This is a genomic window from Devosia sp. LjRoot3 (genome assembly GCF_964252865.1).
Taxonomy (GTDB): Bacteria; Pseudomonadota; Alphaproteobacteria; order Rhizobiales; family Devosiaceae; genus Devosia.
Genome location: NZ_CAXUPK020000004.1, coordinates 383265 through 439699, shown reverse-complemented (window position 1 = coordinate 439699; position 56435 = coordinate 383265). Strand labels below are relative to the sequence as shown.

Here is a 56435-nt window from a genome sequence, read left to right as displayed (position 1 = left end):
GTGATGGCCAAAACGCCCCAGATACCGACATCGGCATTGAGAATGCGTTCGACAAAGGACACGAAGGGATCGTGGAGCCCGGTATCGGTGCCATTGAGCCCGGCAAAAGCGGGGATAAGCACCAGGGCCAGCACCATGGCGAGGTCTTCGACGATGAGCCAACCAACGGCGATGCGCCCGCGCTCGCTTTCGATCAGGCGCCGGTCCTGCAGGGCTTTCAAAAGCACGACGGTCGAGGCGACCGACAGCGCCAGACCAAAGAGCAGCGACCCACCAAGATCCCAGCCGAGCATCAGCCCAAGGCCCGCGCCCAGCGCCGTCGCCACTGCGATCTGGGCGATGGCGCCCGGAATGGCGAGGGCCCGCACGCTCATCAGATCCTTGAGCGAGAAGTGCAGACCCACGCCGAACATCAGAAGGATGACGCCGAGTTCGGCCAGCTCCGCGCCCAGCGCCTGATCGGCGACAAAACCGGGCGTATAGGGGCCGGCGAGAACACCGGCAAAGAGATAGCCGACGAGGGGCGGCAAGCGCAGCTTGTTGGCCAACATGCCAAAGATATAGGCCAGCACCAAACCCGCGACGATCGTGGTGATCAGGGGGGTCTCGTGGGGCATGGACGGTCCTCATTTCTAGGGCAATCTCGATAACGATGATGGGGTATCACCGTGTCAGGCGCAAGAAGCAAAGACCCCGAAAGATCAATCCCTTGGCTGCGCCTGATGAGAAACTCTAGAGAGAGGGCAAACTTGGCTGAACTGTGACTTCAGCTGATGATGGTGATGCGCTCGGCAGCACGGGTAATGCCGGTATAGAGCCAGCGCGCGCGCTCCTCGCGAAACACAAAGCTTTCGTCGAAAAGATAGACATTGTCCCACTGGCTGCCCTGCGCCTTGTGCACCGTGAGGCAATAGCCAAAGGTGAACTCGTCGAACTGGCGCCGCTCGGTCCAGGCCATGCTTTCCTCTTCGCCCGAGAAGAAGGCCTTGTGCGTGAGAACCTTGGCTTCGCCCTTGCCTTCGTCGTCGGCCAGCATGAGGGACCACTTGCCGTTCGAGCGCCGCGTTGCGTCGGTGACGATCCAGATTTGCCCGTTGAGGAGGCGCTTTCTGGGATTGTTGCGGAGGCACACCATGCGGTCGCCTATGACTGGCTCGTGGAAGGGCAGGCCCTTCAGCTCGCGCAGGCGATCATTGTAGGTGAGGCGCGTCTTGTTGCGGCCGACCAGTACCTGATCGGCCTCGAGCACGGCGTCGCGATCGACCTTGTCGCGGCCGACAACAATGCTTTCGCCATAGCGGCCATGTTCGAGAAAACCACCTTCGCGCACGGCCATCGAGAGCTGGATGATCGGATTATCGGCCGCCTGGCGGTGAATTTCGGTGAGCATGATGTCGGGTTCTTCGGTGGTGAAGAAGCCCGCGCCCTGCACTGGCGGCAACTGGAAGGGGTCACCGAGCACCAGGACTTTTACGCCGAAGGAGAGGAGATCGGCGCCCAACTGCTCGTCGACCATGGAAACTTCATCGATGACGATGAGATCGGCATCGGCGGCGGGGCTTTCCGGATCGAGTACGAAGCGCGGCTCGCCCTCTTTCTCGGAAACCAGCGTATAGATCAGCGAGTGGATGGTCTGCGCGCCCTTGCAGCCGCGCTTTCGCATGACGAGAGCGGCCTTGCCGGTGAAGGCGGCATATTTGACCGAGCGGATATCCTGCGCCAGATGCACGGCAAGCGTCGACTTGCCGGTGCCGGCCCAGCCGAACAGGCGAAAGACCTGCGGACCATTCTTGTCCTTGAGCCATTTGGACACGGCAATCAGCGCCGCGTCCTGCTGTCCCGACCAGACCGGTGTCGTCATCAGTCGATCACCGTCCTGACAATACCGACACCCTCGATCCGCCCCTCGATCACGTCTCCTGATACAACCGCGCCAACCCCGGCCGGCGTGCCGGTCATGATGATGTCGCCCGCCTTGAGGGTTACGAACTGGCTGAGATAGGCAATGGTTTCGGCAACGCTCCAGATCTGGTCGGAGAGATCGCCGCTTTGCCGCTCGGCACCATTGACCGAGAGCGTGATTTTGCCGGTTTGCGGATGGCCGATGGCGCTGGCCGGTTCGATCGTGCCGATTGGGGCCGACTGGTCAAAACCCTTGGCCATTTCCCATGGGCGGCCCGCCTTCTTGGCAATCGCCTGCAGATCGCGCCGTGTCATATCGAGACCGCAGGCATAGCCATAGACGTGGTCGAGCGCATTCTCGACCGTGATGTCAGCGCCGTCCTTGCCGATGGCGACCACCAGCTCCACCTCGTGATGGAAATCCTCGGTCTGGGGCGGATAGGGAATTGCAGCGCCACCGACCACGACCGCATCGGCGGGCTTGGCAAAGAAGAACGGCGGGTCGCGCACGTCATTGCCCATTTCCTTGATGTGCTCGGCATAATTGCGGCCCACGCAATAGACCCGGCGCACGGCAAAGAGCCCACCGCGGGCGATGGGAATGGACACAGGCGCATGCGGCTCGAACAGGAAATCAGCCACGCGAAAACTCCTCGGCATAGGGTCCGATCAGGTCGAGATCGACAGGGCTCAACCGATCCTGTGCACTAAACGACTGGTGCCAATATGGATAGAGCAGCGGCGGGCGGCTGACGTCGTCAAGACGCTTCCGCTCCTCGGCTGTGAGCTTGAAACTGGCCGCGGCGATATTGTCGCGGAACTGGCTTTCATTGCGCCCGCCGATGATGACGGAGGTCACGCCCGGCCGCCCGAGCAGCCAGGAAAGCGCCACCTGTGCGCCGGACACGCCGCGCGCTTCGGCAATGGCGACGAGCGTATCGATGACCGAATAGAGCTTTTCCCAATCATAGACCGGCGGCTCGCGGAAACCGCCGACATGGCGGCCGCTCTCGGGCTCGCTATCCCTGCGATATTTTCCGGAGAGCAACCCGCCAGCCAGCGGCGACCAGACCAAAATGCCCAGCCCCTGATCCTGCGAAACGGGCACGAGTTCGTATTCGGCATCGCGGCTATGCAGCGAATAGTGGATCTGCTGGGAGATGAAGCGGGCGCCATGCCTTTTATCGGCGGCCATCAGCGCCTTCATCATGTGCCAGCCCGAATAGTTGGAACAGCCGATATAGCGCACATGGCCATGACGAACGAGCGTATCGAGCGCTTCCATCGTCTCTTCGATGGGCGTTTTGCCGTCCCATTCATGCACCTGATAGAGGTCGATCACGTCGGTCTTGAGGCGTTTCAAACTCGCCTTGCACTGCTCGATGATGTGATGGCGGGAGAGGCCGATGTCGTTGGGCCCATCGCCCATCTTGAAGCGGACCTTCGTCGCGATCAGCGCTTTCTGGCGGCGGCCGTTTTCCTTGAGCACATCGCCCAGAATTTCTTCCGAGACGCCGGCATTGTAGACATTGGCCGTGTCATAGAGGTTGATGCCGGCATCAAGGCAAAGGTCGACCTGGCGCGCGGCGTCGGAGGGGCTGGTATTGCCGATCTTCTCGCTGCCGCCAAAAGTCATGGTTCCCATGGTGAGGACCGAGACTTTGAGGCCCGAGCGTCCGAGATAGCGATACTCCATCGGCATTCCTCCTTTGTTCTCGGTCAACAGGGCTAAAGAATTGCGGGAGTCGGGTCAATCTTGCTCTGCGCGATTTGCCTTGTCTCGCGCGCGCCGAAACGGCTAAGCAGCAGCATCGAACGGGGGTTAGACACCATGCCGGATGCAGCAGAGGACGTCCTTGCCACCTGCCATTGTGGTGCCGTCTCGATCCGACTGCCCAAGGCGCCCAGCGAAATCACTCACTGCAATTGCAGTCTCTGCCGGCGCTATGGCGTGCTCTGGGCCTATTATGCCATTGCCGAAGTAGTGATCGAAACCAAGATCCCGACCGACACCTATGCCTGGGGCGGCAAGAACGTCGATTTCCATCGCTGCTCTGGCTGCGGCTGTGTCACCCATTGGTATCCGCGCAAGGCCGGCCGGGAAAACCTTGGCATCAATGCGCGGCTGCTCGATCCAAAACTCCTCGCGGCGGCCAATGTGCGCTACAAGGATTCGGCTGATACCGGGCTCTTCCATTGACCAAGCCTATTTCCTGAAAGCCTTCGCCGTGCGGCCCCAATCCATTCTTGTTCCTGTTCTTCTCGTCGCTCTCGGCATGGTCTTTACCCAGACCGGCGCGAGCTTTGCCAAAATGCTGTTTCCGCTGGTCGGCGCCAATGGCGCGACGGCGCTGCGCCTGACCCTTGCGGCGATCGTGCTCGTCATCGTCTTCCGGCCTTGGCGCTACAAGCTGGGCCGCGCGCAATGGCGGGCCGTGCTGCTCTATGGCGCAGTCATGGGCGCCATGAATCTCTTCTTCTACGCCGCGCTCGAGCACATTCCCCTCGGGATCGCCGTGGCGCTCGAATTCACCGGCCCTCTGGCCGTGGCCCTGTTCGGCGCGCGAAAACCACTCGATTTCGTCTGGATTGCCCTCGCCGTCTGCGGCTTTGCCATGCTGCTCCCCTGGACCGGTTTTGCCGGCGATATTTCCCCGCTGGGCATTGGCCTCGCCCTCTGCGCCGGTGCCTGCTGGGCGGGTTATATCATTTTTGGCCAGAAGGCCGGCACCGGCGGCGGCGCCCATATCGCGGCCCTCGGCGTCGCGACCGCCGCTCTTCTGGCGCTGCCCTTCGGCATGGCCAGCGCCGGCCCGGCTCTGTTCGATCCTTCCATTCTGCCGCTGGGCCTTGCCGTGGCCCTGCTTTCAAGCGCCATTCCCTATGCGCTCGACATGGTCGCCCTGCCCCATATTCCGGCCCGGCTCTTCGGCATTCTGATGAGCGGCCAACCGGCATTGGCGGCGCTTTCGGGCCTTGTCATCCTGGGCGAAAAACTGACGCCGGGACAGGTTGCGGGCATGGCGGCGATCATCGTCGCCTCGATTGGCGCGACCGCGACCATTGCCCGGCCGGTGCAGGAACCGCAGCCCTAAAGACTGGATTTTCGTCTCGCGATGGGCATAGTGCGTCCCTCGGGGAGAGGAAGGTGCAACATGCTCTACGCCGTATTGTGCTATAATGACGAGAAGGCCGTTTCCACCTGGACCAAGGAAGAAGACGCCGCCTGCATGGTCAGGCTCGGCAAGGTCCAGGACGAATTGCGCGATGAGGGCCGGCTCGGCCCGGTCGTGCGCCTCCAGAACACCACCGAGGCCAAGACGCTGCGCAAGGCCAATGGCGAACACGTGGTCTTTGACGGCCCCTTTGCCGAAACCAAGGAACAGTTTTTGGGGTTTTACGTCGCCGATGTCGACACCATCGACGAGGCGGTGGAATTCGCCAAGAAACTGGCGGTCGCCAATCCGGGCCTCGGCTCCTACGAAATCCGCCCGCTCCGCATCTATCTGCCGAGTGCCTTGCAGAATGACACGGTCATCGCCGAGCCGGCCGAATAGGCCGGCCCCTTACGCAACCAGCAAGGGCGGCTGGTGCAGATAGCGCGTCGCCACCCGCTTTCTTTCGATATCGGCCCAGACAGCTTCGAGCTGGGCACGGGTCAACCCGGCCGCAGCGGCGACTTCGTCGGCCGGCAGACCGTGATTGAGGCCATAAAGGCAAAGGTCCATGCGGTCATAGGGCAAGGAGAAGTAAAACTCCTCCTGGCTCTGCGCCATTGACCAGGTATCGGTAGTCGGCGGCCGCCGGCATATCGTTTCAGGCACGCCGAGATGTCGCGCCAGCTGGTAAACCTGCGATTTATAGAGATGGGCGATGGGCTTGAGGTCGGCCGCCCCATCGCCATTCTTCACAAAGAAACCTTGATCGTATTCGAGCCGGTTCGGCGTGCCGATGACGGCGAAATTGAGCCGGTCGGCATGAAAATACTCGAGCTGCTTGCGCGTGCGCTGCTTCATATTGGTCGCAGCAATGATGCCCTGATAGACCTCGGCCGTCAGCCGGATTTTTTGCTGTTCGCCGCCCGGTGGCTGCACCACGAGCGAAGAGACGGCGAGGCCCTGGCCTTCGAGGGGATTTGCGATAACCACCTTGCACACCCAGCCCGCGCCATAGTCCGGCACCAGCTGGCGAATGAAGGCATCGCGCCTCTCATAGCAGCCCATGGCCGAAAGGGCCGGACCGATATCTTCGATCTCGGCCGCAAAGCCAAAAGTTCCAGCGACCGATTGGCCGAGCGCCAGGCTTTCCGGGTCGGAATCATTTTCCGGCATATAGAGCCCGAAGACGCGCTCGGCACCCACGGCCCGAACGGCAAGGGCGGCGCAGACGCTTGAATCGATGCCACCGGAAAGGCCGAGCACGAGGCCGCGGCGCTTGAGGTCGGCGCGCAGCAGACGGCGCATTTCCGTGACGATGCGCTCGACCTCTGCCTCCGCATCGAGGACCAGCGTCGCAGCAGAAAATCGGCTCATCAACTCTTCTCCAGGCTTTCCGCGGCGAGCCGCCGGCTTACCTTGCCCGTATCAGTCTTGGGCAGGCTATCGCGGAATTCTACGGATTTGGGCACCATGAAATCTTCAAGGTGCTGGGCACAGTGGCGAATGACCTCGCGCTCGGAGAGCGCGGGGTTGCCCCGCACCACAATGGCGTGGATGGCGTGGCCCAGAACCGGATCAGGTTTGCCCACGACCACGGCCTCGACAATGCCCGGACAGGCGCTGAGCACGACCTCGACTTCCTTGGGCGCGACTTTTTCACCGCGCGTCTTGATGATGTCATCGCTGCGGCCGACGAAATACAGAAAGCCCTCGGCATCGGCATAGAAGAGATCGCCGGTGTAAAGCACCTTTTCCCAGGGCTTGGGGCCGGGCCGCAGCGCCTTGGCGGTGGCCTCGGGATTTTCCCAATAGCCTTGCATGACATGCGGCCCGCGAATGACCAATTGACCCACAATGCCCGGCGGCACGTGTTGGCCCATATCGTCGACGACAAAGGCCTCGGTATTGGGAATGGCGATGCCCACCGAACCCGGCCGATCGTCGAGCCGACTGGGCGGCAGATAGGTGCAGCGCTTGCACTCGGTCAGGCCATACATCGAAAAAATGGTCGTGCCCGGCAGGAGCATGCGCAGGCGCTCGATATGGGCTGGCGGCAGAGCTGCGGCCGTATTGGTGACATAGCGCAGGTCCGGAAAGCTGCCCGGCTCCAGGTCCTTCATATTGAGGATCATCGCCGCCATGGTGGGCACCAGGGGCAGGCCGGTCACCCGCTCGCGCCGCATGGTTTCAAATATGGCCGCGGGAAAGGCGAATGACTTTTCCAGCACCAGCGTCGCGCCGACTTTTACCGCCATCAAGAGTTGATAGAGCCCATAATCGAAGGCCAGCGGCAGAACGTTGAGAATGATGTCGTCGGCAGTGTTTTCGAGATAGGTGGTGATCGAACCGGCCGCGGCCTCGATATTGCGGTGCGACATCATCACGCCCTTGGGGCGACCGGTCGAACCGGAGGTATAGATCAGCATGGCCAGATCGCTATCGATCCCACCATGCGCGACAGGTGGGAACGCTCCCCCCAGCAGTTCTGTCAGCAAAACCGCTCCCGGAAGCATGATCGGCTGACCGGCGCTGACGATCAAAGATAGGGGCGCTCCGTCCGCCTGGGCTTCGACGACAACCTGGGCGAAACGCGAATGGGTAATGATGGTGCGCGCCTGACAATTGGCGGCGATGAAGGCAAGTTTGTCTGACTTGGTCGAGGGATTGATGGGGCTGAAGGTGGCGCCAGCCTTGAGCACGCCGAAAATGGCGACAGCGGCCTCCCAGCTATTGTCGAGCAGGATCAGCACGCGATCGTCGCGGCGCACGCCGTGGGCGGCGAGCCCGGCGGCAAGCCGGTCGCTCAAACCATCGAGCTCTGCAAAGGTCAGGCGCTTTTCTCCCGCCACAAGGGCAGTTTTTTCGGAGAAGCGCCCAGCGCTATCAGACAGAAAACTCTCGACCCGCATCGGCACACCTATCCGTCAGGCAGCCGCGCTTTGCTGTTTGCCCACGACATAGGCAGCAATCGCACCAATGCTGTCGAGATTGGCCGGCACGATCTCGCTATCGGCAACCTTGATGCCAAACGTCTGCTCGAGGAACATGACGAGCTCGAGGACACCGGTGGAATCCACATAGCCATTATCGATCAGCGAGGTCGCGTCCTCGATCACCTGGCTCGTATCGCCGAACAGGAAATTCTCGACGATGAAATTGCGGATATTGGTCTTGATAGCGTCAGTCATACAGTAGTCTCCCAAAATTGGTGTCATTCCGCGGCGACGGCGGTCGCACTACTCGTTCGGGTAAAAGTCTGGTGCCAGATTTGCGTCGAGAGGACACCAACATAGGCAGTGTTGTCCCGAAAACCGTCGACGCCACTGGTTCCGGCCTTGGCAACGAGCTTGGCCACGGCCTGGGGATTGAAGAGGCCGGTGGCAGCGATGCTTGCGGGCGCCAGCATGTCGGCCACATAGGCCGGCGCATCGGCAGCCGCAAAAGCCTGGCTGTCAGGCGCGCGGTAGGGCTGCTTGGTCCGTGTCGCAATGCTTTGCGGCAAGAGATCGCGGGTAGCACGACGCAGGATGTGTTTTTCCGTCAGCCCCTTGAGAGAGAGGCGCGGCGGCAGGCGCGAGGCCAGCTCAATGAGCCGGTGGTCGAGGAACGGAAAGCGCCCCTCGATGCCATGAGCCATCGCCATCCGGTCGCCCTGGGATGAGAGGATATAGCCTGGCAGGAGAAAGCGGCTTTCAAGATATTGCGCCTGATGCTGCGGATGCCAGCGCCCAAAGCGTTCGGGTAGCATGTCGGCCATGATCCCGGCTGCATCATAGCCCTGCAGTTGAGCGCGCAGATCACCCGAGAAAAACACCTTGGCCGCGGAGGTCGAGCGGAAACGCGGTCGGTGGGAGGCCAGCGGATCGTGCAACAGATCCGGCGTCACCCCAAAAAAGGCCGTGAGGTATTCCGCCGATTGCCCCTGCAGGTTCGGCAGATAGGGATAAAGACGCTTGAAGAGAAGCGGCCGGCTTGTCGAGCCCGGCTGGCGCGCAGCAAAGCGCCGGACCTTGTCTTCCTTGAAAAGATCATAGCCGGCAAAAACCTCGTCGGCGCCCTCGCCGGTAAGAACCACCTTGATGCCGTTCCGTCGCACGAGATCGGATAGCAGGAAGAGCGGTGCCGGCGCCGCTCTGACAATGGGACGCTCGGTGTGCGCGATGACCTGCGGAAAAATCGCAGCGATATCGCCATTCCGGCAGGTCACGGCAGCGTGGTTCGTGCCCAACGCCTCCGCCATGATGCGCTGAAAGCCGGTTTCATCGTGTTCCACGCTTTCGAAGCCGACCGAAAAGGTCGAGAGCTGCTTCGGCGTGTGCCGCACGGCCAGCGCTGTCGTAATCGAGGAATCGAGCCCGCCCGAGAGATAGGCGCCAACCGGCACATCGGCGCGCATGCGGATGCGAGTGGCATCATCGAGGAGAGCGAGGACCTCCTCGGCCAGTTCGTCCTCGGAGCGCGGATCATAGCCATCCACAGCATCGGGAAAATCGAAATCCCAATAGCGCGAGATCTTTGCGACGCCGTCCCGAACGATCATGAAGTGACCGGGCGGCAATTCAAGGATGTCCTTAAAGCCGGTACGGGGGGCAATCGGCGCCCAAAGGGTAAAAATTTCGTCGAGCGCGAAGGGGTCGATTTCCGCCTCGATCCCCGGAACCGTCAGGAGTGCCTTGATTTCGGAGGCGAAGTAGAAGCCGCCGCCTTGCATGGCGTAAAAGAGCGGACGCACCCCGACACGGTCGCGGGCCAGGAGCATTTGCCGCTTTCGGCCATCCCAGAGCGCGAAGGCGAAATCGCCATTCAGCTTGCCGAGAGCAGCCTCGCCCATTTCCTCGTAAAGATGAAGTATGACCTCGGTATCGCTACCGGTGCGGAAGCGTCGCCCCCTGGCTTCGAGGTCGCGCCGTAGTTCGACAAAATTGAAAATCTCGCCATTGTAGACGAGCACCAGATCACCCTGCACGGAAAGCATGGGCTGCTGCCCATCGGCAAGCCCGACGATCGAGAGTCGCCGGTGACCCAGCCCGACACCCGGCGCCAACCAGGTCCCATCGGCATCGGGTCCCCGATGCGCAATGGCACCGGTCATGGCGCGCAACAATTCGCGCCCCTGACCTGGCTCCGATCCTGCTAAACTATATCCGACAAGGCCGCACACAAAAATGCCTCGCAACGCTGACATGAGGCCAACATAGCGCCTAAACCCCTCAGCCCGCTAATTAACGTTCCGAACGGCACGCCACTATCTGGATTTATCATTAACGGATGTCAGGCAGGTCGACCGGCATCGGCACTACTGTTCAAAGGCTTTGCCCACCGCCTTGTCACGCCAACCGCGCAGAATAACCCATTTGAGTGGACGAATTTTCTGCCACAGCGAGGTGGCTACCAGCCGCTCGCGAAGGCCCCGCCAGAGCAAGGACAACCTGCCCCGCAATGTCTGAGCTTCCACCATCATGGACAGCGGAATCGTCACATCGCAGACCGACTGTTTCCAAGCCTCGTTGCCAATGCCAAGATCGAGGCAAACGAAGCCGGTCGCATTAAGGTGCTGCAACAACAGATAATGCAGGACGCGGCCAGGCGAATATTTTGACCATTCGCCGGACTCGTTGCCAATGAACAGGCCGTAATAGTGACCGCCATGCACCAGGCCCCAGTAGGTTGCCAGCATCTTGCCATCGAGCACGAGAGCCGACAGATGCAAGGCCCCGGCCCTCGCCATGATCTCCGTGCCCAAGGTGAAGAAGGCACGCTTTTCCGGGTGTTCGTCAAAGCCCGGAACACGGGTCTCCTCAAAGCGCCGCTGCTTTTGGGCCAGAAGGGTTTCAAGCATTTGGCCCCTCTGCTCCGCCGTCTGGGCAATCACCAGGTCGCAGGCCCCCAAACGTTGCAATGCCCTGGCACGGTTGCGCAGGTTCTTGGCGCCCTGAAGCTGCTTTTCGACCTCTGGCCATGGACGGTCGAGCTGGGTGAGATGGCAGGATTCGGGATTGATCTTGTCCGCCAATAGGTAAAGCGGATTGATCAGAGAGCCCACCTTTTCGGGCATTTTGTCGAGTAGAACCAGATCGAAGGCCGGCAGAAGAGCTGTGATTTCCGTCCAAAGGCGCCGCGCTCCGGCGATGGTCCAGGCATGCTCGACCGGAAAGAGCACGGGGGCGTTATAGTCTGCGGCGCCCAAATCGGCGAATCCCAATACGCGGCCGCTTCTTGATCGGTGAACGATGAACGGCACCATGAGTACGGGCCGGCCGACAGCATCGCGGACCTCGACCAGGCAGAAGTCAATGTCGTCCGACTGCCCATAGCTGGCCTGCCAGGTCTCGAGAAATGCCAGAGTCTGAAAGGCGTGACACTGGGCGACCCCGCTGGCTCCCCGCGGCCAATCGGGTGAAACGTCGGCAGGATCAGAAAACACCTCGATCCGCCAGGAGGAGGCCAGGGAGGCCCCTATTGGGCCGGCGGCAGCATCCTCGCTGCGGACCGTCTGGGAATCCATCATCGGAGCTTATCTCCATTGAGGCGCGTCCAGAATTCTCCAACCAGCCCGCCGATTACGGCGTTGCCGCTCCGTACTGCAGCCAGAACATCAGGGTCGGTTGCCCCGAAAACGCAGCGATAGGCACTCGAAAGGGTTGCGCGGCGATCCAACAGAGCCTCGATCAGCCGGGGTTGGGCACGGCCGCCTATGGCCGCCGCCCCACGCTCATAGGCATCAAGAAGCAGGACATCGAGCACGGGGCCCGTCATTGCCCGCGTCGAAAGCACATGAAGAACCTGAGCAATGCCATGCACCGGAAGATAGTAAATGTAGGCGCCCACCGACCGTCCTGAGGCGTCTTCGACCACCTGCATGACCGTCTGTCCGAGTTCGCGCTTTTGCCCCGCCTGGGCAAGGAGCGCCTCAATCCCGGCATCGGACCAGAGCGGATGCAAGAGGTCCTCGGCAACCAGCGTCCGAATGGCCGGGATGAGGGTACCGGCATCGGCATCCTTGCGCCTCAGCCCCCTGGGACGGAGGGGCGGCTGCGGCGCCTCGATAACGTCACGCCCGCGTCGGCGCGCCAGACCGGCAGCAACATGATCGAGCCCCCTGACCAGGGGTAGGGTAGGACCAATCAGGCGTAAGCGCCTGCGAAGTCTGAACGTGGCCGCTTCGAGAGGACGCAGAACGCGCATCCAGTCGAGACTGTAGAGCGGAAGCACATCGCCCCCCATGCCGCGCCACAGGGAAACCGAGGTCGCATTGGATCGATCACTGATCGTGATATCCTGGGGCCCCTGGAAGAAACTGCGGCAAAGCCGCGCTCCGGCCGTGGGATCGGATGCATCGCGTTCGACCGCAAGGGAATTTCCGATAGCCGCACGCAGCGTTCTTCCACCAATGGACATGGACTGGGTAAAGACCCCCATGAACCCAACAATACGCCCCTTCTCCCGCTCGTAAACGAGCGAATGGATGTCCGAAGCCTTGTCGGGCAGATCGAGCAGAAGCTGGCCGAGGTAGTCGGCCATTTCCGGAGAGGCTTCATCCTCCCGGCCCTGAAAGGTACGCACCAGCAAATTCGCCACCTTTGTCAGGTCGCTCCGCTCCAGCGGACGTATCGTGCTCATGGCTCTTCTCGGTAGAAATCCGAAATCAGACGGCTCCAGGCTTCTCCGGCAAAGCCTGCGACGGAAATCTGATTGCTGGGCACTGGCAAATCCATGCTTGCTGTTTCCGACGTGCTCAGTGGATCTTCCCCCAACATATCCTACCCTCGGCGATCCCTATGCGCCTCAATAGCATAGCGCTGCCGAGCACGGGCATGGATCGCGCGGGGCGGTTAACAAAGATCGCTTAACTACCTTGGCCAAAAGGCGCTGAGTTCACGCCTTGAGTGACTTATAAGGGCAATAGAGGATCCCAGGGACGGCCACTGTTCATGTATCAGACGCTCAAACCCACTAGGCCTGCAGCAACGGCGCCGGCGGGGACAATCCATACGCTTGGACTGCAAAACGACTACAAGGGTTCCGAGCGGCGTCATGCACCCGATGCAACACAGGCGGGGCTGTTTGAAGCGGTTACGCCCAGGCTCATTGTGGTTTGGCTGGTTCGGTTCTGGATCAGCATTCTCGTCATCGCGCTGCTCGGGGCGCTCTTGGGCCTGGCCAGTGGCGCCCTCGTCAAGCCACGCTATACCAGCTATTCCGATATTCTGCTCGACCCCAGCAATTTACGGGTCGTCGCTGACGATCTCTATACCAGCAATGTCCAGGGCGACGCCCAATTGCTCGATGTCGAGAGCAAGATGCGGGTACTGGGTTCGACCAATGTGCTCGCCCGCGTCGTCAGGGAACTTGACCTCGAAAATGACCCGGACCTGATGGAGCCTGACTTCTCGCTCTTTGCCGCATTCTTGCCGGCCGACAGTTCAGAAGATCGTTTCACCACTGCCATGCGAGCCTTGTCGGAACGGATTCGGGTGCGCCGCGAGGAGCGTTCCTATGTCGTCACGGCTTCTGTCTGGGCGCGCAGCCCCGAACGTTCGGCAATTTTGACCAATGCGGTAGTGTCAGCTTTTCTGGCAGAGCTCGCCGACGCCGAGGCGCAAGGGGCCCGAAATGCCTCGGCTGGCCTGAACCAAAGGTTGGACGAACTGCGCGCCGACGCCGAATTGGCCGAGGCGGCCGTAGCGAACTATCGACGCGACCACGGCTTGCAGATGACAGGCACCGATCAACTGAGTACCCAGGCCGCGGTCCAGCTGAACACGCAGATCGCCACGGCCCGCGAGAGCCTGATCGATGCCGAGGCTCGCTATGCCAGTCTCACCGCCACAAGCGGGGAAGGAGCGCTCAATGCAGCGTCCCTGGAGTCAACTGTACTGGCCAATATGCGCACGCAATATGCAACCACGCGCCAGCAGGTCGACTCCCTTTCGGCAACCCTGGGGCCACGACATCCGGGCCTGACGACCGCTCGCGCCCAACTGGCTTCACTCGAGGCCGAAATCGACCGGGAAACCGGCCGAATCGTGGAAACCGCGCGTCGCGACCTCGAACGGGCCCGGAGCGTGTTCGACCAGCTCAACCTGGCGGCCGGCCAGCAGGAAGCCGCCGTCTTCAGTGACGATCAATCGCAACTCGAACTGCGCCAACTCGAGCGCGCCGCGACGGCGAAGGTTACTATCTACGAGGCCTATCTCGAGCGTGCCCAACAGATCGCCGAGCGCAGCGAACTCAGCACCAATAATGTTCGGGTGATTTCTCCGGCAATTGCCCCCATCAGCCGGAGCTATCCGCCGCGCACAGTTCTGCTGATCGGGATGGGCTTTGCCGGAGGAGCCATCCTGGCGGCATTCGGCGTGGTCCTCTTCAATCTGCTTGTGATGACAAAGAAGTCGCGCGCCAAGCCAGCAGGAGCCAATGCCCAATAGCGCCTCCTCCCCCGTGCTCGACAAGTTGCGCCTTGGCCTCGCCGGCGCAATCTTGCTCTACTTCTGGATCGGCCCGCAGCCGTTTCGTGACCTGTCGAGCCTTGCGGACAGTGGCGCCTTGCTGGCGCAGGTCATACTTCTCCTGGTCACGGCATCGGCCGTTTGTACGCACCTGTTAAGCTCAAGCCATCCGGTGCTGGGGCTGGGCTCCATTGCCGCGGTCGGAGGGTGGCTGATTTTGTCGAGCCTGTTGGCCGCCGACCAGAGCCAGGCTCTGCGCAATACCGTGTTTCAGCTGCTGGTCATGGCCAACGCCTATCTTGTGCTTACCCTGCCCAGAAGCGAGCGTGACTTCGCAACCCTGTTCGGTTGGACCACGTTCGGTGCCGTTGCCCTGTCCTATCTGGGTGTTGTCGCCTTGCCCCAGATCGCTATTCATCAGGTTGGCGATATCGCCGAACCGATGCTGGCCGGCCTGTGGCGCGGGCACTTCCTGCACAAGAACTTCACGTCTTCGGCAATGGTCGTTGCGGTATTCTGCGCCTTCTACATGCACAGCCAGGGCTGGCGTTGGCGTGCCTATCTGCTTGGAATTGGTGCTGCCGTTTTCCTCTTCAATACGGGCGGAAAGACCGCGTTTGCCTCCTTGCCGGTAATCATCATGGTCTGTTGGTTGATTGAGCGCTTCCCTCTGATCCGCTGGCCCCTCGTCCTCCTGGGCCTTCTCGCCTTCAATGCCGTGGTTATTGGGGTAACTCTTTCCGCCGATTTCGCCGAAATCATTGCCTCGCTCGGGATCGACGCCACCTTCACCAACAGAGTCGACATCTGGCGCATTGCGCTGGGCAAAATGTCGGAATCCTCATTTGCCGGGCTGGGCATCAATACATTCTGGGGCTCCTATGGAAATCTCTATGGGGGCTGGGAAATAGAAAGCTGGGCCTATGGCGCCGGTTCGGCCCACAATGGCTATATAGATCTTCTCCTCAATATCGGACTGGGGGGGACGATCGTCTTCATATTGGCGTTCATCATCCTGCCATTGCGCGACATCAAGCCCGCCTTCAACAACAACAACAATCCAGACCTGACCCGCCTCTTCCTTCGAATATGGCTCTTTGGTCTCATCAATGCCTGCATGGAAAGCGTCTTTTTCGGGCGAACGGGCCTTATGTGGTTCGCCTTCGTGGTGGCCTGCTGCGGGCTGCATTTCCAGGCGAGAGCGATGCTGGTCAGATCCGAAAGCCGGGCTACCCGCGCAAACCCTATGGCCCTGTCCAATGCCTGACCCCATCCAAGTGATCGACAATCTTGCGGGTCGCGTGACCAACCGGCTGCTGGCGCGTTTTCCTGGGCCTATGGTCGAGGTCAGGACCGACGCACCCATAGTCAGTTTCACGTTCGACGACGTTCCCGATACTGCCCTCACCAAGGGGGCAGGGATACTCGAGACTCATGGAGGCCGCGGCACCTTCTATATCGCGACGGGCATGCTGGGACGCGAGGAGGGGGCGCGCAATCTTATCGATGCGGCTGGTTGCGCCGAGCTTGTGGCGCGAGGACACGAAATCGGGTGCCATACCCATTCGCACATCAACCTGCGGCACGCCTCGCGAAGGCAGCTATACAACGATCTCAGTCACAATGCAGACGCACTGGCGGCCATCTCTCCCAATCTCCAGCCACGCAATTTCGCCTTCCCCTATAATTCAGGATCCTTCCGGCAGCGGGCCGAACTGGCGCGGCGCTACCGCTCCAGTCGCGGCGGCCTTCCAGGCATCAATCGCGGCATGACCGACCGCAGCTTCCTGCGCAGCTACCCGCTACAGCAACCGGATGGAAGCGTATTGGAAATGCGCGGCCTGATCGACGAAGTAGTGTCCAATCCGGGCTGGCTGATTTTCTTCGGCCACGACCTTTCACCCAATCCAACGCCCTATGGCTGCACGCCTGAGAGTTTTGAGGGCCTGGTCCGCCATGCCCGCGAACGCGGCTGCGCGCTTCTCACGGTCAATCAGGCACTCGACCATTTTGAGGCGACGACATGACCCGACCGGGGCGTCGCCTTCTCGCGATCAACAATTACCACTATCGCCGCGGCGGCGCGGAGGCGGTGTTCCTCGACCACATGTCCATGTTCAGCCAGGCTGGCTGGGACGTGGCACCCTTCGCCATGCAGTCCGAGCGAAACCTGGCTTCACCCTGGTCGCGTTACTTCGTTTCCGAGATCGAATTCGGTCAACAGCCCGGCTTTTTGACCAAGCTCAACCATGCCGGCAAAATCATTTATTCGTATGAGGCCCAACGCGGCATTGCAGCTTTGGTGGAAGAATTTCGCCCAGCAATCGCCCATGCGCACAATGTCTATCACCATCTGTCGCCGGCCATTTTCCGCACGCTCAAGGCTGCCGGTATTCCCACGGTCATGACCGCCCACGACCTCAAGATCGCATGTCCCGCCTACAAGATGCTCTCGCATGGGCAAGTCTGCGAGAAGTGCCGGAACGGCAATATTGCGCAGGTTGTGCTGAACCGCTGCGCCAAGGATTCCGTGGCGCTCAGCGGATTGATGCTACTCGAGACGGCGGTGCACCGCGCCCTGGGCCTCTACCGGAACACGCTCGACCGCATTGTCGTGCCCAGCCGCTTCTATCGCGACAAGCTCATTGAATGGGGCTGGCCCGCCGAGCTTCTGGTTTACATTCCCAATTTCGTCGACCCCGCCTTTCTCGCTGGCGAACGTCAGAGCGAGGGCGACTATTATCTTTTCGCCGGACGTCTGGCGCCGGAAAAGGGCGTCAAGACGCTGATCCGTGCTGCAGCGCAGGCCCGAGTGCGGCTGGTTATCGCCGGCACCGGGCCCGACGAGAAGGAACTGCGGGCCCTGGCTGAGACCGTTTCGGCCGATATCGACTTTGTCGGCCATGTCGGCGGTGATCGGTTGCAGCAGCTCATTGGGGCGGCAAAAGCCCTGGTATTGCCCTCGGAATGGTACGAAAACGCTCCGGTCAGCGTACTCGAGGCCTATGGTCTGGGCCGGCCGGTCATCGGTACCGATATCGGTGGCATTCCCGAATTGATCGAGGCCGAGCACACCGGGTTGATCGCCCTCCCGGCCAACGCCGACAGCCTGGCAACGCAATTGGCGCGCATGGAGGCCATGGGCGCGGACGGACGAAGCGCCCTCGGTCGTGCTGGCCACGGCTGGGTCAGTGAAAATTTCTCGGCCGGCACCTACCAGGCGCGCATGCTTGCGCTCTATGCCGAATTGGGGGTCCAATGACGGAACGCCGCCGCCGTAAAAGCTCGGTTGTCATGCTCGGCCTGCGCGGCATCAACGGTCCGCAGGGGGGCGTAGAAACCCATGTCGGCGCGCTGGCGCCGCTGCTCGTAGAACGCGGTTGGAGCATCGATGTACTGGCGCGCCAGGCCTATATGCCGGGCGGGCGCCAGAGCTTCCGGGGGGTCGGCATCGAACCGATCTGGTCGCCGCGTTCGAGCAAGTTCGAGGCCCTTGTCCATACCGGCCTGGGCGTAGGATTGGCCGCACTACGGCGACCGGATATCGTGCACATCCATGCCGTCGGGCCGGCCCTCTTGACGCCGGCAGCGCGCCTGGCGGGGCTCAAGACGCTCGTTACGCATCATGGCTATGATTATGATCGCGACAAATGGGGCCGCATAGCCAAGGAAATTCTTCGCCTCGGCGAAAAAATGGGCATGCACTGGGCCGATGCGGCAGTTGCAGTCGCTGAAAATGTCGCACGCGACATGGAGGCGCGCTATGGCCGCCGGGTCCATTTCCTGCCCAATGGCGTCTTCATGCCTGGCGGTCCCATGGGATCCGACATTCTCCGCCAGTTTGACCTTCAGCCCGGCCGCTATGTGCTCAATGTCTCGCGCCTCGTGCCGGAAAAGCGGCAGCTTGACCTCGTCGCCGCCTATTCGAGACTTGTATCCCCCGATTTCAAGCTGGTTCTGGTTGGCGGAGCCGATCACCGTTCGGACTATGAGACACGCTTGCGTCAGGCCGCGACGGCGGTACCCGGCATCGTCATGACCGGTTATCAAAAGGGTGCAGCACTCAACGACCTTTTCGCGCATGCCGGACTTTTCGTCCTGCCATCCAGCCACGAAGGCATGCCGATTGCCCTTCTTGAAGGCCTTAGCCACGGGACGCCGGTTCTGGCCAGCGATATCGCGGCCAATCTCGGTGTAGGGCTGGAGGCCCACCATTATTTTCCGTTGGGGGATATTGAGGGCCTGGCTCAGCGCATGGCGCATATCATGTCCGCGGCCCCATTGCCGGTTGAGCGAATGGCGCAGATCGAGATGGTTCGGCACCGCTTTTCCTGGGACGGCGTTGCCGACGATCTCAGCGCTCTCTATGCCGCGATGATGCGGCGGGGGCCCAGTAGAGGCCCCGTGCTCATCCGCGCCGCTCAGTCGCGTTCGATGACGAAATAGGTCGTCGGCCCGGAAGGCGGGACATTGTCGAGCCGGACCTGCAGGTCACCGGCGCCTCGGGCAAGTACCTCGTGAACGATACCGTCGAGTCCAACCGGCGCCAATGTCCAGTGTCCGCTACCCCGCAAAACCAGCGAGACCGAAGCGGGGCGGATACGGACCGGCAAGGTACCAAAATCGACAATTTCGCGTTGCGCGGCGTCCGCAAAGCGCATGCCGGTATTCTGGGCATCGCTTGCAAAAACGACGAGGATACGCCGGCTTTCCTCCAGCGCCCTGCCATCAAGGGATGCAAGGCCAAGCAAGGCGGGACCAGAAGGATCGGCAAAAGTGGCCGGCCCGATCACCAGTGGCGCTTCCAGCTGCGAGAACGCCGCCGCAACCGTCTGCGGCGTTTCGACGACCATTCGCGCCCGATCAGGTGTGATGGTAATTTCGCCGGTATCGCTGGCATAGCTTCCCTGCCCTGCCAGTGTCACTTGCTCATCCGACAGCGCGCTAGCCGCTACCAGCGGGGCGAAAAAATCAGTGGTGGCATGGTCCGCCCGTTGGACGGGCAGCGAAGCGGTGGCAATGTCCTGAACCGGGGTCAATCCAATGGCGCTGAAGGCCGCAAGCGCCGTGGCGTTTTCCGGCTCGCCTGCAAACATCAGGGGACCGAGCGCTGAAGTGCCGTCGATGGGGAAAGCGATTGTTGCTCGCGCAGGGCTAACGTCGCCACGTCGAAACAGCAGGGCTGCCAATGTTTCGCCGGCGCGAGCGACCGGGTCGAGGGCTATGGCATAGGGCAACATCTGCCGCTTGTGCGGCACGTCTTCCCCGTAGCGAAGCGCAATAGGCCCGTGCCCATGGCGACAAAGACCATCCCATCCCTGCAGCGCGGCGAGCGCCGGAACGGCGATGCCCGCCTCATAGCGATAGCTGTTCCAGAACAAATGGTCATATTCGGTCAGCACGAAGGGACGGCCAAGCCAACGCGTTCCCGCCGCGGCGCGCAGATAGTCGAGCCCCTCGCGCAGTGAACTGCTCTGCTCGATCCGCGTCCCGGGCGCGTAGCCCGAAACCCAGTCGAAATATGTATTCATCGTTACGACATCGAGCGAGGCGCGACTGATCGATGCCTGCCGGCTGGGCCAGTTATTGTAGTTGCTGATGGCCCCTTCATAGCCCATGGCCCGCAAGTATTCGCTCATGACCCTGGTCCCCTCCCGCTCCACCTCCACGAAGAAGAGTTGCAGATCGCGCATTCTGCCATTGGGGGCCCACCGGTCGGTGGGTAAGGTAATTGAGCCATCTGCGAGACTCTCGCCGGGCGCAAGTCCACCCCAGGCTTTGCTCAAGGCATCCTCATCAGCGTAACGTTGCTGCAGCCAAACATTGAATTGGCGCCGCACCGGTTCGGAATAGGCCGGTTCGCCCCGATTGGCACCAAGGAGCGATTCGAACTCGAGGCTGCCCTCATTGACAAGCACGATCAGGGCCAGTGCCGGATCGGCAATCGGCGCGAGCCCTGTATAGGGATTGACCGCGCCGAGGATGGCATCCTGCAGCCTTTGCCAATGCGCCATGCCCTCCTCGCTCAGCAGCATATCCTGCTTGAGGCTACCGACACCATCCCACCGGTCATCATAGCCGCCGGCACCACCGCGGCCAGAGGTCAGTCCATCCATGACCCAGGAAATGCCCTCACGCTTGAGGGCTGCAAGGAGATAGTGAAGGCGGTCGAGTGCTTCGGGCGAGAAATCGAAATCCCTCTCACGCTCGAACATCAGCAAGGATTCGACAAAGTGGAATCGCGCCAGGTTATAGCCGTGACGTGCCAATTGCTCGGCATAGCGGTCGGCCATCGCGTGATCCGGCAGCCCCCCGGAGGCCGGGCTCCAGGCAAGGGAAGCACAGAGCAAGCGCGTCGGCTCGTCCGGCGCGTCGGAGAAGGCAAAGCGACCGCCGGCCACAACCAGATGCCGAGCCGCCGAAATCGTGCCATTCGGCAGAATCTGGGAGAAATCCAATGGGCTTCCGGGTGCAACCTCCAACCCCTGCTCACGCACCGCCGGCCAGGTTTGGGCAAGCGCTGGCAGGGCAAGCACGGCCAGCCAGAAGATGACGGCGCTAAGTGCGCGCATCGTGCACGACCTGACTTTCAATCCAGGCCGCAGGGTCCCGGCGCGGCGCGAAGAAGCCCAGGGGCAGAGCTGCCGCCATGAACAGCCACGCTGTAACCGCGTAAAAGCCGAGCTTGAAGCTGCGGTGTTTGGCGCTCATGGCCAGCACGACGCCGGCAATCGCTCCGAGACAGATGCAAAGCGCAAGAACCTTGTCGGGCACGATCCAAAGGATCGCCAACAGCACAACAAGGCCGACATAGACCGCGCCCCAAAGACGGAGTTCGCGAATATCGCGCCAGAGAGCGTTCCAATGGCTCTTGCCGAGACCGGCCCGCAACACTTCGCCAACGCCGCGCAGGTATTTGCTCCGCCAACGGCGCAGTAGCAGGGCATAGGCGTTCATGCGATAGCCGAAATGCTGCACGAACGGTATGTCCAGCCGATGCAGCGACCAGCCCAGCGCCCGCAGGCGCACGCCAAGGTCGAATTCTTCATAGCCATGCAAGTTGCGGTCGGACAGATAGCCCGCCTCGGCAATTGCCGTCCGCCGGTAAAGCCCGCCACCATTCAGGCGATCGACGGTACCTGATGCCAGCTCCTTGCCGCCACGTGACTTGCGCCGGGCAAATTCGAGGTTTTCCAGGTTCATTTCCACGACATGCCCGCCGACCCCGGCAACCTTGGGATTGTCGAGGAGAAAGGCCTGCGCCTTTTCGAGAAATTCCCGATCCAACCGCATGTCGCCATCCATCAGGCAGAGGTAGTCCCCCCTGCTATACTGAAAGGCCAGTTGTGGCCCCAGACCGCAGCTCGGCTTTTCCCCCTCGGCTATCTGGACAACGGCTACGCGATAGCGTGCCGCAATTTCTACGGTACCGTCGGTCGAGCCGCTATCGGCCACGATAATCTCGTCGTCGGGTCCGATCGCCGCGAGCACGCTTTCAATGGTCGCCGCAATATTCTCCGCCTCGTTCAGAGTTTTGATCAGAACCGAAACGCTCATTTCGAATGCACCGGTGCAAGAGTTTCCGTTTTGGGCAGGCTGTGTCGATCCCGGTCGGCAAGCCTGAGCAGCACCAGCCAGGCGGCCACCGCCGTCGCGAGTTCGGTCGCATAAATGGCGAAGAAAGCCCCGCTTGTTCCTTCAAGCCAGGTAGCCAGGGCGATCCCCATCCCACCCAGGACCACGGCGCCATTGAAGATCATGGCGCGTTCCAGATGATGACCGCTCGAGCCGAGTGCCTCCTGCGCGGTCGCCCAGGCAGCCATCAGAACGATGGTCGGGGCCAGAATCTGGGTAAAGCCGGGCAGGGAAACATATTCGGCGCCGAAGAGGAGCGGCAGGAGCGGCGCCCCGCAGACAAGCACGAGGGCAGCCATGACAGCTATGCCGATTGATACCGCCAAGACCTTGCGAAAGCGACCAAGCGCCTGATGCAAGCCGTCGCGCGTCGCAGCGGCGGAACCGGGGTAAAGCAGTCGATTAAGCGCTTCTACGGAAAGATAGCCGCTATCAACGATTCGCCGCGCCACGGCATAGCTTGCCACTCCTTCTGCACTGGTGAGAGCCGAAAGCAGCAGCAGATCAACATTTTGCCGCAAGGCACGCAGGATGAAAGGCGTCGAAAACAGTATCCCGTTTCGCATCTCATCCCAGTGAAACACCCAGCTGGGCCGACCAAGCGGGCTTGCCGACCGGATGGAGAGAACGGCGATCGCGGCATGGGCGACGAAGGCCCAGACTATCCACTCCGCCAAGGTATCGGCGCCAAAGACGAGGCAGCCCAGCACTGCTGCCGCCAGCCTGCCGAGTGCAAAAAAGATGACATTGCGATTGGCAGCGGCAAAGTTGGAATGGGCGATGAATATCTGCTCAACCAGCAGAATGACCCGCGCCAGGACAATGTTAGTAACGAGCACGACCAAGAGCAGCGTCAGATTGATGAGTGGGTCGGCCGAGAGGGTAAAGACCTGCGGCAGGATGACGACACCCAGCACCACGAGCACCAGCCCGCTAATTCCCGATATCAGGATATTGTGGCCCAGAAAGCGTGGATAGAGCGCCGGCTCGCGGGCAACCCTTCGTACCAGCGCCTCCTGAGCGCCAAGACCACAAATCTGGATCGCGACAGCCGTAATCGCCGTCAAGGCGATAAAGATACTGAACTCCTCGACGCCCAGGCACCGTGCCAGAATGGCGAACGTCAGCAGCTGCGCAGCGCTGGAAACAATCAGGCTGCCCCCCGAGGCCGCGTAGGAAAGCCCCATCGGCAACAAAGCGCGCAGGCGCGACGAAACAGGCATGACACCAGCCAATTCAGGATCCGTTCGCGAGGATTATCGCATAGTCACGTTCCCACAGGCGCCGCGAAGCCGAAATGGCGTTAACGTGCTGTTGCATCACGGAACGGCGGTGAGCTGAGCACAGGCCACACGCGGATTGCCCAAGGCATCATTGGAAAACTGGATTTCGCCATAGTGGCCATAGCGCCTGAGCAACACGGCAACCTGCCGGTCCTGGCCAAGGCCGAATTCGAAGGCAAGCCAGCCCCCTGGTCGCAGAACGCTTGGGGTATCGGCAATGAGCCGTTGGTGTATCGAAATGCCATAGGCACCGCCGTCAAAGGCCTCTCGCGGTTCGTTCACGAGCAGATGCGCGGCCTCCCCGGCCAACTTGCCGGTGGAAATATAGGGCGGATTGCAGACCACCAGGTCCACCTTTTCGCCTGACAGCAAAGGCTCGACCCCGGAAAACATGTCTCCCTGCCCAATGGCCACGCGTTCCTCAAGTCCGAGCCGCTTTGCATTGCCCCTGGCGTGACCGACCGTTTCTGCCGTCAGGTCGCTGAGAAACACACGCGCATCCGGCCTCTCATGCGCGATGGCGAGGCCAAGATTTCCTGACCCGCAACACATATCGACAACCCGCGGCGCCGCGAAATCAGCAAGCAATCCGATACAAACCCGACCGAGAAGTTCGGTCTCCGCACGCGGCCTGAGGACACCTGGACCTGCCAATAGCGAGATCGACAAGAATTTATGAAAATTGTCAGAATTATTGATCATGCCGGAACCCCGACTTTAGTTCGCAGAACGTGTATTTCATTTGCACGAGCGCGAAACCGAAACGTGGTCTTATCGTTAAAATTTGCATCCCCCTTAAACCTATTAACCCAATGAAGCGAAACTGGAGCGCTGCCAGACCTTTGATGTTAGATATTGCGCGAATGAAAGGCAGCAGTTCCCGACATGACCCTGCCCGTGGCACAGTCTGAAGCGCGGCGCCGTCGGCGCATCCAGCTTCCCAGCCGAGTCACTTTGGCCAATGGCATTGCCTTGGTCGAAGGACTGGCCGCCACGATTCTGAGTCTTATCCTCGCCGTCGTGCATCCGCCCTGGCTGGTCATCGGCGTTGCCGTGACCACGGGTCTTGTCTATGGCGCGCTGTCGAGCCAGGCCGCTCAGAAATTCCTTCCGCTTGCCGACCTGCGCCAGCCCTTCGCCCTGCACGCGGCATTCAGCTGGGTTCCGACCGCGGCGCTTGCTCTTTTGGTCGCGCTTGCGACATCGCGTTGGAGCCTGTCATGGGGGCGCACTTTTGGTGCTTGGCTGGTTGTTTCGCCCATTGTGCTCGTTGCCCTTCGCGTCACAATCTATCGCCAACTTGCCAAGATGCTGGCGCGCGGCCAGTTGCAAGTCGAACGGTTCGGCCTGATTGGCGACGCGGACTCGATCGCGCGCCTCAGGGCAGACCCCCACATCTGGCAACAGGGCGGTCAAATCGTGACCAGCCTGACGCTGCCCGAAGGGCTATCGTCCGCTTTGCCCGGCCCCGACATAATCGCCGACTTTGCCAGAAGCTGCGTCGAGAAGAACTGCCAGCACGTGCTTCTCATCGGCGATCTTGAGAGTATCGAGGCCCTGAGCAATCTGGTCGCGCCCTGCCGCCCCTATGCACTCAATGTACTGCTCTACCCCCGCAGCGTCGTGCAAAACGGCAAGATCAGCCTGGTCGACACCGTGCCCTTGGGCTCCGTGAATTCCTTGCGCCTGCTGAGCACCCCCCTGAACGACACCGGCCGCTTCCTCAAGCGAAGCTTTGACGTCGGGGCGGGTGCGTTGGCCCTGCTTCTCCTTTCGCCTCTCCTGGTCGCGGTGGCGCTTACCATCCGCCTCACCAGCCCCGGCCCCGCGCTGTTCCGTCAGGAGCGTCGCGGTTTTAATGGCCGGAATTTCTACATCCTGAAATTCCGCTCCATGCGGGTGATGGAGAACGGCCGCAACATGCGCCAGGCCCAGGTCAATGATCCCCGTATCACGCCGATCGGCCGTTTCATCCGCCGTACCAGCATCGACGAATTGCCCCAGCTCATTAATGTGCTGCGCGGCGAGATGAGCCTTGTCGGGCCGCGGCCCCACGCCGTTTCGCATGACGACGAATTGTCGGGAAAATTCGAGCTTTACGCGCAGCGCCAGCGCATCAAGCCCGGCATTACCGGCTGGGCCCAGGTCAATGGCCATCGCGGCGATACGTCCACCCAGGACAAGATCGAAGCGCGCACCTTGCATGATCTCTACTATGCGGAAAACTGGTCGGTCCTGCTCGATTTCTGGATCGTGCTCCTGACCATTTTCTCCCCGCGCACGCGGCAGAACGCCCACTGATCGAGAGGTCACACTTGCATTTTGCAGGTGGATTTGGGGAATATTAACCACGTTGCGTCATCGTCTTTTCGAACGGAAATGGCGATGACCAACAAAATCATGCAGCAGGCTACGCCCCTGATTGAAGGGGGCAAGTTCCTCGTGGCGCTGGCGCCGCGCCTGCCGCGCATGGCTGGTGCGACGGCCGTGGTCATGTTCATCGCCTTCGCCGCCATTCAGTTCACTCCGCAGACGTTTGAGGCGAGCCTCGCATTGCGTGTGCCGGCCGGCAGCGAGCCGGCCCTTGAAGCGGCAAAACTGACCGACCAACAGCATCTGGGCGACGTCGTTTCCCGGCTGACGCCCGACATCGTCGCCGAACTGCGCGGCGATGGCAGCGGGGTACTCGACACGACGGCCTTGCTGAGCAAGCGCCTGACGCTCAGGCCGGATGCCAGCGGCACCAATCTTGAACTTTCGGCCAAAGCTGGAACGCCGGCACGGGCAAAGGCCATCGTCGCCGCGATCGCGGAAGGCTATGTGACGCTGGCGGGATTACCGCCCACACTGGACGCCCAGCCGGAAGAAATGGCATCTGCCGTGCCGGAAGCCATTCCGCCCGGTGTTCCCGGCAATGACGACCAGACCCAGTTGCTGCAGAAAAAGCTGAGCCTGGCCTGGGAAGACCGGATCAGGCTTGAAAGCCGCGCGCAGCGCATCCAGTCCCTTGTTGCCGATGGCAATTACGCCATGCTGGCGCTCGATGCCGAGAACCTGCCCAGCCTTGGCCGGCAGATCGACGAACTGGCAATGCTCGAAGTCGAACGCGACAAACTGGCGGTCGATCTCCTGCCCAATCACCCGCGCATGCGCGTGCTGCTCGAAGAGATCGATCAGCTTTCCGCCGCCCGCGATGAGGGCATGCAGCAGCTGGCCAGCCTCGTCATCGCCGACCGCGATGCGGCGCGGCGCCTCGAAGACGGGCTGCGCGACGAGCTTATTGCCGCCACGACGCCAGTTGTGGCCGATGCCAGCGTGACGACCGGCGCCATTGGCGATCGGCCGGAACCCAAGGTAACCGCCCTTCCCCGTCCGGTCCGGACCGATCTGGTTCTCGCCCTTTCGGGCGGCCTCGCCTTTTTTGGCCAGATCGGTCTTTTTGCCTTTTTGCGCTCACGTCACCGGGCATCGGACGAGGTCGAAGAAGCCGAACTCGCTATCGAGCCGGAAGACAATCAGGCCTATGCGCCGGTCGATGAGCCGGAGTTCACCGACGCAAGCGCAGAAAATTGGCTCGATGCGCCGGACGCACCCGACGTCAACATGGAAGCGGACGAGCCTCCTGCACCGGATACCATCAGTCCGGTAGCTGAAGAGGAGACCGCCGTAGCCCCACCCCCGGCGACCGACAAAGGGTTGGACGATGTCCGTATCGTGGCCATTCGCTGCCGGGGCGATATAGGCGCTGCGGCGCGCCGGCTGCTCGGTCAATATGAGCGGCAAGGCAAGCGCGTGGTTCTCGTGGATGCCGCCAGCCGCCACCGCGGACGCGCGGCTGGTATCAGCGATCTCTCGCAAGGTCTTGCGTCCTTTGCGGACATTATCCACGGCAGCGGGTCGCACGAAGCCGCTCTCGTGCCCTGGGGCCGCCAGGCACAGCTCGATCCCGGTGCCAAATCCGTCCGCGTTCTCATTCAGGCGCTGGCCGAACTCTATGACGTGGTCATCCTGACGCTCGACAGCGAAAACCTGATCGCGTGCAAACCGCTGCTCGCTTTGGCGGATCTTGCCGTGGATGCGGCGGATATTCCCGGTCCGACCAGGGCTGCCGCCTAGCCGAACATCAGGTGCCTGATCTGCGTGTAGTCGAGCAGCGACTGCATGGAGAGGTCGGAGCCATAGCCGGAATTCTTCATGCCGCCATGCGGCATTTCCGTTGCCATGACGCCGTGGGTATTGAGCCAGGTGACGCCATATTCGAGCGCATCGGCCATGGCCAAAGCCTGTTCGGCATTGCGCGACCAGACCGAAGAGCCAAGGCCATATTCGGAAGCATTGGCCCAGTCGACGGCGGTCTGAATGGTGTCGAAGGGTGTGATGCTGACGACGGGACCAAAAACTTCCTTCTGCACGATCTCGGCCTCGATCGGGGCGGCGACGAGCGTCGGGGCGAAGAAGAAACCATCCTGGTTCGCGGCGCGGCCTTGCATGACGTCGGCGCCGCCGCTTTTGGCGCGATCGACAAACCCGGCCACCCTTTCGCGCTGCCGCGCGCTGATCACGGGACCGAATTCGACATCGTCGCGTTCGGGCTTTCCATAGACGAGCGAGGCAAGCATGGATTCCAGCCGGTCGGTCAGCGCCTGGGCAATGCTCTTGTCGGCAAAGATGCGGCAGGCGGCGGTGCAGTCCTGCCCGGCATTGTAAAAGCTGGCCTCGCGAAGAGTTTCGACCAGCTTGTCGAGATCGGCATCGGCGGCGACGATCACCGGCGCCTTGCCGCCGAGTTCAAGATGGGTGCGCTTGATCATCGGGCCGGCAGCGGCCTGCAGCACGGCACGGCCGGTGCGCACGTCGCCGGTCAGCGAGATCATCCGCACCAGATCGTGCGAGATCAGCTTTTGGCCGACATCGGGTCCATTGCCGCAGATGATGTTGATGACGCCGGGCGGCAGCACCTCGGCGAAGATCTTGCCGAGGGCAAGTAGGCTCAGCGGGGTCAGTTCCGAGGGTTTTATCACCACAGTATTCCCTGCCGCGATGGCCGGGGCGATTTTCCAGGCGGCCATGAGCAGCGGATAGTTCCAGGGCGCGATCTGTGCGATTACCCCGATGGGGTCGCGGCGCACGAGGCTCAGGCGATTAGACGAGCGGTAATTGCCCGCTGCGGGAGCCGGCATATTGCGCACCGCCGTCGCAAAGAAGCGGAAGACATCGACGACATTGCCGATCTCCCCGCCCCGCGCATAGCGCAGCGGCTTGCCGGCATTGCGCGATTCAATCGTGCCGAGCGTTTCGGCCGAGGCCTCGATCTTTTCCGCAATAGCCAGCAAGGCCGCGCTGCGTTCGCGCGGCGTGGTTTTGGACCAGACGGCGAAGGCCTTATGTGCCGCACGGACAGCGATATCAACCTGGTCAGGACTGGCCGAGGCGACTTCTGCAAGCTTGCTGCCCAGCGCTGGTTCGAAGACGGTTTCAATCGCGCCCTGACCGGCAACGAAATCGCCATTGATAAACAGACGCGTTTCGAAAGCGGTCATGCATTTTTCTCCAACTGAGCCGCCGGCAGATAATCGGCACGCGCCGCTTCGCCGAGATAATTCCAGAACGCCAGGTCATGCGCCCGTCCTTCGGGGCGCCATTCGGGGTGCCATTGCACGGCAAAGACCGGTGCCGTCGTGCCGGTCGCGGAAATGGCCTCGATCACCCCTTCGGGCCCGGTGGCATTGACCGCCAGCCCTTCGCCCAAGCGATCGATGGCCTGGTAATGGACGCTGTTGACCTCGAGGGCCTCGCTGCCCGAGAAGCGCTGCAGCATGCTGCCGGCCACCACATCGACTTTGTGACCATAGCCAAAAGTGTCGCCCAGATCCGCCTCGGCAGGCGCATGGTGTTTTTGCGCGAGATCGGCCGCCCGCAAATCGCGAAGGGTTCCGCCGAGGGCGACATTGATTTCCTGCAAGCCGCGGCAGATGCCGAAGACCGGTTTGCCGGCGTCGATAGCCGCGCGGATCAGCGCATGCCCAAAGAGATCGCGACCGTGGTCGGTCGGCGCCTGGGCCGGCGCCGAAGAACCATAGCGGACAGGCTCGATATTGGAACCGCTGCCGGTGAGCAGCAGGGCATCGAGCCGCCCGACGATTTCGGCCGCATTGGCTTCGGCCTGGTTGGTCGGGATGATGACGGGAACCGAGTTGGCGAGCCGCTCGACACCTTCGAGATAGCGATGCTTGACCGCCTGGGCGGGCTCGCCCTCGACCTGACGCTCGCAGGCGATGACGCCGATAAGAGGCCGTTGCTGCATGATTTTCTTTCAACCCCGGCGAAAATGCCTTGCTGCCTTCCCCTCGGGTGAAGGCTCCTGCTAGGGTAACGCTGGAACGCACCAAAAGTCGACGGACGAGGCATGAGCATCGAAGCGACAGTGAATACCGACATCGTAAGTTGGCTCGAACAGAACCCGCAGATCGAAGTGCTGCACACGGCTGTGTGCGACCTTAACGGCATCATGCGGGGCAAGCGCATCCCCATCGACCAGGCCCGACGGATCGGCGAAAATGGCATCCGCATGCCGTTGTCCATCGTCGGGGTGGACGTGTGGGGCGAGGATATCGTGGGCAATCCCATGGTCTATTCGAGCGGCGACGTCGACGGCATCTGTAGCCCGACCGGCCGCGGCGCCCTGCCGATCAACTGGACGACGCGCCCGAGCGCCATGATCCCGCTCTGGCTGTTCCAGGACACGCGTACCCCTTTCCTCGGCGATCCGCGTCAGGCGCTCGCCCATGTGCTGCGGCGCTATTCCGAGATCGGCCTCAAGCCGGTGGTTGCTACCGAGCTTGAATTCTATCTCGTCGATCCCGACGCCGATTCAGCCACACCGCCGATTTCGCCGTATACGGGAAAACGTCTCGATTCCGACGCCATTCTCTCGCTCGACGAGCTGGAGGATTTTGGCGAGTTTTTCCGCGACGTTTATCTGCAATGCGAGCAGCAGAACGTGCCGGCCGATACGGCCGTGGCCGAAAACGGCGTCGGCCAGTTCGAGATCAATCTGCTGCACACCGACGGATTGAAGGCCGCCGATGACGCGGTGCTGTTCAAACGCATCGTCAAGGGCGTGGCGCGCAAGCACAAACTCGTCGCGACCTTTATGGCAAAACCCTATGGCATGCGTTCGGGCAATGGCTTTCACGTGCATTTCAGCCTCAATGACGCGGCGGGCAACAACGTTTTCGATGACGGCACCGAGACCGGTTCGGACGTGATGCTGCATGCCGTTGGCGGGCTCCTGGCCGGCATGGCGGAATCAACGCTCCTCTTTGCGCCGCATTTCAATTCCTATCGGCGCCTGCGGCCTGACACACATGCGCCGAGCGCGATTTCCTGGGGCTATGAGAACCGCACCACGGCCCTGCGCATCCCCGGCGGCAATCCCAAGGCGCGCCGCATCGAGCATCGCGTTGCCGGGGCCGATGCCAATCCCTATCTCGTGCTCGCCGGCATTTTGGGCGCGGCCCTCGTCGGTATCGAGGATAGCCTCAAACCGCCAAAACCTTTCAAGGGTCGCGCCTATTCCGAGCGCCTGCCGAAACTGCCGGCCGACTGGGCCTCGGCGGTCAACGCCTTTGAAGACGGCGACATGATCCCGCGCATTTTCGATACGACGCTGCATTCCATGTTCGTCGCCTGCAAACGGCAGGAGATCGCCGGCTTTGCCTCGCAGGTGACCGATCTCGAATTCTCGGCCTATCTCGAGGTGGTGTGATGGCCGAAGTTCCGAATGCCAATTCGCCCTATCCGCCGAGCTATTATGCAGCTTCGCGCAACATCATCCGTGAGACAAAGAAACTCGAAGGCGAGGTGACCGCCGATATCGTCGTCGTCGGCGCCGGTTATTCGGGCATGTCGACGGCCATTCACCTGGCCGAGAGCGGATTGAAGGTCGTCGTCGTTGAAGCCGCCGAAGTCGGCTGGGGCGCGTCGGGGCGCAATGGCGGGCAGGTGGTCAACGGGCTCAATGCCAGCCTTGCCACCATCGGCAAGCGCTATGGCGAAAAGACAGCCAATTTTGTCGGCGGTCTCGTGCAGGAAGGCGCCGGGATCATCTATGACTGGGTGGCGCGCTACGGCATCGAGTGCGACCTCAAGCGCGGCAATATCTATGCTGCCTATACAGAACAGCACATGCGCGATCTCGAGGCCAAGAAGGCCCTATGGCAGAGCCATGGCATGGACGATCACGAACTGCTCGACCGCGAGGCGGTCCGCAAGCATATCGGCTCGGACGTCTATGCCGGCGGCATGATCGATCATTCCGGCGCGCATATGCATCCGCTCAACCTTGTGCTCGGCGAAGCCAAGGCATTTGAGGGGCTGGGCGGGGTCATTTATGAGCATTCCCCGGTGACCAAGGTCAGCCAGAGCGCGGACAGCGCCGTGGTGGAGACCGCCGCTGGCCGGGTGACGGCCAAGACCGCCGTCGTCTGCGGCAATGCGTATCTGGGCAATGTCGTGCCCCAGCTCACCGCCCGCGTCATGCCGGTTTCGACCCAGATGATGGCGACAGCCCCGCTCGGCAGGGAACGCGCCGAGGCACTGCTCCCCACCGGCATGTGCGTCGAAGACGTGCGCTACATTCTCGATTATTTCCGCATCAGCGCCGACTATCGCCTGATCTTTGGCGGCGGCGTCGTCTATGGCGGCACCGACCCGGCGGACGTGGTGGCAAAGCTGCGGCCGAACATGGAAAAGGTATTTCCCCAGCTCAAGGGAGAGCGCGTGGACTTCGCCTGGAGCGGCAATTTCGCGCTCTCGTTCTCACGCGTGCCGCAGATGGGGCGCCTGGGCAATCGCATCTATTTCGCCCATGGCTATTCGGGCCATGGCGTCACCGGCTCGCACCTTTTCGGGCGCATTCTCTCCGAAGCCATCAAGGGCGATTTCACCCGCTTCGCCGTCTTTGCCGACTTGCCCTGGATTCCGTTCCCCGGCGGGCGCCTGTTCCGCGCGCAATATTCGACGATCGGCTCGTGGTGGTACGAGTTCAAGGACCGGTTTGGGCTCTAGGGGGAGGCTGAAGTCTCGGTCTTTTCCGGCCGCTGGGGCACGCCGGCATTACCCTCGACGCGATCGCGGAACAAGGTGGCGCGCGCCAAGAGCATCAGTGTCACCGGCGTCGTCAGCGTCACGAAGAGGAAGATGACCAGCTCGTGCACCACCAGCCGCTCGCGCGTCACGGTGAAATAGATGGCGGAGGCGAGAAGGATCAGCCCGCCCCCCATGCTGGTGCCCATGGTTGGGCCGTGGATGCGCAGGTAAAAGCTCTTGAGGCGAATGAGGCCGAAGCAGCCGGCCATGGTCAGCAAGGCGCCGAGCACCACGAATGCCGAGACGAGGATCGAGAGCCAGAGCGGCAGATCTGATATCATTCGATCACCTCGCCGCGCATGAGGAACTTTGCCAGCGCCACGGTGCCGACAAAACCCAAGAGGCCCATGAGCATGGCCAATTCGAAATAGACCTGCGAATTGGTGCGAATACCAAGCGTGATCAGCAGCAAGAGCGCGACGACATAGAGCGCGTCGAGGGCGAGGATACGATCCTGCGCGCGGGGGCCGACGACCATGCGGTAGAGCGTTGCCAGCATGCCCAAGCCGAGCATGATCTGGGCTGCCAGCAGGCTCCATTCGAGGATGGCTACGCTCATGGGAAAATCTCCAGCAACAGGGCCTCGTAGCGCTTCTTGACCGTGGCCACCCAGGCGTCTTCGTCAACGAGATCGAAGACATGGATGAGAACGGTGCTGCGCTCGCGGTCATATTCGAGCCAGGCGCTGCCCGGCGTCGCGGTCAGGATCACGGCAAGAATGGCCAAAGCGAAGGGATTTTTGAGGGTCAGGTCCATCTCGATGAACCCGGCCGTCGGGTTGGGGCGCGGATGGAACAGCACCGACATGACCGCCAGGTTCGAGCGTATGATGTCGAGCCCGGCGACGACGATGAGTTGGATGAATTTCAGCGGTCGCCGAATGGTGATGCGTTCCGGGATGATGGCACTCGCGGCCATGGAGACGGCAATGGCGATCACGCCACCGAAGAGGATGTGTCCCAGGCCCGCCGATTGCTGCAGGACCAGCCAGAGAACGAGCAGGAAACCGGCCAGGACCGGATGCGGCAGGAGACGTCTCATGGCGTGTCTTCCTGGGGCAGGACCAGATCGATATAGTTTTGGGGCGCGTGGATGAACGCGGCCGTATCGGCAAAGTAGCTCAGCGCCGGACCAGCGAACACCGCCATCAGCACGCATAACGCCAGCAGCACCATGATCGGACCGATCTCGAGCGGGCGCAGCGCCAGGCCCCCATCATCGGGCAGCGAGGTCCAGAAGATGTTGATGCCGTTGCGTACCATGGCGATAAGCACGAAAAGGCCGGAGACGATCAGCGCCCCGGTGATCCACCATGTGGCGGCCGTCGGTGCATTGTCCGCACCAAAGGCCGCGGACAGCATGGCGAATTTCGAGAGGAAACCCGAGAGCGGTGGGAGGCCGGCCATGACCAGGGCGGCAATGGCGAAGCACCAGCTCAAAAGGGTCGCAGCAGCCGGAAAACTGCGGCTGACTTCCTGGTCCTCGTCGAGCACCTCTTCCTCGTCGCCATAGAATTCGAGCGACACGGCAAGGATCTGCGCTTCGGCCGGAAGGACCTGGTCGATGACATCCTTGAGGAGGAAGAGCGCTCCTGCCGCGAGGGTTGCGACGACAACATAGTAGAGCGCGCCGGTGGTGACCCCTGGCACGTTGTAGGCCACCGCGAGGAGCAGCGTGCCGGCCGAAACGAGGATCAGATAGCTCGCCAGCCGGTCAAGGGCCTTGCTCGAGAGGGCACCGACGCTGCCATAGGCGACCGTCGCAATGCCGAGAACGAAGAGCACGTTCTGCCCGAAGGCCAGTTCCGGGCCGGTCTGATTGGCAAAGACGAGGGTCCAGAGGCGCAGGATGGCGTAAAAGCCGACCTTGGTCATGACCGCAAAGAGTGCGGCCACCGGCGGTGCGGCCGAGGAATAGGTATTGGGCAGCCAAAAGTGCAGCGGCCAGGAGCCAGCCTTGATCAGGAAGGCAATGCCGAGGACGGCAACGCCGGCTTCGAAGAGACCGAGATCATCCGCAGCGATATGCGGCACGGCGCGGGCAATGTCGGCCATGTTGAGCGTGCCGGTGGTGCCATAGATCAGCGCCACGCCGATCAGGAACAGGAAGGACGCAACGAGGTTGATGACGATGTAGTGCATCGCCGCGCGCACGCGATTGCGTCCACCGCCATGCAACGCCAGGCCATAGGACGCGGCCAAAAGCAGCTCGAAGAAGACGAACAGATTGAAAAGGTCGCCGGTGAGGAAGGCGCCGTTGAGCCCCATGACCAGCGCATGGAAGAGGGGGAAGAAATTGGTACCGCGGCTGTGCCAGCGGGCCGAGGCGAAGATGAGCGCGGCCAGCGACAGGATGGAGGTGGTGAGAACCATCACCGCGGCCAATCGATCGGCGACGAGGACAATACCGAAAGGCACTGGCCAATTGCCCAGCGGATAGACCGCCGCGGCGGCTGTGCTCGATTGGGCGAGGACCGTCAGCAACAGGATCGAGACCAGCAGCAGGAGCACGCTGAACCCGATATTGATGCCGATGATGCGGCGATTGCTGCGTCCGTCGCCCACGAGCAGATTGAAAACCATCGCCGCCATGGGAATGAGGATCGGCAGGATGGCGATGTGGTTCATGCCAGTCATCTCAATCCCCCTTTCCATCGACATGGTCGGAGCCGCTGAGGCCGCGGGCGGCGAGCAGCACGACAAGGAACAGGGCCGTCATGGCAAAGCCGATGACGATGGCGGTGAGAACCAGCGCCTGCGGCACCGGATCGGCATAGTCGGCGATATTGGCATCGGCGCCGGAGAGGATCGGCGCCGCATCCATGCGCAACCGCCCCATCGAGAGAATGAAGAGATTGACGGCATACGAGACCAGCGACAGGCCGATGATCACCTGGAAGGTACGCGGACGCAGCAGCAGGTAGACGCCGGAGGCGGAGAGAACGCCGATGGCGAGGGCGAGGGTCAGTTCCATTTGTCTGCTCCCACGCGCTGCTTGGGCTTATTGGAGCCCGCGACTTTTGGTCGACGAATGGATTGGTGCGCCAGGGCGATCAGCATCAGCACGGTCGCGCCGACGACGAGGGCGAAGACGCCGAGATCGAAGATCAGGGCGGTCGCCATCGGCACCTTGCCGATCAGCGGAATGTCGGCATAGGCGAAGGCCGAGGTGAGGAAGGGCGCACCGAGCACCATCGCCCCGAGCCCGGTGAGGAGGGCGAGGAGAAGCCCCCAGCCGATCCAGAGCAGCGGCAGGATGCGCAGGCGTTCTTCCACCCAGCGGGTACCACCGGCGAGATATTGCAGAATAAAGGCCAGCGACATGATGATGCCGGCAATGAAGCCGCCACCCGGCAGGTCGTGGCCGCGCATCAGCATATAGATGGCGACGACGACGACGACCGGGAACATCCAGTTCATGATCAGCGCCGGAATGCGCAGGAAGTCGTCGGCGACGTTATCGCCGGAACCGGGCGCATAATCGTCGAGCACGCGCTGTTGCTCGGGCCGCTCGACGCTGTCGGAGGCCGGGCGGAAGCGGCGCAGGAGGCCGAAAACGGTCAGCGCGACGACGCCGAGAACCGTGATTTCGCCCATGGTGTCGAAACCACGGAAGTCGACCAGCATGACATTGACGACATTGGTGCCGCCGCCTTCCTTGTAGGCATTGGCAAGGAAGAAGTCGGAAATGCCTTCAGGCGCCGAGCGCGTCATGATGGCGTAGCTCGCAAGCGCCGTGGCGAGGCCGACCAGCCCGGCGAGGCTCACGTCGCGATAGCGGCGCAGCCGTGCGACCAGCGGCGTGCCCTCGGGCACGGGGCTGCGCTTGGGCAGCCAGCGCAGGCCAAGGAGGATCAGAACGGTCGTGGCGATTTCGGCGAGGAGCTGGGTCAGCGCCAGGTCGGGGGCGGAGAACCAGGCAAAGGTGAGACAGGTCGCAAGGCCGGCGCCGCCCATGAGGATCATGGAGGCGAGGCGATGGAACTTTGCCTGCTGCGCCGCCGCAACGGCGCTGATGCCGCCGAGGAGCCAGACGAGCCCGAGAACCGGATCAAAACTGTCGGGCAGCGGCAGATTGCCCATGCGCGTCCAGCCCGCGGCAATGCCGGCCGCCAGGGCCAGGAAGATGACGACGAAAATCTGCGGTTGCAGGCGTTGCGTGCCGAAGGCACCGACAAGATGGCGGGCCCAGCGATTGGTGGCGGTGACGAGGAGGCGCTCGAAGACGCGCTGGCCGACAAGACCGCGCGTTAAAGGCACGCCGTCGACATTCAACAGGCGCCGGTAATAGGGCACATAGATGACGGCCCCGCCGACCATGGCGATGATGCTCATGATCAGGGGCAGATTAAAGCCGTGCCAGACCGAAAGGCTGTAATAGGGCGTTTCGGCGCCCAGAACGGAATGCACGGCCGCGGCGAGATAGGGCCCGATGGTGATGCCGGGAATGATGCCGACCGCGAGGCAGATCAGCACCAGGATTTCGATGGGCCGGCGCATCAGCGCCGGGGGCTCGTGCGGCACTTTTTCAAGCTCGGTCGGCGGCGGGCCGAAGAAGACGCCGTGCACGAATTTTATCGAATAGGCGACGCTGAGCATGCCGGCGAGCGTGGCGCCAATCGGCAGGGAGAGATTGACGAAGACGTTGGGATCGAACTCGGCCGTCTCGGTGAAGAACATTTCCTTGGAGAGGAAACCATTGAGCAGCGGCACGCCGGCCATGGCGGCGCTGGCGATGATGGCGAGGGTCGCCGTGAACGGCATGTATTTCCTGAGACCACTGAGCTTGCGCACGTCGCGCGTGCCGGTTTCATGGTCGATGATGCCCACCGCCATGAAGAGCGACGCCTTGAAGGTGGCGTGATTGGCGATGTGGAAGATGGCGGCGACGGCCGCGAGGGGCGTGCCCATCCCTAAAAGCGTGGTGATGAGCCCGAGATGGGAAATGGTCGAATAAGCGAGCAGGCCCTTGAGATCGCGCTGGAACAGCGCGGTATAGGCCCCGAAGATGAGCGTCGCGAGCCCCGTATAGGTGACGATCCAGAACCAGAGCTGGTGATCATGCATGACCGGCCAGAAGCGGGTGAGGATGAAGACGCCGGCCTTCACCATGGTCGCTGAATGCAGGTATGCCGAAACCGGGGTCGGCGCGGTCATGGCATTGGGCAGCCAGAACTGGAAAGGGAACTGCGCCGACTTGGTGAAAGCACCGAGCAGGAACAGGATCAGCGCCACCGGATAGAGCGGGCTTTCAACGATCAGCGAGCCCGAGGCGAGGACGTCGTCGAGCTCATAGCTGCCCACGATGCGGCCGATGATCAGCATGGACACGAAGAGTGCGAGACCACCGGTGCCGGTGATGATGAGCGCCATGCGCGCGCCGTCGCGCGCATCGCCGCGGTGATACCAGTAGCCGATGAGGAGGAACGAGACGAGGCTGGTCAGTTCCCAGAAAATGGCAAGCTGGATGATATTGCCCGACATGACGAGGCCGAGCATGGCGCCCATGAAGGCCAGCAGCAGCGCATGGAAGCGCGCGATCGGGTCTTTTGGGGACATGTAGTAGCGCGCATAGAGCACGACCAGAAAGCCGATGCAGGTGATGAGCACGGCAAAGAGCCAGGCGAGGCCATCGAGGCGCAGGGTCAGGTTGAGCCCGAGCTGGGGCACCCATTCGATGCGGCTGATCAGCACTTCGTCATTGGCAATGGAAGGAAAGAGCGCGAGGGACAACAGACTGAGAATGGCCGCAACGACCGCCGTCACCCAGGCCGCGCCCCGGTATTTTTCACCCGGAGCAGCCAATACAAACACGCTTGCCAGAAATGGCAGAATGCAGAGAAGGGGAAGGGCGAAGTCGGTCGGTATTGAAGGCAGGGGGCCAGTCCTCAGGCTCGAATCTATTGCCAAGGTATAGGGATGCTCACGCCTCCTGAGAAGACCACTTTGGGCTTAACTTGCACGCTGATGTCGTCACATGAAATTCATAGTCCCGCGGCGGGCAGAAATTCTGCCCGCTTCAGGTCAATTTGGCGCGGATGCGACGGGATATCGCATCGATAATCGAAACGGTGACGAGGATCAGCAGGATGATGAAAGCGGCTTCCTGCCAGTTGTTGATGCGCATGCGATCGGACAGTTGCAGGCCAATGCCCCCTGCCCCGACAATGCCGAGAATGGTGGCCGAACGCACATTGGATTCGAAGAAATAGAGCACGTGGCTCATCATCACCGGAAAGACCTGCGGAAAGACACCGAGCCGCATGACATGAAGGCCGGAGCCACCTGAGGCGCGCACGCCGTCTACCGGCTTCTTGTCGACATTTTCGATGGCCTCGGCAAAGAGTTTTCCCAAAACCATGACGTCGCCGACGGCGATGGCGAGGACACCGGCAAAGGGGCCAAGACCGACGGCCGAGACGAAGATCAGCGCCCAGACGAGGCCATCAATGCCGCGGAACGCGTCGAAGAAGCGGCGGAGACTGAAGTGGAACAACCAGTTCGGCACGATGTTCTTGGCGCCGAGGAACCCGAGCGGCACGGCCAGCACGGCGGCAATGACGGTGCCAAGAAAAGCCATGGCGAGCGTTTCGAGCATGGCGCGCAGATAGTCCAGCAATCCGTCGCCGGGCCAGGGCGGGATCATCAGGACGACCAGCATGCCGAGCTTGTTCAGCCCGTTGATGATCCGCATGGGCGAGGCGTCGATCCACCAGAGGCCGAAGGCGAAGACGGCGAGGAAGGTGATCCACAGGCCCCAATCGCGAACGCGCTCCACGAGCGGCCGGTTAAAGATCTCGGGATTGGAGCGGCGGAGACGGGAAATGTCGGCGTGCTGAGCGGTGTTCATGGCTTAGGCACTCGCTGCAAGATCGTGGCCGATAAGGCGATGGCGAATGGTTTCGCAGATGATGTCGATCACCGATGTGGTCAGGATCAAAAGCAGCATGATGGCCGAGATGTCGGTATATTCGAACTGGCGGATGGCGACATAGAGGTCTTCGCCAATGCCGCCGGCGCCGACGAGGCCGAGAGCCGAGGCGCCGCGCACGTTGATTTCGAGACGCAGCAGCAGGTAGCTGGCATAATTGGGCAGGGCCTGCGGCACGACGCCCAGACGCATGATCATCGGCCAATTGCCGCCCGAAGCGCGTACGCCTTCGATGGGACGCGGATCGACGTTTTCATTGACCTCGGCAAAGAGCTTTCCAAGCGAGCCGGCCGTGTGCACCGCAATGGCCAAAACGCCGGCAAAGGGACCAAGACCGAAGGCGAAGACAAAGATCAGCGCAAAGACCAGTTCGGGCACGGTCCGGCAGAATTCGAGGGTGCGGCGCGCGGCAAAATAGATGCCGGTATTTTCAACGAGGTTCCGCGAGGCCGGGAAACAGAGCGCCAGCGCGAGGACGCCGCCAAGAACGGTGCCAACAAAGCCCATGAGAATGGTCTCGACGAGCAGCCGCAGCCAGAAACGCAGACCCCAATACCATTCGGCAAGATCGCCCCAGAGATTTTCCAACGTCAGCTTCGGCAGCGTACCAGCTATGTAGTTCCAGGCCATGGGCAGGCCTTTTATGAGGCCCGGAATGCTGAAATCACTGACGGCAATAGAGCCAATGAGCGCGGCGAGGAACAGCGCGCCGTAAAACAGGGTCCAGTTGCGGCGGGTGAACTGCTGCTGGCGATAGCGCCCTTCGAACGAGAGGAGACGCTCCTCCCGCGTCGTCGATGACAGAAGGCCATTGGTGGGGGTCAAAGTGGACACGGGGGCCCTCCCAAATGAAAAAGACCGGCGCACGGGATGCGCGCCGGTCAGTTGGAAAGCGATCAATTGCCGTTCTTGCGGCGCTGTTCAGCGTTGAACTCGGTGATGGCGACAACGTCGAGATAGTCTTCGTGCTTGGCTTCGACATAGCCGCTCGAGGTGCCATTGCTGTAGGTTGCAAAGCCTTCCGGGTCCTTTTCCGGGAAGGCCATCAGAGCGGCCTTGAACTCGTCCTGCAGTTCCTGGGGGAGCGTCGTATTGATCATCACCGGGGTGTTGGGGATGACGGGCGAAGTCCAGATGATGCGGGTCGAACCGGGCTGGATCAGGCCCTTCTTTTCCATGGTCTGGATATTGCCCGCCGTCTCGTTGCGCCAGTGGGTGGCGACAGCTTCAAAAGTGCCGTTGACCAGCGCCATGACGCTCTGCTCGTGGCCGCCGGAGAAGGCGACTTCGCTGAAATAGTCGTCGGCCGAGGTCTTGAGCTCGGTCGAGAGATAGTAGGAGGGGACGGCATAGCCCGAGGTCGAGTTCGGGTCGGCAAAGGCGAAGGACTTGCCCTTGATGTCTTCAAGAGTCTGGTAGGGGCTATCGGCGCGTACGGCGATGACGGAGTAGTAGCCGAGGTTGCCATCCTGATCGAGCGTCACGGCAACGGGCGCAATTTCGTCGCCCATGACCTTGCGGGCCAGGGCATAGGCGGCCGGGCCGACCGACGCGATCTGCACGTGACCGGAACGCATGGCTTCGATGACGGCGGCATAGTCCGTGCCGCGGATCATTTTCACCGGCACGCCCAGCTCGCGGCTGAGATAGTCGGCATAGGGCTGGTTGCGAGCGATGGCATCGGTTTCGTTTTCGCCCGAGGAGATACCGATGGTCAGCTCGGGATATTCCGAGCGCCAGTCCTGCGCGAGGACCGGGGAAACGAGGGCGAGCGAAACCAGCGCAGCCGCAAGGCCGCGACGCGTCAAGGTGAGCATTGGTGAAACTCCGGGTTGGGAAAGAAAGGGGCTCTAGTGAGCCACCTCCATCTGTCGTCCTGCGGGACTGGTTCCAGCCATTGTGGAAGTCAGGTTTTCGTCCACGGCTGTTTCGGTATCGTCACCGTAGATCTCCTGAATCACGGAAGAGGTGAGCTGGCTCGGCGTGCCGTCGAAGACGACCCGGCCGTGCGCCATGCCCACGATGCGGTCGCAATAGGCGCGGGCGGCATCGAGCGTGTGGAGATTGGTGATGACGGTAATCTTGTCCTGGCGGTTGATGGTGCGCAGCGCATCCATCACCAGCCTTGCATTGCGCGGATCGAGCGAGGCGATCGGCTCGTCGGCAAGAATGAGGTTCGGCTTCTGCATCAGGGCGCGGGCAATGGCGACGCGCTGCTGCTGGCCGCCCGAGAGCGTATCGGCGCGCTGCAGCGCCTGGGACAAAAGGTCCAGCCGATCGAGCGCCATGGCGGCATTGGCCCGGTCTTCGGCTGGAAAGCGCTTGAGCATGATCGGCAGCGTCGCCGCGGTGCCGATGCGGCCGATCATGACATTGGTGAGCACGTCGAGACGGTTCACGAGGTTAAACTGCTGGAAGATCATGGCGCAGCGGGCACGCCAGGCCCGCAATGCCTTGCCTTCGAGAGCGCCGACATCGGTATCGCCAAAACTGATGCGACCCTCGCTGACGCCGGCGAGGCGGTTGATGAGACGGAGAAGGGTCGACTTGCCGGCGCCCGAGCGCCCGATAACGCCGACCATCTGGCCCGGGGCGAAGGAGAGCGACACATTGTTTACGGCAATCGTGTCGCCAAAAACCTTGGTGACCTTCTTCAGTTCCAGCATGACGCACCCTGCCGTGTTTCCAGCCATTTCACCGGTGCGGTGAAATTGGCCTCAACTCTTGCTCTATGCTTGGGACCCTAGCCCGTCTCAATGACACGATTAACTCATTCGAATGACTGTCTCGTGACGCGTGGAAACACCTGAAACTGCCAGCGTGCCGTCGGAATGGACGAAGCGGCCGCGCGAGAGCGTGGCGTGGACACGACCGACGCCGATATCGCTGGCAACAAGCAGATCGGCGCGGAGGCCGACGCGGATTTCGCCGCGATCTTCGAGGCCCAGCGCCCGCGCCGGATTGAGCGAGGTGAGTTTTGCCGCGCCCGGCAAGCCATTGGGATCGGTCTTGCCCAGCACCAGCACGGCCGGGAGCATGGCCGAGGGATGGTAGTCGGCGGCCAGGAGATCGAGCACGCCGGCTTCGTGCGCTTCGCGCGCCGAAAGATTGCCGGAATAGGACTGGCCGCGCAGCGCGTTCGGCGCGCCCATGGCATTGAGCATGCCGCGGCGATTGGCTTCCTTGGCGGCTTCCAGCGTGACCGGAAACTCGGAGATATTGGCCCCCAACGAATCCATCAGCTCCACTTTTTCGACCGTATCGTCATCGTGGCTGGCGACCGGCACACCGTGCAGGGCGCAATATTGGGTGATGGCGCGGAGGGTCACGGTCATGTCGCCAGCCGTTTCCTGACGCTCGCGAATGCGCACTTGCAATTGCTCAGCCGCCGCTTCGAGCGAAATGCCCTTGTTCTTGGAAATGTTGGCGGCCTGAAGGTCGAGATTGCGATACTGCCCCTGCCCCGGCGTGTGATCGCAGAGCGAGACGAGATCGACCGAGCCTTCGCCGACCAGTTCCTTCACCACTGACAGGGCGGCCGGAAAAGTCACTTCGAAGCGCGCATGCACGCGATGGTCGATGAGGAGGTTCGGCCGCGCCGCGACGACGGCACGGATCATTTCGCTCGTGAAATCATAGGAGCGCATATGGCCATAGGTCGAGCCCGGCGCAAAGGAGAGCGAGGCATAGGCCGTGGTGATGCCTGCAGTTGCGAGCTTCATGTCGAGATCGCGGAGGCCCATTTCCATCGGCATGCGCACGCCCGGCCGCGGCTCGATTTCGCGCTCGATCATGTCGCCATGCATGTCGATCATGCCCGGCATCAGAAGAAGGCCGCGGCCTTCCACGTCGGCATCGGCAACCGGCGTTTCGCTGATCTCGGCAATCACGCCGTCTTCGATTTTGACGGCACCGTTTTCGATGACGCGGTCGGCGAGGACGATACGGAAATTAGAGAGCCACATTTTCTTCTTCCTCGCTCTGGTCGGCAACGACACGAGTATTGAGATTGATTTCGCGGGTGATCAACTGAGCGACGTCGCCCGGATGATGGAACACGCCGATGATGGCGACGCCCTGCGCCTTCAAATCCGAGAGGCGGCGCACGAGCGCGGCGCGGGCGCCAACGTCGAGCGATGCCGTCGGTTCGTCCAGCAACAGCAGCTTTTGCGGCAGGATCAGCGCACGGGCGAGGTTCACCTTCTGCTGCTCGCCACCCGAAAAGGTCGAGGGATAGGCGCGCCAGAGTTCTGGACGCACGCCGAACTGGTCGAGCCAGTGCCGGGCTTGATCCAGCGCCTCGGCCTGCGATGTGCCAGCGAGAAGCAGCGGCTCGGCAACAATGTCCTGCGCCGCAACGCGGGGACGGGCATTGAGGAACTGGGTGACGAACCCGATTTCCTCGCGGCGGAGCAATGCGATATCGACATCGGCCGCATTGGCGAGGTCGATTTCGTCATGGCTGGACCGGTACCAGACATGGCCACCGACCGGCAGATAGCTGCGCCAGATGGTGCGCAGCAGCGTCGACTTGCCGGCGCCGTTGTGCCCGCGCAGCAGCAGGAATTCGCCTTCATGGAGGTCAAAGCTGACCCCCTCAAAAGCATGCAGCATGCTGTCGAGGTGATACATGCGAAAAGTCTTGGTCAGCTTCTCGACACGCAGGAGGGGAGTGGAAGTCATGACCTGTCCTCAGAGCTTTGCGTGCACGAGTTGCTGGGTATAGGGGTGCTGCGGGTCCTGGAACACCTGATCGGCGAGGCCCTGTTCCACCACCTCGCCATGGCGCATGACCATGACACGGTCCGCCATGGTGCGGATGACGCCGAGATCGTGGCTGACCAGCACCATGGTGATTTTCCGGTCGCGCTGTAGGCGTTTTAGCGTATCGAGCACCAGCGCTTGCACGGAAACGTCGAGGCCGGTGGTCGGCTCATCGAGCAGCAGCAGGGCCGGTTCGAGCGCGATGGCCTTGGCCAGCTGCACGCGTTGCTGCATGCCGCCGGACAGCTCGATCGGGCGGGCATCCATACGCGAGAGCGGGAATTCGGAAGCGTCCAGCGCTTCCCGCGCCTTGGCGCGCAGCACATCAAAGCTGCGTTCGCCGGCGATGAGCAGACGCTCAGCGACATTGCCGCTCGAAGAGTGCCGCATAAGAAGACCCATATGTGGGTTTTGGTAGACGATGCCGATATGCCTCGCGCAGAGCATGCGGCGTTCATAGCGCGTCAGGTCGAAGAGATTGCCGTCGTCACGGTTGGGGAGGCGCAGGGTGTAGTCGCCGTGATCAGGCGAATCCTCGAGGTTCATCATCCGCAGCAGCGTCGATTTTCCCGAGCCGCTTTCCCCGACAATGCCCATGACTTCGCCGGGATAGACCGTCGCATCGACATGGCGCAGGGCGCGGACGTCACCATAGGTCTTGGAAATGTCGCGCATCGTAAGAAGCGGTTCGGCCCGCATCAGGCGGGGTTCTGCGCGAGTCAGCGCCGCGGGGCTCATATCGAGGCTCATGCCGAAAACTCCCCATTGCGATACCAGGTTTTGCCGATCTCGATCGGCGCACCTTCCGCCTGCTGAATGGCCTTGATGCCAAGATTGCTGTCGGACACTTCGAAGGCCGAACCACCGCCATCGACCGGAAGCTCGTTCATGAAATAGCCCGAGACGCCGGAGCGGCGGCAGGTGAGATCGGCATGATGCTCGACCTGATAGGGGCGGTCGGAAAAGACCAGCGGCTCGACGCGGGTGAAAGGCGGCACGGCGAAGAGGCGCTTTTCGCGGCCGGCCGAAAGGAAGGTCAGGTGCTTGGCCATATTGAGCTTTGGCACGTCCCAGCGCGGAATGGGCGATGGCGTCATAACGTGGCGGCCATTGACCATGGAGGGATAGCCGGCGCCCTGCATGATCCTGCCCTTGCGGACGATCTGCTCGTAAAGCGTCAGCCAGAGTTTGCCGTAATCGGCATCGGCATGCATCTGCCGGGCGATGGAGATGTTGGGCTCGACCCCGCGCAGTGGCTCGGGATTGGGCACTTGCAGCACGAGGATCTGGTCCTCGCGCATCACCTCTTCGGGCACGCGGTGACGCGATTGCACGATGGAGGCAGCGAGCGTGTCCCAGGTTTCGCCGGCCCCCGAAACGCGCGAAATGAAGCGGCGGATCGAGGCGGCATTGACGCCGTCATCCGCGCCCTGGTCGATCACCTTTACCGTCGAGGTCGGATTGACAAGCGTGAGGGTCACCTGCAACCCGCCGGTGCCCCAGCCTCGCGCCATCGGCACTTCGCGGCTGGCATAGGGCATCTGGCAGCCCGGCACGGCGATGGCCTTCAGCATCTTCCGGCGCAGTTCACGCTTTGCCGAGGCGTCGAGGAAACCGTAGCTCGTCGCAGCCCAGGGTTTTGTCAGGGATGAAAGACTCATTCTGCGGGCTCCGTCTGGCGCTCGATAGCGCCCTTCTGTTCGGCTGCGGCTTTCTTTGCCTTGGCGTCGCGCATGGCGTCGAGCGTCGACTGGAAGGTCACGTAGTGCGGCAGCTTGAAGTGGATGCAGAAGCCCGAGGCCTCCACGCTTTCGGTGTGATACAGATAAAATTCTTCGTGGACGGGCGAGCCAACCGGGGCTTCGGCCGAGTTGAGATCGAGCGTTGCCGCCGCGATCACTTTCACCTCGTTCCAGCCGAAGGTCGCGGCAAAGCCGAGATCGAGAAAGCCGCCCTTTTCCTTGGACGTCACCTCGGCCTGGCTGACGCGCACGCGCCCGGCGGAAAACTCGGTGCCGCGCGGATGGCGCACCACCACTTCGGCTTCGCCCAAGCGCAGTTCATTGACCGTCGGATGGGCATTGCCGTAGCCGCGCATGGCCGAATAGCCGAGGGCAAGCACGCCACCGGTTTCGGCACGCGCCAGGCTTTGCAGGCGATGCGCACGCGAGGCCGGAAAGAGGAGCGGTTCACGCGTCAGGTCCGGGATGTCTTCTAAGGCCACATCGGGTTCGCTCGTCGGAGCAAGCAGCCCTTGCTGGCGCTGCCAATCGGCGAGCGACGGCTGTTGGGCCGGTGCCGGTTTTGCCGCTGCATCAACGGCAGGCGGCGCATAGGGTTTTCCTTCGAGCACGTCGGTCGCGAGCACGCGGTGCGAGTAGTCGAGCGTTGGCCCCAGAATCTGGCCACCGGGAATGTCCTTGAACGCTGCCGAAATGCGGCGCTGCGTGAGAATTTCATCCTGCTGCACCGGGCGGGCGATGGCGATACGCGGCTGGGTCGTGCGCCAGGCGCGCAGCACCAGCACGGCTTCAGAGAGCTCGCCGCCGGTCTGGGCGAGAGCCAGAGCCGCCAGTTCCTCGCTATAGAGCGAGGCTTCGCCCATCACGCGATCGATGAGATAGGGCATGGTCTGCTGGATGGTCTCGACACGGCTCGCGTCGATCGTGCCCAGATCCTGTCGGAAGAGGCGCTCAGCCTGTTCGATGGCCTTTTCGCCACCGCGGGTTGCTACATATGCCATTACAGCACCTCTACCAGGGTCGAGCGGGGAATGCCGATGACCGAGCGGCCATCAACGAGAAGCATGTCAAAGCCTTCGGGATAGGCGCAGAGCACGGCGCGCATGGCCCAGAAACCAGGCGAAATGCCGAGGGTCAGTTCCAGCACCCCATCGACGCCGGGGCCGGAAAGCCGCACGCGCTGACCCACGCCGTGGCGAACCTGGGCAACGAGCGTCGCCCCGTCGTCGGGATAAAGCGCGCTGCCGCAGCGGAGGGCGACAAGCCGAGCTTCGGCGCCCTCGAGCGAGGAGAGGAACACATGGTCGGCCTCAGAAATATCGTCGGCCTGAAGCGCGCCGGTCGCCGCGATCTGCGCCCGGAGGGCCGGATCATCGGCAAAGACCATGCATTCGAGATCCACCAGCGTTTCGGCAATGGTGGCAAGGCCCGCTTCGGGCAGTTCTCTGATATCGCCGGGGCGCGCGAGGGCCCACATCAGCGCCTCGAAAGTCGCATTGGCGCGCATTTCAATGGCGTCGGGAGGAGCAACGGTCAGCATCAGAACGTCTCCATTTCAACGCGCGTGGCTTCCACCTGCCGCATGCGGGCCGTGTCTTCAGCGACCTGATGGGCGCGTTCTTCGGCAATAAAGCTTGTGATAGCTGGCTCGTCGCCGGTCGCGGCAAGGCGCAGGTCGACGACTGCCATGGCCATGGCGCGTTCGAGATCGCGGTCGGTGACCATGCCGTAGCCGACATAGCCGGCGGCATCGGCGATATGGGCCTCGCTGACCAGCACTTCGCCGAGGTGAAAATCGACGTTTTCGACCGTGTCGCGCATTGGGACCATGACGAGCCCGGTGCGATTGGTGATGACCGAAATCTCGCCCATGCCCTCAAGCAGGGTTTCGGCTAGCGCTTTCAGAAGTGCCGGCCGCGCCCGCGCCAGAATGTCGAGCGTCGCTCCGTGAGCGGAGCCACCCGATGGTGTCTCGTTAAACATCATTGTCTCTTTCGGTAGTAAGCACGGTCGGCTGGTCGGTTTCGAAGGTGAACTGCACCCGGTCGCCCGCCCACACAGCCTCGGAAAATCCAATCGGTCGCCCATCGAGATCGGCGTCGACCTTTTGCACCACGAGCACCGACTGGCCGGCGCGCAGCATCAGCATGCTCGCCTCGCTTTCGGAGGCGAGGCGCGTGAAGACAGTAGTGCGTAGGCGCCGGTAATCGGTGATGCCGTAGGAATGATAGACCTTTGTGATCGACGACAGTTCCCGCCGCCGCTCGGGCAGGTCGGGGAAGCGGGTAGTGTCGTGATAGGCCCAGCCAATGCTGATCGGCAGATCATTGGCAAAACCGCGCCAGGAGCGGGCAAAAACCTTGGCTTCGGGCTCGATGCCCAATGCCGAGGCGACGCGCTTGCTCGCCGGAATGGTCATTTCCGCCAGCGTTTCGCCGGACGCGGTGAGACCCTGCGACATCAGGTTTTCATGAAAACGCGTGCGCGAACCGATGACGTAGTTGAGGAGTGGAGCGCGCTCGACAAAGGTACCGCGGCCGTGTTCGACACGCAGCTTGCCTTCGCTGACCAGGGCTGCCAGCGCCTTGCGCAGCGAGTGGCGCCGCGTGCCATAGAGCAGGCAAAGCTCGGGCTCGGACGGCAGGCGCGCATCCGGCGCAAGGCGTCCCGTGGTAATTTCTTCGCTGATCCGATCCCGGGTTTCCTCCCAGGAATGGCCTTGATTCCGCATTGCACCAACTCATTCGAATGAGCTGGTTTTAGTCGGGGTCAATGACACGCGCGTGACACGGCGCGGGCCAACCATGCGACGATCCGGCTTTAGCAGCGCCGTTCGAAAAACCGATGACGCCTTAGCTCTGCATGCGCTTGAGAAGGTCCGTCAGGTCCTTTGCGTGGGGGCTGGACTGCACGCGATCTGCAGCCAGATGCGGTCTATGAGCCCTGACATCGGAGGGACTGTAGGCAAATTCACGCCGGAAAGCGCGGCTGAATTCAGCAGCATCGTTGAAGCAGAAATCCTCGGCCACTTCGAAGATGCGCCGCCCGCTCAAGGGGTCGGCCAGCACCTTGTGCGCCGCAAGCAGCCGGCGCTTCTGGATATAGTGCATGATGCCGCCCGAGGCCTCGAAAAGGCGGTAGAGGCGGGAGCGGGAAACGCCGAGCCCGCGCAGGATGAAATTCACATCGAGCGCCGGATTCTGCAGATTATCCTGCACGCACTGTCGGGCGCGTTCGAGGAGGGCGTGGTTGATTAGCGCCCCGGCCTCTTCGAGGCGATCGGGCGACGGCGCAATCGCCGCAAGGAGCAGCGCGCGCGTGGCCGCCACAAGCTCGGCGAGGTCCCCCGGCTGCAGCTGCGACATGCGGCTTTCCAAGCTCAGCATATAGTCGGCAAAAATGCCGCCCATGCCGTCTTGCAGCAGCGTGAGCGAGGCGGCGTCGAGGAGGTGGGCGGCGTCGCGGCAGGTATCGCGCGGGACATAGAGCAGATGCGCCTTGCCCGCCGTGACCTGGCCATGGAAGGGATCGACGAGGGAGGTAAGTTGCGGAATTCCTGAAACATTTTCGAGAAGGACCCTGGAGCCCTCGATCGTGCATCGACCGGTGACGAAGAGCGAAACGACCCAATGATCCAATGGATCGCGCTTGGATTGCTCGGCGAGACTGGCAAAGCGCAGGCTGTCGGTTTCGATGGTCTGGAAGGCCATGCTGCCCAGATCCCAGGTGCGATGCCGGGCGCGAAAATTCCTGTTGTCCTGGCTCGGAAAGATGTCAAAGGCGGCGGAATGGACATCGCGCCAGGCGTCGAACCGATCCGCTACAGGCACTTCACTGGTTGAAAAATCGATAGGCCTCAGACCGATAGCTTCGTCATTCGGCGAATTCATCAGCGGCACAACCGGCTGATATCGCGGACGAATACTGGACGCATGGTACATTCTGACGCTCCCCCTCAGAGTTTCCCGACCTTCAGCGAAGGCGGAAAACTGCTGGCCGCGGGACCGCGCCACGCGGCCCGTCTGGCCCCAAAAGGGACTGGCCGCAACGGTGCGCGGCCAAGCCACACACAAACAGAAGGCAAGAAGCCAAAGCGCCAAAAGCCCGGCGCTTCAGAGGTTTGGATAGTCGTCTGCCGGGGGGCCGCCAAAGTGCCCTCGGGTTCCCGAACGCTCCTCCGCCGCTGGCGACGGCTGCTGCGAACAACCAGTCTAGCGTCGAACGAGAAGTTGAAAAAGCCAAATAGGCAGAATGACTATGCGAAAACTTTATCCGAATATTGCCGCCGCCGACAAGCTGCTTGCCCCGAATGGCCAGAGACACGCAATTTGCTGAGTGAGAGTATCATATACTTCCGCGAACGGATGTGCATTCCGTCCCAGACCTTGTCTCTGCGTTCCTATCTGGCCGATCCATCGCCGCGCGTTGGCGTCTATTGGCTAACAGACTGTTACCCTCGAGAGACGCAAACGCGCGAACAGGTGAAAATGGGCGAGATCTGACAGGCTCTATGGCTGGTCGCCGGTTATGTCCTTGTAGATCACCCCATCCTTCATGATGATGAGGAAGTTGTTTGCCGGATCGGCAACCAGGGTCAGGTCCTCGAGCGGATTGCCGTCAACGAGCAGCAGATCGGCATAGGCGCCTTCCTCGATGAGGCCGATGCGCCCGGGATAGGGATTGCGCTCGCCCGAGAGCAGGAGCAGCTCGCCATTGGTGCCCGTGGCCATCTGCAGCGCTTCGACCGGGGTGTACCATTCGAGCAGGTTGAGCAGCATGTTGTTCTGGCCGCGGGCCAGAATGGGCGAGAACAGAATGTCGGTTCCCCAGGCCGTCTTGAGGTCGTACTTCTTGGCAAATTCGTAGACATTGCTGGTGCCGTGCAGCACCTCATGGAATTTGTCCATGGAGGTGGGCGGCAGGCCCGCGCCGGCATTTTCGTCAAAAGGCTGGGTGCTGAGCCAGATGCCCTTCTCCGCCATCAGCTGCGCCGTCTCGTCATCGATCAGATGCGCGTGCTCGATGACTTTTACCCCAGCATTGATCGCCGTTTGCACCGCCTGCGGGGTATAGGCATGGACGCCGACATAGGTGCCCCAGTTCGAGGCGGCTTGCACGGCGGCCTCGATTTCCACATCGATAAAGGTCGACGCGTCGAGCGGGCTGAAGGGCGAGGCCACCCCACCGCCGGCCGTCAGCTTGATCTGGGAGGCGCCCTGCATCAATTGCTCGCGGGTGCGCATGCGGACTTCGTCGGGACTGTCGACCACCATGGCCATGCCGGCCTCTTCCATCGGGGTCAGCTCCCCGATCTGGCGCGGCAGATCGGCAAAGGTCCGGAAATCGCCGTGCCCGCTGGTAATGGTCAGCATCGCACCAGATGGATAGATACGTGGCCCGGGGATGAGGCCCTGGTCGATGATCTTCTTGAGCCCGAAGGCCGGACCGCCGAGGTCGCGCACCGTGGTAAAGCCGCGCATCAGTGTCGCCGTCGCCTCGACGCCGGCAACAAGATGCGTATAGCCCATGTCGGCAAGGCCGGTATCGGGGGTGACCCCGATCAGCATGGTATGCCAATGCGCGTCGATCAGGCCCGGCATCAGCACCTTGCCCTCACCATCGATCACCGTGGCGCCGTCTTCGCTGATTGCAGCGGTCGAAATCCCGGCGATCTTGCCGTCCTTGACCAGAACATTGGATGGGCCACTCAGCGCATCCGACTGCCCATCAAAAATCATGACATTTTCGAACACGACCGGGGCTTTTGCCGTCTGGGCAAGGACAGCCGGCGCCGCCGCCAGCAGAGCCGCTGCCGCAACAGCCGGACCAACAAAAAACAACGACACCAGTGACTTGGCCTTAGAGACACTCATGGCACGCAGAGCTCCTTACACTTCCGGGAGGCAAAGCTTAGCCGGATGAGGAGGCCCAACAATCGCACAAAATCCCAAACTGCAGCCTGCCGTCCCAACTGTGGCAGGACAGATCACGCGCGCTGGGCAGTTCACGTCATCTCAATCGCGGTGCGGCCCTCGGGTCAGGCCCGAGGGCAGCCCAGTGTTTTCGGACTCACGGGGGCTGGGACAGTGGCAGGATCGCTGCCAGTGCCCATTACCAGACCTTGACCGAGGCAATCGCCCCCTGCAGTTGCCGGCTCAGGTTCGACATGTCGCGCCGTATCGAAGTGCAATTGCGGAAATCCCGGCCCGTGCAGAGATCGACGCTGAGCGAATTGCCGTGGATGGCGACCGAGGCGATCCGGTTGCGCCAATTGCCCAGATTGGCATTGCCGTTACCAGGCCGCAGGCAAAAACTGTCACCGCGGAAATTGGGGCGATCGTAAAAACAGGCGCGCGCCGGACCAGCGTCAAAATCGAAATCGGGCCAGGGCATGGGCGGCGGCGGGGCAGCGATGAGGCGCATCACATAGGATTGGGAGAGCCAGCCGGTATCGCGCCCGGCATTGACGAGGCACCAATTGCGTTCGCAACGGACGATCGTCACCTCTTCGCCCGAGCGCACCACGCGGATCACGGCATGGTTCGTGCCCGGCCCGTTGCGCAAATTGACATTGGCAACCGTGACCGCCGGCCCGAACATCTGGGCCAGGGCCGGCAGGGACAGCACCAGGACGGCAAAGACCGCCATGGCAAACCGGACAAGCGTTCTAATCATCGTGAGACCTCCTATCGGACGCGGATCACTTGCTGCTTGTGCCGTCAAACCGGCTTCCTGACGAGCAAACCTGACCGCGCCTGCACAAATCCAAAATAGTAATTTTCGATTTGACTGACGCTATCACAGACAAAAAGCCGGACAACGCCACATGAAGATGGATTCTGAAAAGATGGACGGAATGCCAAGAATGTGGACTGCCGGACAAGAGTTTCAATTACTTCCTTATTGATCGAATTGCTTGCATGCGTGCCGAGGTTACACGGCCCACTTTGACGGAATGCGGGGCTCGTTATGCGGGGAGTGTCTGGCGCTACCGAACCGCTGATCGGTGGCTTCAGGCATCGGTGGATGGGGTGAAAGCGCACAAGGTGAGCGCCTTCTCCTAGGGGAGCGGGGAGATGAGGTGTCGGCCGTCGCCTCGGCCCTCACGGCAAGGGGGGAGCGGTCACTTTAGCGCCTTGTGGCTCCCCACCCCCACCCTCATTCCCTCCCCACAGGGGGGAGGGAGCGCTTGCCTCAATGACACGGCTCTTTCGTCTCCCTCCCCCTTGTGGGGAGGGATTAAGGGTGGGGGGTTCCGATGCGTCACAAGTGAACAGTTCCCGCGACGGGGCCAAGGGAGTGTCCGCTCTGGATGCGTCTTGTTGCCGTGACGCCTTCTAAGACACGGCGCGTGGAGCGAAAGCGCTCTGAACAAAGCCTTCCCTTACGGGGCGGTTGGGAGGGGGCGCCGGTCGCACAATGCTACGACCCGGCCCATCAAGGGTAGACGGGTGCATCGCGCGAAAACCCTCAGCCGGCGGGGCCACAATAGCCAAAACCCAAAAGCACGAGTGGCATTTTCGCGGGCAACGAAAGTTGGAAAGCGGGACGCCAAGCCTAGTGTGGGGACGCCTCGCCATTCTCCTCACGCCCCTGTGAGCGCTAGCCTCATCCGGCTCCAAAGAGGATTTGTGTTTTGTTGGAGCCAGTTAGGGGGCGGCGGTATGGCGGGAACTGACAAGGGGAAACTATCGCTCAATGCGCTGACGGCGATGGTCATAGGGTCCATGATCGGGGCCGGCATCTTTAACCTGCCGGGACGCTTTGCGACCGCAACGGGACCTTTTGGCGCCATCATCGCCTGGGCCATTGCCGGCACCGGCATGTATATGCTGGCTCGCGTTTTCCAGTCGCTCGCGACCCGAAGACCCGACATCGATTCCGGCGTTTTCGCTTATGCCAAGGCCGGTTTCGGCGACTATATGGGGTTCCTGTCCGCCTTCGGCTATTGGCTCGGGAGCTGTCTCGGCAACGTCTTTTACTGGGTTCTTATCGGCTCGACGCTCGGACGTTTTTTCCCTGAGCTCTTTGGCGATGGCAGCAGTCCCATTGCCATCATCGTGTCGCTGGCCGGCATCTGGGCCTTCCATTTCATGATCCTGCGCGGCGTCGAACAGGCCGCCTTCATCAATACTGTCGTGACCATCGCCAAGATCGTGCCGATCGTGGTGGCGGTCCTGATCTTCATTTTCTTCTTCAACTACAACCAGTTCTCCGAAAACTTCTTCGGCGGCCTCAACATGCCGGAAAAGAGCCTGGTGGCGCAGGTGCGCGACACCATGCTCATCACCGTCTTCGTCTTCCTCGGCATCGAAGGGGCGAGCGTCTATTCGCGCTTTGCCAAGAAGCGCGAGGATGTCGGCAGCGCCACGGTGCTGGGCTTTGTCGCCGTGACCGGCCTGATGGTCGCGGTCACGCTCCTCCCCTTTGCGACCGCCCCGCGCGCCGAAATTGCCGGGGTGGCGAACCCCTCCCTTGCCGGAGCGCTTGAACTGGTCGTGGGCCATTGGGGCGCCGTGTTCATTTCCATCGGCGTGCTGGTTTCGGTGCTCGGGGCCTATCTTGCCTGGTCGCTGATCTGCGCCGAGGTGATGTTCGCCGCCGCCAAGTCGCAGGACATGCCAAAGATGTTCGCGGCGCAGAACGACAATGGCGTGCCGGCCAATGCGCTCTGGCTGACCAATATCGTGGTCTCGCTCTTTGTCATCTCGACCTATTGGTCGGCTGACGCCTTCAACTTCATGCTCGACATGACCAGCGTCACCGCGCTCCTGCCCTATCTGCTGGTGGCCGGCTATGGCGTGATCGTTGCCCGCCGCGGCATTGGCTATGAGCCCAATGACAGCGAAAGGGGCATGGACCAGATCATTGCCTGGATCGCTGTCGTCTACACGCTCTTCATGTTCGTGGCCGCGGGGCTAAAATATGTCCTGCTCGTCGCCGTGCTCTTCGTTCCCGGAACCCTGATCCTCTATTTCTGGGCCCGCCGCGAGCAGCGCGCCAAATTCTTTACTCCGGTCGAACTGATCGTCTTCGGCGTCACCGTGCTGGCAGGCATTGCGGGCACGATCGGCCTTTTGACCGGCACCATTACCCCCTGATCGAGGAGCTTGAAGCATGGAAACCAGTTTTGGCGTCCATTCCGAAGTCGGCCAATTGCGCAAGGTCATGGTTTGCGCCCCCGGCCGGGCGCATCAGCGGCTGACGCCTTCCAACTGCGACGACCTGTTGTTTGACGACGTGCTTTGGGTCGATGTGGCCAAGCGCGACCATTTCGACTTCATGAACAAGCTGCGCGAGCGCGGCGTCGATGTCGTGGAAATGCACAATCTGCTCGAGGAAACCGTGGCGCTGCCCGAGGCGAGAGCCTGGATTCTCGACAACCAGATCGCGCCCAACAAGGTGGGGCCCGACCTCGTCGACGATGTCCGCTCCTATCTCGATGGCCTTTCCAACCGGCAGCTGGCCGAAACCCTGATCGGGGGCCTCTCCACCTATGAGTTTCCCGATGATATCGGCGGGGAGCGCATGAACCTGGTGCGGGACGCCGCCGGGGTGAACGAATATCTCCTGCCCCCGCTGCCCAACACGCTCTACACGCGCGACACCACCTGCTGGATCTATGGTGGGGTGACGCTCAACCCGCTCTATTGGCCGGCGCGACACGAGGAAACGCTCCTCACCAGCTCCATCTACAAGTTCCATCCCGACTTTGCCGGCAAGGTGAATGTCTGGTGGGGCGATCCGACCAAGGAATGGGACCTGGCGACGCTCGAAGGCGGCGACGTCATGCCCATCGGCAAGGGCAATGTGCTCATCGGCATGAGCGAGCGCACCTCGCGCCAGGCAATCGCCCAACTGGCGAAAACCCTCTTTGAAAAGGGCGCGGTGGAACGCGTCATCGTGGCCGCCATGCCAAAACTGCGCGCCGCCATGCATCTCGACACGGTCTTCACCTTCGCCGACCGCGACTGCGTGCTGATCTATCCAGATATCGTCAATCCCATCGAGTGCTTCTCCTATCGGCCCGATGGCAATGGCGGGCTGGAGCTGAGCAAGGACAAGGGCGGGCTGGTCGAAACCGTACGCGAGGCGCTGGGGCTCTCAGCCATTCGCGTCGTCGAGACGGCGGGCAATGATTATACCCGCGAGCGCACCCAATGGGACAGCGGCGCCAATCTCGTCTGCGCCTCGCCCGGCGTCGTCTTCGCCTATGACCGCAACACCTATGTCAACACGCTGCTGCGCAAGGCGGGCATCGAGGTCATTACCATCTCGGGCTCCGAGCTGGGTCGCGGCCGTGGCGGCGGCCATTGCATGACCTGCCCGATCATCCGCGACGCCGTCGACTACTGACCGGTTCCAAGACACTCAATCCGAGGTGCAACATGTCTAGCAATTTCTGGGAAGTTCTCTGGCTGA

Annotated in this window: 51 protein-coding genes and 1 pseudogene (2 of these 52 cut by a window edge); 15 read left to right on the top strand and 37 right to left on the bottom strand. The window is 61.8% G+C overall.

Features of this window, described 5'->3' with window-relative positions; all coding sequences use genetic code 11:
- The 4 genes and pseudogenes from ACSQ2A_RS16850 to ACSQ2A_RS16835 all read right to left on the bottom strand — a co-directional run.
- Positions 1-617, bottom strand: a pseudogene (locus tag ACSQ2A_RS16850) (cation:proton antiporter domain-containing protein); its annotated part reaches 1171 nt to the left of the window's first position; the annotation flags it as partial.
- A gap of 149 nt (positions 618-766) precedes the next feature.
- Complete coding sequence (locus ACSQ2A_RS16845) at positions 767-1861, bottom strand: ATP-dependent DNA helicase (protein ID WP_436073163.1); 1095 nt, start codon at positions 1859-1861, stop codon at positions 767-769.
- The gene (locus ACSQ2A_RS16840; protein WP_436073162.1) at positions 1861-2544 is read right to left on the bottom strand and encodes a fumarylacetoacetate hydrolase family protein; all 684 of its coding nucleotides are present in this window, start codon (positions 2542-2544) and stop codon (positions 1861-1863) included. Before ACSQ2A_RS16840 ends, ACSQ2A_RS16845 begins: the two co-directional genes overlap by 1 nt.
- Positions 2537-3598 (bottom strand): aldo/keto reductase, encoded by a 1062-nt coding sequence (locus tag ACSQ2A_RS16835; protein ID WP_436073161.1) that lies wholly within the window; start codon positions 3596-3598, stop codon positions 2537-2539. Before ACSQ2A_RS16835 ends, ACSQ2A_RS16840 begins: the two co-directional genes overlap by 8 nt.
- A gap of 135 nt (positions 3599-3733) precedes the next feature.
- Between ACSQ2A_RS16835 and ACSQ2A_RS16830 the strand changes: the two genes are divergently transcribed.
- Genes ACSQ2A_RS16830 through ACSQ2A_RS16820 form a run of 3 tightly spaced genes read left to right on the top strand, consistent with a single transcriptional unit; the run spans position 3734 to position 5459 of the window.
- Positions 3734-4102 (top strand): GFA family protein, encoded by a 369-nt coding sequence (locus tag ACSQ2A_RS16830; RefSeq protein ID WP_436073160.1) that lies wholly within the window; start codon positions 3734-3736, stop codon positions 4100-4102.
- Positions 4103-4130: 28 nt separating this feature from the next.
- The gene (locus tag ACSQ2A_RS16825) at positions 4131-4997 is read left to right on the top strand and encodes an EamA family transporter (RefSeq protein WP_436073159.1); all 867 of its coding nucleotides are present in this window, start codon (positions 4131-4133) and stop codon (positions 4995-4997) included.
- A gap of 60 nt (positions 4998-5057) precedes the next feature.
- On the top strand, positions 5058-5459 hold the full coding sequence (locus ACSQ2A_RS16820) for a YciI family protein (RefSeq protein WP_295412740.1): 402 nt from the start codon (positions 5058-5060) through the stop codon (positions 5457-5459).
- A gap of 9 nt (positions 5460-5468) precedes the next feature.
- On the opposite strand, the gene nadE is transcribed toward ACSQ2A_RS16820, so the two are convergent.
- From nadE to ACSQ2A_RS16790, 6 genes are all read right to left on the bottom strand, one after another.
- Entirely contained in the window at positions 5469-6434 is a 966-nt protein-coding gene (nadE, locus tag ACSQ2A_RS16815) for an NAD(+) synthase (protein ID WP_436073158.1), read from the bottom strand.
- Positions 6434-7969 carry a class I adenylate-forming enzyme family protein gene (locus ACSQ2A_RS16810; protein WP_436073157.1) on the bottom strand — a complete coding sequence of 512 codons (1536 nt, stop codon included), beginning with the start codon at positions 7967-7969 and terminating at the stop codon, positions 6434-6436. Before ACSQ2A_RS16810 ends, nadE begins: the two co-directional genes overlap by 1 nt.
- Before the next feature lie 15 nt (positions 7970-7984).
- Entirely contained in the window at positions 7985-8248 is a 264-nt protein-coding gene (locus tag ACSQ2A_RS16805) for an acyl carrier protein (RefSeq protein WP_295412747.1), read from the bottom strand.
- 23 nt (positions 8249-8271) lie between these two features.
- Positions 8272-10221 (bottom strand): asparagine synthase (glutamine-hydrolyzing), encoded by a 1950-nt coding sequence (asnB, locus tag ACSQ2A_RS16800; RefSeq protein ID WP_436073230.1) that lies wholly within the window; start codon positions 10219-10221, stop codon positions 8272-8274.
- A 135-nt stretch (positions 10222-10356) separates the two neighbouring features.
- A complete protein-coding gene (locus ACSQ2A_RS16795; protein WP_436073156.1) occupies positions 10357-11568 on the bottom strand; it encodes a GNAT family N-acetyltransferase in 1212 nt (403 codons plus the stop codon).
- The gene (locus ACSQ2A_RS16790; protein WP_436073155.1) at positions 11565-12680 is read right to left on the bottom strand and encodes a hypothetical protein; all 1116 of its coding nucleotides are present in this window, start codon (positions 12678-12680) and stop codon (positions 11565-11567) included. The genes ACSQ2A_RS16795 and ACSQ2A_RS16790 overlap by 4 nt, the downstream gene beginning before the upstream one ends.
- Positions 12681-12991: 311 nt before the next feature.
- On the opposite strand from ACSQ2A_RS16790, the gene ACSQ2A_RS16785 reads away from it, so the two are divergent.
- Genes ACSQ2A_RS16785 through ACSQ2A_RS16765 form a run of 5 tightly spaced genes read left to right on the top strand, consistent with a single transcriptional unit; the run spans position 12992 to position 18955 of the window.
- Positions 12992-14488 (top strand): GumC family protein, encoded by a 1497-nt coding sequence (locus tag ACSQ2A_RS16785; RefSeq protein ID WP_436073154.1) that lies wholly within the window; start codon positions 12992-12994, stop codon positions 14486-14488.
- Positions 14478-15776 (top strand): O-antigen ligase family protein, encoded by a 1299-nt coding sequence (locus ACSQ2A_RS16780; RefSeq protein ID WP_436073153.1) that lies wholly within the window; start codon positions 14478-14480, stop codon positions 15774-15776. The genes ACSQ2A_RS16785 and ACSQ2A_RS16780 overlap by 11 nt, the downstream gene beginning before the upstream one ends.
- Positions 15769-16536 carry a polysaccharide deacetylase family protein gene (locus ACSQ2A_RS16775; RefSeq protein ID WP_436073152.1) on the top strand — a complete coding sequence of 256 codons (768 nt, stop codon included), beginning with the start codon at positions 15769-15771 and terminating at the stop codon, positions 16534-16536. The genes ACSQ2A_RS16780 and ACSQ2A_RS16775 overlap by 8 nt, the downstream gene beginning before the upstream one ends.
- Positions 16533-17771, top strand: a complete 1239-nt coding sequence (locus tag ACSQ2A_RS16770) for a glycosyltransferase family 4 protein (protein ID WP_436073151.1) — start codon at positions 16533-16535, stop codon at positions 17769-17771. The genes ACSQ2A_RS16775 and ACSQ2A_RS16770 overlap by 4 nt, the downstream gene beginning before the upstream one ends.
- Positions 17768-18955, top strand: coding sequence for a glycosyltransferase family 4 protein (locus tag ACSQ2A_RS16765; protein ID WP_436073150.1), 1188 nt, complete (start codon positions 17768-17770; stop codon positions 18953-18955). The genes ACSQ2A_RS16770 and ACSQ2A_RS16765 overlap by 4 nt, the downstream gene beginning before the upstream one ends.
- Here ACSQ2A_RS16765 and ACSQ2A_RS16760 read toward each other — a convergent pair.
- The 4 genes from ACSQ2A_RS16760 to ACSQ2A_RS16745 all read right to left on the bottom strand — a co-directional run bounded on the left by ACSQ2A_RS16760 (position 18931) and on the right by ACSQ2A_RS16745 (position 24129).
- Entirely contained in the window at positions 18931-21081 is a 2151-nt protein-coding gene (locus ACSQ2A_RS16760; RefSeq protein WP_436073149.1) for a glycoside hydrolase, read from the bottom strand. The genes ACSQ2A_RS16765 and ACSQ2A_RS16760 overlap by 25 nt on opposite strands.
- Positions 21068-22066 carry a glycosyltransferase family 2 protein gene (locus ACSQ2A_RS16755; protein WP_436073148.1) on the bottom strand — a complete coding sequence of 333 codons (999 nt, stop codon included), beginning with the start codon at positions 22064-22066 and terminating at the stop codon, positions 21068-21070. The genes ACSQ2A_RS16760 and ACSQ2A_RS16755 overlap by 14 nt, the downstream gene beginning before the upstream one ends.
- Positions 22063-23367, bottom strand: coding sequence for a lipopolysaccharide biosynthesis protein (locus ACSQ2A_RS16750; RefSeq protein WP_436073147.1), 1305 nt, complete (start codon positions 23365-23367; stop codon positions 22063-22065). Before ACSQ2A_RS16750 ends, ACSQ2A_RS16755 begins: the two co-directional genes overlap by 4 nt.
- Before the next feature lie 96 nt (positions 23368-23463).
- Complete coding sequence (locus ACSQ2A_RS16745; RefSeq protein WP_436073146.1) at positions 23464-24129, bottom strand: N5-glutamine methyltransferase family protein; 666 nt, start codon at positions 24127-24129, stop codon at positions 23464-23466.
- A 183-nt stretch (positions 24130-24312) separates the two neighbouring features.
- Here ACSQ2A_RS16745 and ACSQ2A_RS16740 point away from each other — a divergent pair, with 183 nt between their 5' ends.
- Positions 24313-25728, top strand: coding sequence for an exopolysaccharide biosynthesis polyprenyl glycosylphosphotransferase (locus ACSQ2A_RS16740; protein ID WP_436073145.1), 1416 nt, complete (start codon positions 24313-24315; stop codon positions 25726-25728).
- 84 nt (positions 25729-25812) lie between these two features.
- Positions 25813-27543 carry a hypothetical protein gene (locus ACSQ2A_RS16735; protein WP_436073144.1) on the top strand — a complete coding sequence of 577 codons (1731 nt, stop codon included), beginning with the start codon at positions 25813-25815 and terminating at the stop codon, positions 27541-27543.
- Here ACSQ2A_RS16735 and ACSQ2A_RS16730 read toward each other — a convergent pair.
- Both ACSQ2A_RS16730 and ACSQ2A_RS16725 read right to left on the bottom strand, forming a co-directional pair.
- Positions 27540-28967 carry an aminobutyraldehyde dehydrogenase gene (locus ACSQ2A_RS16730; protein WP_436073143.1) on the bottom strand — a complete coding sequence of 476 codons (1428 nt, stop codon included), beginning with the start codon at positions 28965-28967 and terminating at the stop codon, positions 27540-27542. The genes ACSQ2A_RS16735 and ACSQ2A_RS16730 overlap by 4 nt on opposite strands.
- The gene (locus ACSQ2A_RS16725; protein WP_436073142.1) at positions 28964-29731 is read right to left on the bottom strand and encodes a gamma-glutamyl-gamma-aminobutyrate hydrolase family protein; all 768 of its coding nucleotides are present in this window, start codon (positions 29729-29731) and stop codon (positions 28964-28966) included. Before ACSQ2A_RS16725 ends, ACSQ2A_RS16730 begins: the two co-directional genes overlap by 4 nt.
- 102 nt (positions 29732-29833) lie before the next feature.
- Here ACSQ2A_RS16725 and ACSQ2A_RS16720 point away from each other — a divergent pair, with 102 nt between their 5' ends.
- Both ACSQ2A_RS16720 and ACSQ2A_RS16715 read left to right on the top strand, forming a co-directional pair.
- Positions 29834-31195: a glutamine synthetase family protein gene (locus tag ACSQ2A_RS16720; RefSeq protein WP_295412786.1), complete on the top strand. Its 1362-nt coding sequence runs from the start codon at positions 29834-29836 to the stop codon at positions 31193-31195.
- The gene (locus ACSQ2A_RS16715) at positions 31195-32496 is read left to right on the top strand and encodes an NAD(P)/FAD-dependent oxidoreductase (RefSeq protein WP_295412789.1); all 1302 of its coding nucleotides are present in this window, start codon (positions 31195-31197) and stop codon (positions 32494-32496) included. The genes ACSQ2A_RS16720 and ACSQ2A_RS16715 overlap by 1 nt, the downstream gene beginning before the upstream one ends.
- Here ACSQ2A_RS16715 and mnhG read toward each other — a convergent pair.
- The 21 genes from mnhG to ACSQ2A_RS16610 all read right to left on the bottom strand — a co-directional run bounded on the left by mnhG (position 32493) and on the right by ACSQ2A_RS16610 (position 52688).
- Entirely contained in the window at positions 32493-32858 is a 366-nt protein-coding gene (gene mnhG, locus ACSQ2A_RS16710; protein ID WP_436073141.1) for a monovalent cation/H(+) antiporter subunit G, read from the bottom strand. The two genes, ACSQ2A_RS16715 and mnhG, sit on opposite strands and share 4 nt — an antisense overlap.
- Complete coding sequence (locus ACSQ2A_RS16705) at positions 32855-33136, bottom strand: K+/H+ antiporter subunit F (protein ID WP_295412792.1); 282 nt, start codon at positions 33134-33136, stop codon at positions 32855-32857. The genes mnhG and ACSQ2A_RS16705 overlap by 4 nt, the downstream gene beginning before the upstream one ends.
- Positions 33133-33618, bottom strand: a complete 486-nt coding sequence (locus tag ACSQ2A_RS16700; RefSeq protein WP_295412795.1) for a Na+/H+ antiporter subunit E — start codon at positions 33616-33618, stop codon at positions 33133-33135. Before ACSQ2A_RS16700 ends, ACSQ2A_RS16705 begins: the two co-directional genes overlap by 4 nt.
- Positions 33615-35213, bottom strand: coding sequence for a monovalent cation/H+ antiporter subunit D (locus ACSQ2A_RS16695; RefSeq protein ID WP_436073140.1), 1599 nt, complete (start codon positions 35211-35213; stop codon positions 33615-33617). Before ACSQ2A_RS16695 ends, ACSQ2A_RS16700 begins: the two co-directional genes overlap by 4 nt.
- A 1-nt stretch (position 35214) precedes the next feature.
- Positions 35215-35550 carry a Na+/H+ antiporter subunit C gene (locus tag ACSQ2A_RS16690; RefSeq protein ID WP_436073139.1) on the bottom strand — a complete coding sequence of 112 codons (336 nt, stop codon included), beginning with the start codon at positions 35548-35550 and terminating at the stop codon, positions 35215-35217.
- Positions 35541-38444: a monovalent cation/H+ antiporter subunit A gene (locus tag ACSQ2A_RS16685; protein ID WP_436073229.1), complete on the bottom strand. Its 2904-nt coding sequence runs from the start codon at positions 38442-38444 to the stop codon at positions 35541-35543. The genes ACSQ2A_RS16690 and ACSQ2A_RS16685 overlap by 10 nt, the downstream gene beginning before the upstream one ends.
- 151 nt (positions 38445-38595) lie before the next feature.
- A complete protein-coding gene (phnE, locus tag ACSQ2A_RS16680) occupies positions 38596-39426 on the bottom strand; it encodes a phosphonate ABC transporter, permease protein PhnE (RefSeq protein WP_436073138.1) in 831 nt (276 codons plus the stop codon).
- Between the two features lie 3 nt (positions 39427-39429).
- Entirely contained in the window at positions 39430-40341 is a 912-nt protein-coding gene (phnE, locus tag ACSQ2A_RS16675; protein WP_436073137.1) for a phosphonate ABC transporter, permease protein PhnE, read from the bottom strand.
- Positions 40342-40403: 62 nt separating this feature from the next.
- Entirely contained in the window at positions 40404-41324 is a 921-nt protein-coding gene (gene phnD / locus ACSQ2A_RS16670) for a phosphonate ABC transporter substrate-binding protein (RefSeq protein ID WP_295412807.1), read from the bottom strand.
- A gap of 33 nt (positions 41325-41357) precedes the next feature.
- On the bottom strand, positions 41358-42173 hold the full coding sequence (gene phnC, locus ACSQ2A_RS16665; protein WP_436073136.1) for a phosphonate ABC transporter ATP-binding protein: 816 nt from the start codon (positions 42171-42173) through the stop codon (positions 41358-41360).
- Positions 42174-42272: 99 nt separating this feature from the next.
- Entirely contained in the window at positions 42273-43472 is a 1200-nt protein-coding gene (locus tag ACSQ2A_RS16660) for an alpha-D-ribose 1-methylphosphonate 5-triphosphate diphosphatase (RefSeq protein WP_436073135.1), read from the bottom strand.
- Positions 43459-44190: a phosphonate C-P lyase system protein PhnL gene (locus tag ACSQ2A_RS16655; RefSeq protein WP_436073134.1), complete on the bottom strand. Its 732-nt coding sequence runs from the start codon at positions 44188-44190 to the stop codon at positions 43459-43461. Before ACSQ2A_RS16655 ends, ACSQ2A_RS16660 begins: the two co-directional genes overlap by 14 nt.
- 9 nt (positions 44191-44199) lie before the next feature.
- Positions 44200-45021 (bottom strand): ATP-binding cassette domain-containing protein, encoded by an 822-nt coding sequence (locus ACSQ2A_RS16650; RefSeq protein ID WP_436073133.1) that lies wholly within the window; start codon positions 45019-45021, stop codon positions 44200-44202.
- The gene (locus tag ACSQ2A_RS16645) at positions 45018-45932 is read right to left on the bottom strand and encodes an alpha-D-ribose 1-methylphosphonate 5-phosphate C-P-lyase PhnJ (protein ID WP_436073132.1); all 915 of its coding nucleotides are present in this window, start codon (positions 45930-45932) and stop codon (positions 45018-45020) included. The genes ACSQ2A_RS16650 and ACSQ2A_RS16645 overlap by 4 nt, the downstream gene beginning before the upstream one ends.
- Positions 45929-47014: a carbon-phosphorus lyase complex subunit PhnI gene (locus ACSQ2A_RS16640; RefSeq protein WP_436073131.1), complete on the bottom strand. Its 1086-nt coding sequence runs from the start codon at positions 47012-47014 to the stop codon at positions 45929-45931. The genes ACSQ2A_RS16645 and ACSQ2A_RS16640 overlap by 4 nt, the downstream gene beginning before the upstream one ends.
- Positions 47014-47553, bottom strand: a complete 540-nt coding sequence (phnH, locus tag ACSQ2A_RS16635; protein WP_436073130.1) for a phosphonate C-P lyase system protein PhnH — start codon at positions 47551-47553, stop codon at positions 47014-47016. Before phnH ends, ACSQ2A_RS16640 begins: the two co-directional genes overlap by 1 nt.
- The gene (locus ACSQ2A_RS16630; protein WP_436073129.1) at positions 47553-47996 is read right to left on the bottom strand and encodes a phosphonate C-P lyase system protein PhnG; all 444 of its coding nucleotides are present in this window, start codon (positions 47994-47996) and stop codon (positions 47553-47555) included. Before ACSQ2A_RS16630 ends, phnH begins: the two co-directional genes overlap by 1 nt.
- Positions 47989-48744, bottom strand: coding sequence for a phosphonate metabolism transcriptional regulator PhnF (gene phnF / locus ACSQ2A_RS16625; protein WP_436073128.1), 756 nt, complete (start codon positions 48742-48744; stop codon positions 47989-47991). The genes ACSQ2A_RS16630 and phnF overlap by 8 nt, the downstream gene beginning before the upstream one ends.
- A gap of 121 nt (positions 48745-48865) precedes the next feature.
- The gene (locus ACSQ2A_RS16620) at positions 48866-49954 is read right to left on the bottom strand and encodes a helix-turn-helix domain-containing protein (RefSeq protein ID WP_436073127.1); all 1089 of its coding nucleotides are present in this window, start codon (positions 49952-49954) and stop codon (positions 48866-48868) included.
- A 567-nt stretch (positions 49955-50521) separates the two neighbouring features.
- Positions 50522-51886, bottom strand: a complete 1365-nt coding sequence (locus ACSQ2A_RS16615) for an amidohydrolase family protein (RefSeq protein ID WP_436073126.1) — start codon at positions 51884-51886, stop codon at positions 50522-50524.
- A gap of 238 nt (positions 51887-52124) precedes the next feature.
- Positions 52125-52688: an SH3 domain-containing protein gene (locus ACSQ2A_RS16610; RefSeq protein WP_436073125.1), complete on the bottom strand. Its 564-nt coding sequence runs from the start codon at positions 52686-52688 to the stop codon at positions 52125-52127.
- A gap of 989 nt (positions 52689-53677) precedes the next feature.
- On the opposite strand from ACSQ2A_RS16610, the gene ACSQ2A_RS16605 reads away from it, so the two are divergent.
- The 3 genes in view from ACSQ2A_RS16605 to ACSQ2A_RS16595 are tightly spaced (at most 32 nt apart) and all read left to right on the top strand, a layout consistent with a single transcriptional unit that may run on beyond the window.
- Positions 53678-55114, top strand: a complete 1437-nt coding sequence (locus tag ACSQ2A_RS16605; RefSeq protein WP_436073124.1) for a basic amino acid/polyamine antiporter — start codon at positions 53678-53680, stop codon at positions 55112-55114.
- Between the two features lie 16 nt (positions 55115-55130).
- The gene (locus tag ACSQ2A_RS16600) at positions 55131-56369 is read left to right on the top strand and encodes an arginine deiminase (protein WP_436073123.1); all 1239 of its coding nucleotides are present in this window, start codon (positions 55131-55133) and stop codon (positions 56367-56369) included.
- A 32-nt stretch (positions 56370-56401) separates the two neighbouring features.
- Positions 56402-56435 carry the beginning of an SHOCT domain-containing protein gene (locus ACSQ2A_RS16595; RefSeq protein ID WP_295412835.1) on the top strand. The gene runs 347 nt beyond the window's last position, so only the first 34 of its 381 coding nucleotides appear in the window; its start codon is at positions 56402-56404; its stop codon lies off the right edge, out of view.

Excerpts from the sequence above, each read along its gene's own strand:
- ACSQ2A_RS16845 (WP_436073163.1), bottom strand. The coding sequence starts at position 1,861 with ATGACGACACCGGTCTGGTCGGGACAGCAGGACGCGGCGCTGATTGCC.
- ACSQ2A_RS16835 (WP_436073161.1), bottom strand. The coding sequence starts at position 3,598 with ATGGAGTATCGCTATCTCGGACGCTCGGGCCTCAAAGTCTCGGTCCTC.
- ACSQ2A_RS16830 (WP_436073160.1), top strand. The coding sequence starts at position 3,734 with ATGCCGGATGCAGCAGAGGACGTCCTTGCCACCTGCCATTGTGGTGCC.
- ACSQ2A_RS16820 (WP_295412740.1), top strand. The coding sequence starts at position 5,058 with ATGCTCTACGCCGTATTGTGCTATAATGACGAGAAGGCCGTTTCCACC.
- nadE (WP_436073158.1), bottom strand. The coding sequence starts at position 6,434 with ATGAGCCGATTTTCTGCTGCGACGCTGGTCCTCGATGCGGAGGCAGAG.
- ACSQ2A_RS16810 (WP_436073157.1), bottom strand. The coding sequence starts at position 7,969 with ATGCGGGTCGAGAGTTTTCTGTCTGATAGCGCTGGGCGCTTCTCCGAA.
- ACSQ2A_RS16805 (WP_295412747.1), bottom strand. The coding sequence starts at position 8,248 with ATGACTGACGCTATCAAGACCAATATCCGCAATTTCATCGTCGAGAAT.
- ACSQ2A_RS16795 (WP_436073156.1), bottom strand. The coding sequence starts at position 11,568 with ATGATGGATTCCCAGACGGTCCGCAGCGAGGATGCTGCCGCCGGCCCA.
- ACSQ2A_RS16790 (WP_436073155.1), bottom strand. The coding sequence starts at position 12,680 with ATGAGCACGATACGTCCGCTGGAGCGGAGCGACCTGACAAAGGTGGCG.
- ACSQ2A_RS16785 (WP_436073154.1), top strand. The coding sequence starts at position 12,992 with ATGTATCAGACGCTCAAACCCACTAGGCCTGCAGCAACGGCGCCGGCG.
- ACSQ2A_RS16780 (WP_436073153.1), top strand. The coding sequence starts at position 14,478 with ATGCCCAATAGCGCCTCCTCCCCCGTGCTCGACAAGTTGCGCCTTGGC.
- ACSQ2A_RS16775 (WP_436073152.1), top strand. The coding sequence starts at position 15,769 with ATGCCTGACCCCATCCAAGTGATCGACAATCTTGCGGGTCGCGTGACC.
- ACSQ2A_RS16770 (WP_436073151.1), top strand. The coding sequence starts at position 16,533 with ATGACCCGACCGGGGCGTCGCCTTCTCGCGATCAACAATTACCACTAT.
- ACSQ2A_RS16765 (WP_436073150.1), top strand. The coding sequence starts at position 17,768 with ATGACGGAACGCCGCCGCCGTAAAAGCTCGGTTGTCATGCTCGGCCTG.
- ACSQ2A_RS16760 (WP_436073149.1), bottom strand. The coding sequence starts at position 21,081 with ATGCGCGCACTTAGCGCCGTCATCTTCTGGCTGGCCGTGCTTGCCCTG.
- ACSQ2A_RS16755 (WP_436073148.1), bottom strand. The coding sequence starts at position 22,066 with ATGAGCGTTTCGGTTCTGATCAAAACTCTGAACGAGGCGGAGAATATT.
- ACSQ2A_RS16750 (WP_436073147.1), bottom strand. The coding sequence starts at position 23,367 with ATGCCTGTTTCGTCGCGCCTGCGCGCTTTGTTGCCGATGGGGCTTTCC.
- ACSQ2A_RS16745 (WP_436073146.1), bottom strand. The coding sequence starts at position 24,129 with ATGATCAATAATTCTGACAATTTTCATAAATTCTTGTCGATCTCGCTA.
- ACSQ2A_RS16740 (WP_436073145.1), top strand. The coding sequence starts at position 24,313 with ATGACCCTGCCCGTGGCACAGTCTGAAGCGCGGCGCCGTCGGCGCATC.
- ACSQ2A_RS16735 (WP_436073144.1), top strand. The coding sequence starts at position 25,813 with ATGACCAACAAAATCATGCAGCAGGCTACGCCCCTGATTGAAGGGGGC.
- ACSQ2A_RS16730 (WP_436073143.1), bottom strand. The coding sequence starts at position 28,967 with ATGACCGCTTTCGAAACGCGTCTGTTTATCAATGGCGATTTCGTTGCC.
- ACSQ2A_RS16725 (WP_436073142.1), bottom strand. The coding sequence starts at position 29,731 with ATGCAGCAACGGCCTCTTATCGGCGTCATCGCCTGCGAGCGTCAGGTC.
- ACSQ2A_RS16720 (WP_295412786.1), top strand. The coding sequence starts at position 29,834 with ATGAGCATCGAAGCGACAGTGAATACCGACATCGTAAGTTGGCTCGAA.
- ACSQ2A_RS16715 (WP_295412789.1), top strand. The coding sequence starts at position 31,195 with ATGGCCGAAGTTCCGAATGCCAATTCGCCCTATCCGCCGAGCTATTAT.
- mnhG (WP_436073141.1), bottom strand. The coding sequence starts at position 32,858 with ATGATATCAGATCTGCCGCTCTGGCTCTCGATCCTCGTCTCGGCATTC.
- ACSQ2A_RS16705 (WP_295412792.1), bottom strand. The coding sequence starts at position 33,136 with ATGAGCGTAGCCATCCTCGAATGGAGCCTGCTGGCAGCCCAGATCATG.
- ACSQ2A_RS16700 (WP_295412795.1), bottom strand. The coding sequence starts at position 33,618 with ATGAGACGTCTCCTGCCGCATCCGGTCCTGGCCGGTTTCCTGCTCGTT.
- ACSQ2A_RS16695 (WP_436073140.1), bottom strand. The coding sequence starts at position 35,213 with ATGACTGGCATGAACCACATCGCCATCCTGCCGATCCTCATTCCCATG.
- ACSQ2A_RS16690 (WP_436073139.1), bottom strand. The coding sequence starts at position 35,550 with ATGGAACTGACCCTCGCCCTCGCCATCGGCGTTCTCTCCGCCTCCGGC.
- phnE (WP_436073138.1), bottom strand. The coding sequence starts at position 39,426 with ATGAACACCGCTCAGCACGCCGACATTTCCCGTCTCCGCCGCTCCAAT.
- phnD (WP_295412807.1), bottom strand. The coding sequence starts at position 41,324 with ATGCTCACCTTGACGCGTCGCGGCCTTGCGGCTGCGCTGGTTTCGCTC.
- phnC (WP_436073136.1), bottom strand. The coding sequence starts at position 42,173 with ATGCTGGAACTGAAGAAGGTCACCAAGGTTTTTGGCGACACGATTGCC.
- ACSQ2A_RS16660 (WP_436073135.1), bottom strand. The coding sequence starts at position 43,472 with ATGTGGCTCTCTAATTTCCGTATCGTCCTCGCCGACCGCGTCATCGAA.
- ACSQ2A_RS16655 (WP_436073134.1), bottom strand. The coding sequence starts at position 44,190 with ATGACTTCCACTCCCCTCCTGCGTGTCGAGAAGCTGACCAAGACTTTT.
- ACSQ2A_RS16650 (WP_436073133.1), bottom strand. The coding sequence starts at position 45,021 with ATGAGCCTCGATATGAGCCCCGCGGCGCTGACTCGCGCAGAACCCCGC.
- ACSQ2A_RS16645 (WP_436073132.1), bottom strand. The coding sequence starts at position 45,932 with ATGAGTCTTTCATCCCTGACAAAACCCTGGGCTGCGACGAGCTACGGT.
- ACSQ2A_RS16640 (WP_436073131.1), bottom strand. The coding sequence starts at position 47,014 with ATGGCATATGTAGCAACCCGCGGTGGCGAAAAGGCCATCGAACAGGCT.
- phnH (WP_436073130.1), bottom strand. The coding sequence starts at position 47,553 with ATGCTGACCGTTGCTCCTCCCGACGCCATTGAAATGCGCGCCAATGCG.
- ACSQ2A_RS16630 (WP_436073129.1), bottom strand. The coding sequence starts at position 47,996 with ATGTTTAACGAGACACCATCGGGTGGCTCCGCTCACGGAGCGACGCTC.
- phnF (WP_436073128.1), bottom strand. The coding sequence starts at position 48,744 with ATGCGGAATCAAGGCCATTCCTGGGAGGAAACCCGGGATCGGATCAGC.
- ACSQ2A_RS16620 (WP_436073127.1), bottom strand. The coding sequence starts at position 49,954 with ATGTACCATGCGTCCAGTATTCGTCCGCGATATCAGCCGGTTGTGCCG.
- ACSQ2A_RS16615 (WP_436073126.1), bottom strand. The coding sequence starts at position 51,886 with ATGAGTGTCTCTAAGGCCAAGTCACTGGTGTCGTTGTTTTTTGTTGGT.
- ACSQ2A_RS16610 (WP_436073125.1), bottom strand. The coding sequence starts at position 52,688 with ATGATTAGAACGCTTGTCCGGTTTGCCATGGCGGTCTTTGCCGTCCTG.
- ACSQ2A_RS16605 (WP_436073124.1), top strand. The coding sequence starts at position 53,678 with ATGGCGGGAACTGACAAGGGGAAACTATCGCTCAATGCGCTGACGGCG.
- ACSQ2A_RS16600 (WP_436073123.1), top strand. The coding sequence starts at position 55,131 with ATGGAAACCAGTTTTGGCGTCCATTCCGAAGTCGGCCAATTGCGCAAG.